Below are 55,950 nucleotides of genomic sequence, written 5' to 3' on the forward strand. Positions count from 1 at the left end.
CGCCCGCCGCCGGGATGCGGCCCAGGCGCTCGTAGACGTAACCGGCCAGGGTGTCAGCGCCCTCGGAGGGCAGAGGCACACCCAGCACCCGCTCGGCTTCCTCCAGATCCACCCGGCCATCGAAGAGATAGGTCCGCTCGTCCAGGGGGAGGACCAGGGGCTCCTCGGAACGATCGAATTCGTCCTGGATCTCGCCGACGATCTCCTCCAGGATGTCCTCGATGGTGACCAGCCCGGCCACGCCGCCGTATTCGTCCACCACGATGGCCATATGGACCCGGCGCTGCTGCATCTCGCGGAGGAGGTCCACGATGCGCTTGCCCTCAGGGACGAAATACGGCGGGCGCAGGAGCTCCCGGAGGGAGACCTCCCGGATCCCATCCCGGAGCAGCCGGAGGAGATCCTTGGCGTAGAGCACGCCGACGATGTGGTCGATGGTGCCCTCATAGACGGGGATGCGGGAATAACCGGCCTGGAGGATCACGTGGAGGGCCTCGGAGAGGGAGGCGGTCACCGGGATGGCCACCATGTCCGGCCGCGGCACCATGATCTCCCCGACGACGGTGTCGTGCAGCTCGAAGATCGAGACGATCATCTCCTTCTCGGTGGCCTCGATGGCCCCGCCCTCTTCCCCGGCATCCACCAGGGTCCGGAGCCCGGCTTCATCCACCAGGGGGGCCGCCCGCCCATCGGCGCGCGGGCTCAAGCGCGCCGCCAGACGGCGCAACGGGGCGAAGAGCCCGCGCAGGGCCAGGAGGGTGAAGGTGGCCGGGATGGCCAGGGATCGGGCGCAGCGGCTTCCCAGGGCCCGGGGCCAGGCCTCGCCAGGCCCGTGCAGCCCCCAGGCCAGGGCCAGCCAGAAAAGGAGGATCAGGGCCATCGACGCCCGGCCCTGGAACAGCCCCAGCGTCCCCCACCCGGCCACTGCGAGATCCAGGAAGAGAAGGGTCAGCCGCATCGTCTGCAGCCGGATGGCGCTGTCCTCGGCCAGGCGGTTCAACCATGCGGCGAGGAAACGACCCTCTTGCACCCAGGCCCGACGCTGGGCTTCCGGGAGGGCGAGGATCGCCGCTTCCGAGGCCAGCACCCATGCCCGCAGCGTCAAGCCGACCAGCACCCCCCATCCAAAGACCCAGCCACTCCTGTCTTCCATACGCCCCCTCTTAGGCCGATCCCAACCCCTCGTCCAGGTAGGCTTTGATGTTGTGCTCCACAGCGTACGCCGCCGCCTCGGCGCGGTTGGAGAGCCCCAGCTTGCTGAGGATGCTGCTCACGTAGTTGCGGACGGTGCCCTCGCTGAGGAAGAGGATCTGGGCGATCTCCCGGTTGGTCTTCCCCTCGGCGATCAGGGCGAGCACGCGCAGCTCCTGCTCGGTGAGGTCCCTGAAGGCGGAGGCCATGGCGCTGCGGCGGGCGGCCCGCACATGCCGGAGCAGGCGAGGGGTTACGGAAGGATCGATGAGAGCCTCCCCCCGGGCCACTCGTTCGATGGCCATGATGAGCTCGTCGCTGCCGATCTGCTTGAGCACATAGCCAGAGGCCCCGGCCTCGATGGCCTCCAGGAGGAGCTCGTCCTCCGCGTAGGAGGTCAACATGATCACCCGGGTCTCCGGGAGGGCTTCGACGATCCGCCGCGTCGCCTCGATACCGTTGCCGCCGGGGAGGCGGATATCCATCACCACCACATCCGGGCGGTGATCCAAAGCCTTCTGAACCGCCTCCTCCGCCGAGCCCGCCTCCGCCACCACCCGGAAATCCGGGCGCCGCTCCAGCAACGCCCGCAGGCCCACCCGCACCACTTCGTGGTCATCGACGATCATGATCCGGATCGTGCGCATTTGGGAACGACCCTCCGTTCAGGCCGCTTGAGGAAGAAGACGGCGCAACCAGCGGGGCTGGCTCATCGCCCGTTCCAGCCCGGCCAGGGCGGCCCGCGCCGCCCGCTCTCCCCGCTCCAGGATCTCCGGCGCCCGGTCCAGGGCGAACACCGGGATGTCCCCGGTGGGGACCCGGATCAGCCAGTCCGGGGGCGTCCGGGCCAGGCGGGCCTCTGTGATCCACCGGGCCATGATGCCCACCGAGCCGAACACCACCTCCAGCGTCCGGCTCCAGCGTGCCCGCCGGGTCAGCCAGCGGATCAGCAGCGGGCCTGGCAGCTCCTCGGGCAGGCGGCGATCGCCGCCGGACCTCATCGGTCCAGAGAGATCCACTCCGATGACGAAGGTGGCCCCCAGGCCTCGGGCCACATCCACCGGCAACGGGTTGAGGACCCCGCCGTCGATCAAGCGCCGGCCCTGCCAGAGAACCGGCGGGAAGACACCCGGGAAGGCGCTGGTCGCCAGCATGGCCTCCACCAGCGGACCTCGATCCAGCCAGATCTCCTCTCCGGTGTCCAGGTCCACCGCCACCGCCGCGAAGCGAATAGGCAGCTCCTCGATCCGCACCTCCCCTACCGCTTCCCGCAGGAGGCGGGCCAGCCCCCGCGTGCTGACCAGCGCCGTCCCATCGGGATCCAGGCGCATGAACATCCGCCAGCCGATGCGGCGGGCCAGGGCCTCGATGGCCTCCGGGGAGAGCCCGGCTGCGAACAGGCCGCCCACGATGCCCCCTGCGCTGGTGCCGGTGACCACCGCCGGCCGCCAGCCCGCCTCCACCAGCACCCGGAGCACCCGGATGTGGGCGAAGCCCCGGGCGCCCCCGCCGCTCAGGGCGATCCCTAGCCGATGCCGCTGTCCGAGCTCCCAGCGCATCGTGGGTCCTTCTCCCTGTCCGAATTTTCGATCTCCCAGGGGAATTATACGGATCCCGGGGGAGTCTTGCGAAAGCCGACGAGGCCCCTGGATACGGTGGATCTGCGGCTTAACCTTGATCTCCCCTTCACCGCTCAATTCAGGTTACAATTTCGGAAAACCTTGGGGAGGGGAGGACGATGCCCTTATGGACCCGTCGGCGGTTGCTGCAGCAACTTGGGGGACTGGGCCTGGGCCTGGTGGCCGGAGCCTGCGGGCGGATGCTGGAGACGCTCACCCCTACCTCCTCCCCGACGCCGCGTCCTGACCCCAGCCCGACGCCCTGGCCTTCGCCCACCGCCACGGCGATCCCGACCGACACGCCCATCCCGCCCTCCCCCACCCCGGCCCCCACGCCGACCAAGACCCCGTGGCCGCCCTTCCCCCGGCCCAGCAAGCTGGGGATCGTCGTCCAGTGGTTCCGGGACGTCCACATTGTGAGCCTGATCGTGAACACCCGGATGCGGGTGGTGAAGATCATCGACGATTTCGGACGGGCACCGGAGATCAAAGCGGCCTCCCCCAACACCGTCCTCATCGGGCGCATCACCCGCAACCACAACTTCGGCTTTGAGGAGCATCTCCGGGACGGCCGGACGGATATGCGGGCGGCGGCGGAGTGGTATGTCAACCGGTTCATGGACATCTATCTGGCGAACCCGTTGATCGACTACTGGGAGGGGCACAACGAGCCCCGTCCCCACAACCATGAAGTCATGCGCCTCTTCGCCCAGTTCGAGATCGAGCGGATGAAACTGATGGCCCAGCGGGGCCTCAAGTGCGCCATCGGGAACTTCCCCAACGGCTCGCCGGACCTGGAGCTGTGGGTGGATTTCCTTCCGGCCCTCCAGACCGCCCGGCAGCTCGGCGGGATCCTGGCCCTTCACGAATACGCCTCCCCCACCCTCGACGCCGGGGTGGATCCCCAGACCGGGGAGGGCTGGTTCACCCTGCGCTACCGCAAGGTCTATCGCTATATGGTCCCCCGGGAATATCAAATCCCCATTGTGATCACAGAGCTGGGGATTGACGACGTTCCCACTTTCCATGGGCCGCCCTCCCGGGGCTGGCGCAATTACCTGAGCTACTGGGCCCAGCGAGGCTTCGGGGATCCCCATTACTTTTACCTGCGCCAGCTCTGGTGGTATGACGAGGAGCTCCAGAAGGACGATTACGTGCTGGGGGCGACGGTTTACGTCGCGGGGGCTTTTGAGGAATGGGCTTCCTACGAGATCATGGTGGAGCCCTTCCGGGAGATGTTCGAAGATTACCTGCGGGCGCATCCGAACCCATGATCCCGGAGCGCTGGGTCCTGGCTTCCGCCTCGCCGCGACGTCGCGCGCTGATCGCGCTCCTCGGGCATCCCGTGGAAGTCCTCCCGGTGGAGATCGATGAAAGCCCAAGGCCGGGCGAGGGGCCGCCTGCCTGCGCCGCCCGGCTGGCCCGGGCCAAGGTCGAGGCGGCCCGCCTTCAGGCCCCTGAGGCGCTGATCCTGGCGGCGGACACCGTGGTGGATCTGGAAGGGCAGATCCTGGGCAAGCCGGCCGACGCCGAGGAGGCGCGGGCGATGCTGCGCGCCCTGCGTGGGCGCACCCATCAGGTCCACACCGCTGTGGCGGTCCATCACCCGCTTCGGGGTGAGACGTGGGTGGAGGTGGCCACGACCCAGGTGATCATGCGTTCCTACGCCGACGAAGAGATCGAGGCGTATCTGGCCACGGGGGATCCCTTCGACAAGGCAGGGGCCTATGCTGTTCAGCATCCAACTTTCCGGCCGGCGGCGGCCGTTGTGGGGTGCTACGCCGCTGTGGTCGGCCTTCCCCTCTGCCACCTAGCGCGGATCCTGCGGCGCTGGGGCTGGGCACCGCCCGCCGATCTCCCCGATCGCTGCCAGGCCGCCCTCGCCCATCGCTGCTCCGTTTACCCGGAGATCCTGAACGCCCGCTGAAGAAACGACTTCCGTCCTCTCCACTGGAGTTCCCCTGACAGCTCCTTGAAGTCGATCCACCAAATTTTGGAAACCTATTGACGGCCATCCCATGCCATCCTAAGAACTCATCTCAAAACTCTCCAAGCAATGAGGGAGCAGGCAAGGAACGCCCATTGCTCCTCGCTCCGCTCCCGAAACGCCATCGCCTCCCCCTGGATCAGGTTCCTCAAGATCGAGGATACTACCCACCCAGGGTTTTGAGATGAGTTCCTGAATCAGATTCATTGGACGTCAGAGGGGACATTGCCTGAAAATACGCCCTCGCGGCCTCTTGAGGATCCGTCGCCTCCATGAGGCCGCCCAGCACGGCGACCCCGGCGGCCCCGGCCTCCAGGCAGGAGCGGGCGTTCGCCGGGGTGATCCCCCCCAGAGCGATGACCGGGATGGGCATCGCGCGCGCCACCTGCCGGAGGGCCTCCAGGCCCAGCGGCGGCCCGTAGCCCGGCTTGCTCAGAGGGGTGAAGATCGGGCTCAGGGTGATGTAATCCGCACCCGCCGCCGCTGCCCGCTGCGCCTCCTCCAGGTTGTGCGCGGACACCCCCACCCAGCGGTCTGGTCCGACGAGGCGGCGGGCCTCGGCCACCGAGAACCCCTGGGGCAGGTGCACGCCATCCGCCCCACACGCCGCGGCCACCCCAGCATGGCCGTTCACCACCACCGCCGCCCCCCAGACCCGCGCCCGCCGCACAATCTCCCCTACCAACGAGGCCAGCTCCGCCTCTGGGAGGTCCTTCTCCCGCACCATCACCCAGCGCACCCCCGCCGCGAACAGCTCCCCCAGGAGCTCTGGGAGGGGCCGCCGGGCCCGACGGCGATCGGTGATCACCAACAGGGGGGGCTGGGGCAGCCTCATATCTCGATGCGATCCTCCATCGGGCTGGACGGCACGGCGTAAAGGCGGCGCGGGATGCGCCCCGCTTCATAGGCCAGCCGCCCAGCCTCAACCGCCAGGCGCATCGCCCGGGCCATCTTCACCGGATCCCGCGCCTGGGCCACCGCCGTGTTCAGCAACACCCCATCACACCCCAGCTCCATGGCGATGGCCACATCCGAGGCCGTCCCCACCCCGGCGTCCACGATCACCGGCACGGTGCACATCTGACGGATCAGCCGGATGTTGTAGGGGTTCAGGATCCCCATCCCAGAGCCGATGGGCGCCCCCAGGGGCATCACCGCCGCGCAACCCATGTCCTCCAGCTTCTTGCAGACCACCGGGTCATCGTTGCAGTAAGGCAGCACAACAAACCCATCCTTGACCAGCTCGGCAGCCGCCTGTAACAGCTGCTCCGTGTCTGGATACAGGGTCTCCTCGTCCCCGATCACCTCCAGCTTGATCCAGTTCGTCCCCAGGGCCTCCCGGGCCAGATGGGCCGTGAGGATGGCATCCCGGGCGGTGAAGCAGCCAGCGGTGTTGGGCAGGATGAAGTAACGGTCCTTCAGCAGATCATACAGGTTCTCCCCGTCGGCCCCCGGGCGCACGCGCCGGATGGCCACGGTGACGATCTCCGTCCCGCTCGCCTCCAGGGCATCCAGCATCACCTGGAGGTTGGGGTAACGGGCGGTCCCCAGGATCAAGCGCGAGCGGAAGGCCCGCCCCGCGATCACCAGCGGCTCGCTCATCCCTCACCCCCTCGATCGAAGCAATGGGTCACGGCAAAAGCCGCTCTGCCAATCATCGTTCTTCCCGACAGGGGACTTTAGCCCTGAACCTCGGTCCTCGATGGCGCAAGTTCGCGGCGGAAGCCGCTCCTACAAAATACAAAAATTGATCTTTGGTAGGAGGGACTTTAGCCCCGAACCCCCGTCTTCGATGACACGAGGGCGCGGCGGAAGCCGCTCCTACAACATAGATGCCGAAATGAATTTCGGCTTACAAAGGGGCTTCAGCCCCACATCTTCACCTTCGATGGCCCAAAGTCGCGGCACAAGCCGCTCTTGCCCCTACATGCCCACGGTTTACAGGGCTTTCATCCACCGGCCACCGCGTGGACGATCTCCACACGGTCCCCCGGCTGAAGGGCGACGCGCTCCCATTCGGAACGTGGGATCACCGTAGCGTTGACCGCCACCGCGATCCCCGGCCGGTCCGGGTCCAGGCCCAGGCGGGCCAGCAGCTCCCGGATGGTCCCCGGCTGATAGGAATAGGGCTGCCCATTGACGGTCAGGATTGCTTCCGACGTTCCGGTGCGCTCCATCGCTTCACCTCCCGGATCCCGAAGGGGCAACCGGCGCCCTGGATCGGAACCGCTCCAGGGTGAAGGGCTTGGCGATCTCGGGGAGCTCCCCCCGGGCGATCAGATGGTGGATCGCATAGGCAGTGATCGGGGCCAGCAGGATGCCGTTGCGGTAATGCCCCGTGGCCAGGATCAGGCCCTCCACCCCCGTCGGCCCCAGGATGGGGGCATCGTCCCGGCTCCCGGGCCGGAAGCCCGCCCACATCTCCACGATGGGCAGCTCGTCGATGCCCGGCAGCATCTCCCAGGCCCCCCGCAACAACCGGAAGATGCCCCCCGCCGTGAGACTGGCGTCGAACCCCTTTTCCTCCACGGTGGCCCCAATGAGCAGCCGGCCGTCCCGTCGGGGCACCAGATAGGCGTCCGGCCCCCAGACGACGTGCCGGATCAGCGGGGCCTCCGGAGGCATCTGCACGGCCAGCATCTGGCCCTTGACCGGGCGGACCGGCGGGCGGACCTCTTCGGGGAGACCGGGGATCTGGGCGGACCACGCCCCGGCGGCCAGGATGACGGTGCGGGCCTCCAGGAACCCCCGGGTCAGGCGCACGCCCAGGACCCGGTTCTCATCGATCACGATCCCGGTCACCTCCGTGTGCTCCCGCAGGCGACCCCCGGCCCGCCGGAAGGCTTCGACCAGCGCCCGGGCGACCTTCCGGTTGTCCACCTGATGATCCTGCGGGCTGTAAATGGCGGCCACCACGGAGCGGGAGAGGTGCGGCTCCATCCGCCGCGCCTCGTAGCCGGAGAGCCACTCCGTAGGCAACCCCTGGCCCCGTTGGAATTCATAGAGGAACCTCAATCGTTCCGCGTCGTCCCGATCCAGGGCCACCACCAGGGTGCCTTCGTCCCGGTAATCCACCGGGATGCCGGAGGCGGCCTCCAGCTCCCGGGCGAAGTCCGCCCACATGTCACGGCTGGCCCGCAGCAGGGGCAGCAGCCCCTCCTCGCCGGGCTCCGCCTCGGCATGGGGGGCCAGCATCCCGGCCGCCGCCCAGGTCGCCCCCAGGCCCGCGCCTCCGCGCTCCAGGAGGGTGACCGGATACCCGGAGCGGGCCAGGAACCAGCCGATGGAGAGCCCGCAGATGCCGCCCCCGACGATCACGATCTCCTCTTTCATCGCTTCGCTCCTATCCTTCGAAGGACAGAGCCCTGTAAAGCCGCTTTCCCGTTGCGGATCTCCGGGCGAAGGGAGCCAGGGGGCCGAAGGAGGCAGAAGGGGTGAGATCTGCGGCGCGCCCGCTTTCCCTCCGCCGGCATGATCCGGATCAGGTTCGAGGGGTCGGCGGCGGATTCGGCCGCCCTCTCAGCCCGGCTCACCCGGACTCCCCCAACGGACCCGCGCCCATGCGGAGTTCTAATCCCTTCCGCCCGCGGCGTCAACTATTGAAGGGGCTCCCCCAGGGCGCGGCGCAGGCCGGCAAGGTCGGTGATGAACAGCATACGGAAGAGGAAAGCGCGCAGGGAGGGGCTCTGGGCCCACAGCCGGCGGACCCGCGGGCCGATGGGGTCCTCGGCGCCGGCCGCCCCCTCCTCCGCGGCGTAGGCCCCGTAGAAGGCGAAGTAGGCCTGGTTCAGCTTCCGCAGGGCGTAACCGTGGGCGACGAAAACCCGCCGACGGGCTTCCATATAGAGCTCCGCCCGGCGGACCTCACCCTGGGCCAGCAGGCGTTCCACCACGGTGCGGGTCTTCGCCAGCTCCCGGCCGAAATCGAAGGCCGGCCGTTCCGGGGGAGCCGGCGCGGGGGCCGCGTCCGCTGGCGGAGGCGGGAGATCCTCGGGGTAGAAACGGGCCAGCCAGGCGCGGCCCAAGGCCTTCCCGGCCAGATCGGCGACGGTCTCGTTGATGGTGCGGGCCTCCGGGCGGTCGTAAAACCACCCTAACGGCCCCATGAAGAGCCAGTGATGGATCCACTCGTGGGCGATGATCTCCGTGAGCTCAGGCAGCCCGGTGGCCTCCATGATCATCGCCGGGTAGAAGGCCAGGCCGCCCAGGGGCACCACCAGGGAGGAGACGTGGAGCTGCCCATCCACCCGCCGCTCCAGGCGATCCATCTCGTCGGCGGTGAGGTCGGCCCGCAGGGGGAAGGAGGTGGTGAGGGCGATGCGCTCCCGCGGGGAGAGGACCATCAGGTTCGGCATGGCCGTCAGGCGAATCTGAACGGGGGGGATCGGCTGGCCCAGGAGGGCCAGCCCCTCTTGGGCCAGGATCACGCCGAGCTGCTCGGAGAGGATGGCCTCGGCCAGAGGACGGAGGACTTGAGTCCGTCCGTGGGCCTCCTCCCACCGCCTCCGGAGCGCGGCGATGGCGCCCGGATCCGGCGGGGTCGGCCCGGAGACCTCCCGTTCCAGGGCGGCCGCCGCCTCCCGGGCCTCCGACAAGCGCTGGAGGTAGCGCCGCACTGCCCGGCGCTGGGTCTCGTCGTCCAGGAAGGCCTGAGGGTTCGCTACGGAGAGAAGAAGCTTCTCCGCCCAGGCCTGAAGGGCCCATTCCGGGAAGTAAAAGCTTTCCCCCTGAAGCAGGAGGGTCAGACGGGTCTCCAGGGAACGGGAGGGCTCGGAGGCCGGGAGGCTCAAGGTTAGGAGGGCGACCAGCCCCAGGCCCAGGCCGATGCGGAGCCAGCGAACGCGCATAAGGGCATTCCCGATGATCGCAGATCCCTCCCCCGGCAGGCGCTTCCCCGATCTGCGGGATCCGGCTCAGATAATCAACGGCTCCTGCCAGGTTCCCCAGATGGCCTTGAGGGCGCGGACGATCTCCCCGAGGGTGGCGTAGGCCTTTACCGCCTCCAGGATGTAGGGCATCAGGTTCTCGTTCTCCTTGCGGGCGGCCTCCTGGAGGGCAGCCAGGGTTTGCCCCACCCGCTCGTTATCCCGCTCCATGCGCAGCTTCTGCAGGCGCGCCCGCTGCCGGCGCTCCCCCTCGGGATCCATCTGGAGGATAGGCGGCTTGACCTCCTCCTCCTCTACGAACTCGTTCACCCCCACGATGATGCGGCGTTTCTCGTCGATCTCCTTCTGGTAGCGATAGGCGGCCTCGGCGATCTCCCGCTGGAAGAAGCCGGCCTCGATGGCGGGGATCACCCCGCCCAGCTCCTCGATCTTGCGGAAGTATTCGTAGGCCTGCTGCTCCAGGCGGTTGGTCAGGTATTCCACGTAGTAGCTGCCTCCCAGGGGGTCGACCGTGTTCGTCACCCCGCTCTCGTAGGCGATGACCTGCTGGGTGCGCAGGGCGAGCTTGGCGGCGAACTCGCTGGGCAGGGCCAGGGCCTCATCCAGAGAGTTGGTGTGAAGGGACTGAGTGCCCCCCAGCACGGCAGCCAGGGCCTGAATGGCCACCCGGATCACGTTCACGTAGGGTTGCTGGGCGGTGAGGGTGCAGCCGGCGGTCTGGGTGTGGAAGCGCAGCCACCAGGAGCGGGGGTTTTTGGCTCCGAAGGTCTCCCGCATCTCCCGGGCCCAGATCCGGCGGGCAGCCCGGAACTTGGCGATCTCCTCGAAGAAATCGTTGTGGCAGTTGAAGAAGAACGAGAGGCGGGGCGCGAAGGAATCGATGTCCAGGCCCCGCCGCAGGCACCAGCGGACGTATTCGAAGCCGTCGGCCAGGGTGAAGGCCAGCTCCTGGGCCGCCGTGGCCCCCGCCTCCCGGATGTGGTAGCCGCTGATGCTGATGGGGTTCCACTTCGGCACGTATTTGGAGCCGAACTCGATCATGTCCACGACCAGGCGCATGGAGGGCTCCGGCGGGAAGATCCACTCCTTCTGGGCGATGTATTCCTTGAGGATGTCGGTCTGGGTGGTCCCGCCGATCTGATCCCATGGGATGCCCCGCTTCTCCGCCACGGCCAGATACATCGCCCAGATGATGGCCGCCGGCCCGTTGATGGTCATGGAGGTTGTGATCTGATCCAGGGGGATGCCGTCCAGGAGGATCTCCATGTCCAACAGGGAGGAGACGGCGACCCCGCACTTGCCGAACTCTCCCTCGGCCATCGGATCATCGGTGTCGTAGCCGTAGAGGGTGGGAAGGTCGAAGGCGATGGAGAGGCCGGTCTGGCCGTGCTCCAGCAGATACTTGAACCGGGCGTTGGTCTCCTCGGCGGTGCCGTATCCGGCGAAGAGGCGCATCGTCCAGAGGCGGCCCCGATACATCGTGGCGTGGATGCCGCGGGTGAAGGGGTATTCGCCGGGGAACCCCAGATCACGCATGTAGTCGAAGTCGGGGAGGTCGAGGGGGGTGTAGAGGCGATCCACCGGCTCCCCGGAGACGGTGGTGAAGGTCTCCTGGCGCTCGGGCATGCGGGCCAGCCATTGCTGAAGCGTGGTCTCCTCCCAGCGGTCCCGCGCGGCCGCCAACTCTTGGAGCTTCTCCCGATCGAACATGGCACCCTCCGGCCCGGGATCTCTCTTGCGGCGAGGCTTATCGCCATTATATGCGAGAGGAGAGAGAGGCAACAAACGATCGTCCGATCTCCCCTCCGGATGGGAGGCGGTGGGGACGAGGAGGCTCCGACGCTCAGGGCCATCCCCGCCACTCAGTCACCTCCTCGATGGGGCGGCGGGGGGTCTGGCGGGGCGGCGCATCGGGGGCCGGGTAGCCCAGATAGATGAAGCCCATGAACTGGGCGTCCTCAGGGAGGCCCAGCCAGCGCAACAGCAAGGGGTGATAGGCGGTCTCTCCGGTGCGCAGATAGGCTCCCAGGCCCATCCCGTGGGCGGCGAGCAGGATGTTCTGGATGGCGGCGGCGGTGGCCACGATGTTCTCGTGGGTCTCGATGGGGTCGCGGCCCTTGAGGCAGGCCACGGCGATGATCACCGGGGCGCGCTGGGGCCTGGCCCGCTCCCGGTTCAGCTCCGCCTCGGTGGCCTCCGGCTTGACCGTGCGGAGGATCTGGGCGAAGACCTCACCTAGCTCCTCCAGGGCGGGGCCGGTCAGCACCACGAACCGCCAGGGCTCGGTCAGTCGGTGGTTGGGCGCGCGCACCGCGGCCTGCAGCAACGTCTCGATCTCCTCTCGACGCGGCCGCTCCGGCCGCACCTTCCCGACCATGCGACGGGTCATGATCGCTTCCAGGACGTCCATCGCCGCCTCCCTCATTGAGGGGCTTTCCGGCGCCCGGCCTCGCCCCAGGGGGAGCTGCGGCCGGAACCCTGGAGCGGCGAGCGCCCCCCTTCGATCATCCCCGCATTCCCGATTTCTGTCGAAAAATGGCATGGCCCGAAACGCCTGGAGGCCTTTTCGCCCCCACCGGCGAGATCCATCGGCAGGATCTCATGAAATCCGCCTGATCTAAATTTCACAAAATTGTTATATTATTCGCAAGGTAAACCTTGACAGATTTCGGTGATTGGCTTTATCATAATGGAAACTGTGGCTTCCTCTCTTGGGACTCCATTGGGCTTCAAAGGCCAGGGCTCTCGATCGCCTCTTTCCGTGGGCCCACGGGCAGTCCCAGCGGGAGGGGTCCCATTGGGGTAAGGGAGGGGCCATTGATGGATTCGGCGCAGGCGCAGCTCTGGCGAGCGCTGGATCGCGTTCTCGATCCCGAGCTGGATCAGTCCATCGTCCGGCTTGGGTTTGTGGAGGCGGTGGTGGTGGAGGGCTCATGCGCCCTCGTGACCCTCCGGCTGCCCACGTTCTGGTGCGCCCCCAACTTCGTGTTCATGATGGCGGAGGACATCCGGCGCGCGCTCCTCGAAGTGGAAGGCATCCGCACGGTTCGGATCCGGTTGCTGGATCACTTCGCTTCGGAAACCATCGAGGCCGCCATTCAGGATGGGCGTTCCTTCGAAGAGACTTTCCCCGGAGAGGCGCTGGGCTCGCTGGATGAGCTCCGTCAGTTCTTCCGGCGCAAGAGCTACCTGAGCCGTCATTTCGCCCTCCTGCGCGCTCTCCGCGCCGTGGGTTTCTCCCCTTCGGAGATCTGCGCGATGCAGCTGGCGGATCTCCTTCAGAGGGAGGAGGCCTGGTGGGCCCGCCGGACGGATGGGACGCTGGTGCGGATCGAACCCGGGGAAGTGGTCTCCCGCTATTTGGAGCGCCGACAGGAGCTGGGCCTGGACAGCCGCCCGGAAGCCCCCTTGATGCTGGATCCCGAGGGAACCCCGATCCCCCCGGAGGCCTTAGAGGATTACCTGCGGCGCAGCCGCGCCAGCCTTTTAAATTTCAGGTCCAATGCATTCCTCTGCCAGGCCCTGCTGGCCAGCCGGAAAGGAGGTGCCCCATGATCCGCGTCGATGGACAGGAGATCTTCGTGATCGACGGACACATCCACTTCTGGGATGGGAGCCCGGAGAACTGGCGAAACAAATACGGAGAGGGCTGGATGCAATGCTTCTACGATTACCACAAGTCCCTCAGCCCCGCCGATTACGTCTGGCCCTTCGATAAATACTGCAAATACGATGAGGAAACGCTGATCCGGGACCTCTTCCTCGAAGGCTATGTGGACATGGGGATCTTTAACTCCACCTATCTCACCGAGTTCTTCAAGAACGGTTTCAACACCCATGTCCAGAACTACGTCCTCAAGCAGAAGTATCCCGAGCGCTTCATCCTATGCGGCACCTTCGATCCCCGCTGGGGGGAGAAGGGGCTGGATGAGTTCCGGCGGATGGTCGAGGAATATCCGATCCAGGGCCTGAAGCTCTACACGGCGGAGTGGCGCGGGGAGTCCCGGGGCTGGCGGCTGACGGACCCGATGGCTTACCGCTATCTGGAGCTCTGCCGGGAGCTGGGGATCCGTAACATCCACGTCCATAAAGGCCCCACGATCTATCCGCTGAACAAGGACGCCTTCGATGTGCATGATGTGGATCAAGCGGCCTCCGACTTCCCCGATTTGAATTTCATTGTGGAACACTGTGGTCTGCCGCGCCTGGACGACTTCTGCTGGATCGCGAAGCAGGACAAGAACGTCTACGCGGGCTTGGCGGTGGCCATCGCCTTCATTCACTCCCGTCCGCGTTACTTCGCCGAGATCATTGCGAACCTCCTCTACTGGCTGGGGCCGGATCGGATCCTCTTCGGCAGCGATTACGCCCTCTGGTCGCCCCGCTGGATCATCGAGAAGTTCATGGCCTTCGAACTGCCCCCGGATATCCGAGAGGAATACGGGGTCGATCTGACGCTGGAGACCAAGCGCAAGATCCTGGGGGAGAACGCGGCGCGCCTTTATGGGATCGACATCGCTGCCCAGCGGGAAAAGCTCCAGCGCGATCCCATCGGCCAGCGGCTGGCGGCTCAGGTGGCGTAAACCCGGATGGATAGAAGGCCCCCGAAGAGGAATTTAGGGCCCAAGGCATGATCCGCAAGGATATCCTTGGGCCCTTTAAGATTATTCATCGGAGGTCAGCCATGAAAGCGGCCCGCCTCTACCAGTATGACCCGCATCTGAACGTCCAGCTGCAAATTGAGGAGGTCCCGGAGCCGAAGATCACTGCTCCGGACGAAGTCATTGTGCGTATTGGGGCAGCTGGCCTCTGCCGCACCGATCTGCACATCATCGAAGGCGTGTGGCGGAGCATTCTGGATCCAGACGGGAAGTTGCTCCCCTACATCCCTGGCCACGAGAACGCCGGCTGGGTGGAGGAGGTGGGGAGCGCGGTGACCTCGGTGAAGCCGGGGGATGCCGTGATTTGCCATCCTCTCCGGACCTGCGGAGTATGCCTGGCGTGCCGTCAAGGGGAGGATATGTATTGCGAGCGGGGCGTCTTCCCTGGTCTGAACGCTAACGGGGGGTTCGCCGAATATCTGGTGACGAACGAGCGGGCCCTGGTTAAACTTCCCGATGGGGTGACCCCTGCCGATGTGGCCCCGCTGGCCGATGCGGGCCTCACCGCCTATCGGGCCGCCAAGCGGGCGGCGAAATTGCTCCCTCCGGGAACCTCCTGTGTGATCATCGGGATCGGCGGTCTGGGCCACATCGCCCTCCAGGCGCTGCGCGCCCTCTGCAGCGCTCGCATCATCGCCGTGGACATCTCGGAGGCCGCCCGCCAACTGGCCCGGGAGCTGGGGGCGGATCACGTCCTCGCCGGCGGCCCGGACCTGGTGGCCGAGGTCCGGGAGCTCACCCAAGGAGGGGCCCACGTGGTGATCGACTTCGTCGGGGAGGCGGGGGTTGAGCAACAAAGCTGGCAGATGCTGCGGCGGGGCGGGACCCACTTCGTGGTTGGTTACGGCGGCAAGCTGGAGGTCCCCACGGTGCAGATGATCTTCAACGAGATGGCCATCGCCGGAAGCCTGGTGGGGAACTACACGGAGCTGGTGGAGCTGATGGACCTCAACGCCCGCGGGCTGGTGAAGGTGCACACCCGGCAGTATCGGCTGGGCCAGATCAACCAGGCCATCGATGATTTCAAGAACCGCCGTTACATCGGCCGCGCGGTGATCATCCCGTAGGAAAGGGGGTCAACGATGTTCCCGGCACCCTTCGAGTATGTCGCCCCATCCACTCTCGATCAGGCCATCCGCCTCCTGCAACAACACGGTCCAGACGCCCGCCTTCTCGCCGGGGGGCAGAGCCTGATCCCCATGATGCGCTTCCGGCTGGTCAACCCGAGGATCCTCATCGATCTCCATCGCATCCCCGGCCTGGACCTCCTGGAAGAGGCGCAGGGGGTCCTCCGCATCGGGGCCATGGTGCGCCATCGCACGGTGGAGCGAGCCCCCCTGATCCAACAACGCTACCCGCTCCTGGCGGACACAGCGCGGGTCATCGCCGACCCCATTGTGCGCAATCGGGGCACCGTTGGAGGCTCCATCGCCCACGCGGATCCGGCAGGGGATTGGGGGGCAGCCCTCCTGGCGGCGAAGGCGGAGGTGGTGATCACCGGCCCCCAGGGCCGCCGGATCCGCCAGCGCGCCATGCCGCTGGAGGAGTTCTTCACCGGGCCTTTCATGACGGCTCTGGAACCCGGCGAGATCGTGACGGAGATCCGGGTTCCGGCTCCCGGGCCGCGGGAGGCAGGCGCCTATCTCAAAATCGAGCGCAAGGTAGGCGACTTCGCTGTGGTCGCTGTGGGGGTCCAGATCGCCCTGGATGCGGACGGGATTTGCCGGAAAGCCGGCATTGGGCTGTGCGCGGTCGGGCCGACCTCGTTGCGGGCACGGGAGGCGGAGGAGTGGTTGATCGGCAAGCGGCTGGATGAGGGCGTTATCGCCCGGGCGGGGGAGCTGGCCGCCGCGGCCTCTCAGCCCAACAGCGATACCCGGGGGCCCGCGGAATACAAACGGGACATGGTGCGTGTTCTGACGATCCGGGCCCTCCGGAAAGCCCTGGGACGCATCCCAGGGGCGTGAGGGGGAAGAAGACCAGGACCCGCTCCATCTCGTTGAGATCCGGGAGGGAACGATGCCGGCTCGCAAGGGAAAGCGGACGACCGGAGCGCCGCGCCGGGGGTCCACGCCCGAGGCCGTGGAGGCCCCCCGGCCTGCGGCTCGCCAGCGGATCCATGTGACCGTCAACGGCCGCCCCTACGAGGCGGAGGTGGAGGCCCGCACACTCCTGGTGTATTTCATCCGGGACACGCTGGGGCTCACAGGAACCCATGTGGGCTGTGATACGACCAGCTGCGGGGCATGCACCGTCCTTCTGAATGGAGAGGCTGTCAAAAGCTGCACCGTGTTCGCCATCCAGGCCGACGGGGCGGAGATCATGACCGTGGAAGGCTTGGCGAAAGACGGCGAACTGCACCCCCTGCAGAAGGCATTTTGGGAACACCATGGCCTTCAGTGCGGGTTCTGCACGCCCGGCATGCTGATGGCCGCCTACGCCTTCCTGAAAGAGAACCCCCGCCCCAGCGAGGAGGAGATCCGCATCGCCATCTCCGGCAACCTGTGCCGATGCACGGGATACATGAACATCGTCAAAGCCATCCAGCACGCCGCGCAGGAGATGGCCGCCTGAATGTGATCCTGTCGCTCAGGAGGTCGCTATGGCGCTCCCAGAGCAAGCCCATGCCGTTCTGGGCCATCCGGTTCGACGGAAGGAGGACATGCGGTTCATTCAGGGCCGTGGACGCTACCTGGACGATATCGTGCTGCCCCGCATGGCCTATCTGGCCCTGGTGCGCAGCCCCTATGCCCACGCCCGCATCCGGTCCATCCGCGTGGATGCCGCGAAGGCGATCCCCGGCGTGCTGGCAGTAATCACCGGAGAGGATTTGGAGGAGCTCGGCCTGGCCTGGATGCCCACCCTGGCCGGGGACAAGCAGATGGTCCTGGCGGTGGGCAAAGTGCTCTTCCAGTATCAGGAGGTCGCCGCGGTGGTGGGGGAGACCCGGGAGGCAGCGGTGGATGGGGCCCAGGCGGTGGAGGTGGATTACGAGCCCCTCCCGGTGGTGGTAGATCCCTTCCGGGCCCTGGAGCCGGACGCGCCGGTTCTGCGGGAGGACCGGGAGCAGAAAACCAATCACATCTGGCACTGGGAGGTAGGGGATCGGGAAGCAACCGAGGAAGCCTTGCGGCGCTCCGACGTGGTGATCCGGGAACGCATCCGATTCCAGCGGGTCCATCCGGCGCCCTTAGAACCATGTGGTTGCATTGCGGACTTCGATCGGATCACCGGTCGGCTGACCCTTTATGTGACCTCTCAGGCTCCTCATGCTTACCGGACGCTACTGGCCCTGGTGACCAAGCTCCCCGAGCACATGATCCGGGTGATCTCACCGGACATCGGCGGGGGGTTCGGGAACAAGGTGGCGATCTACCCCGGCTATGTGTGCGCCGTCGTGGCCTCGATGATGCTGGGACGCCCGGTGAAGTGGGTGGAGACGCGCACGGAGAACCTGACCTCCACCTCCTTCGCCCGGGATTACCATATGATGGTGGAGCTGGGAGCCACCCGGGAGGGGAAGGTGACAGCCCTGCGGGTGAAGACCATCGCCGACCATGGTGCCTTCGACGCCTCCGCGAACCCCACCCGTTTCCCCGCTGGGCTGTTCAGCATCTGCACGGGCTCGTATGACTTCCCGGTGGCCTTCGCCGAGGTGGACGCTGTCTACACCAACAAGGCCCCTGGCGGGATCTCCTATCGCTGCTCGTTCCGAGTGACCGAGGCCTCCTATCTGATCGAGCGGGCGATGGACATCCTGGCGGACGAGCTGGGGATGGACCCGGCGGAGCTGCGGCGGCGGAACTTCATCCCTCCAGAGAAATTCCCCTATCGCTCGGCCCTGGGTTGGACCTACGACAGTGGCAACTATGTGGCGGCCCTGGACCGGGCGCTGGAGCTGATCGGCTATGAGGAGCTCCGGCGGGAACAGGAGGAGCGCCGGCGTCGGGGCGAGCTAATGGGCATCGGCATCTCCTCCTACACGGAGATCGTGGGGGCCGGGCCGAGCCATACCTTCGACATCGCCGGCCTGAAGATGTTCGATAGCTGCGAGATCCGGGTCCATCCCACCGGCAAGATCCTGGCTCGCTTCGGCACCCGGCATCAGGGGCAGGGCCATGAGACGACCTATGCCCAGATCATCGCCCATGAACTGGGGGTCTCGGTGGAGGATGTGCTGGTCGAGGAAGGGGATACCGACACCGCCCCTTACGGCTTGGGGACCTACGCCAGCCGCAGCACCCCCACTGCGGGGGCGGCGGCAGCGATGTGCGCCCGCCGCATCCGCGAGAAGGCCCGCAAGATCGCCGCCCATCTGCTGGAGGCGGCGGAGGAGGACATCGTCTGGGAGGAAGGGCGCTTCATCGTCCGAGGCGTCCCCGGAAAGTCCGTGACCTTCCCCCAGGTGGCCTTCGCCGCCTACACCAACCCCCCTCCGGGGATGGAGCCGGGCCTGGAAGCCGTTTACTACTACGACCCCCCGAACCTCACCTTCCCCTTCGGAACCTATGTTTGTGTGGTGGACATCGATAAGGGGACCGGACAGGTGAAGGTCCGGCGGTTTGTGGGCGTTGATGATTGCGGGACGGTGATCAACCCGATGATCGTGGAGGGCCAGATCCACGGCGGCCTCACGGAGGGCTTCGCCATCGCCTTCATGCAGGAGATCGCCTACGATGAGAACGGCAACTGCCTCTCCTCGAACTTCACGGAATACCTGATCCCCACCGCCGTGGAGACCCCACGATGGGAGCTGGACCGCACAGTGACGCCGTCCCCGCATCACCCGCTGGGGGCCAAAGGGGTGGGCGAGTCGGCCAACGTGGGCTCCCCAGCTGCCTTCGTCAACGCCGTGGTGGACGCACTGTCCCATCTGGGGGTGCGCCACATTGACATGCCCATCACCCCATGGAAGATCTGGAGGATCCTGCGGGAACACGGGATCACCGAGTGAACACAGAGAGAGCGCCGGGGATGGGGCGGATGCTTCAGAGGCCTGCCCCATCCCCGGCCGGATCGGCAGGACAACCTGTTCTGCCAGGGATGGAGGGTGAGGTCCGATGGGCTGGCGTCTGAGCGGGGGGCTTCGGCTGGATGAGCTGATCCGGGATCTGGAGGCGCGCGGGGAGGCGTTCGTGATCGCCACCGTGGTCCGCCGGCAGCCTCCAGTATCGGCGCACGTAGGGGATCGAGCGGTGATCACCGCCGATGGACGGATCTACGGTTGGGTGGGCGGGGGCTGCGCTCATGATCTCATCCTCCGGGAGGCCCGGGCCGTGCTGGCGAGCCGCCGACCGCGCCTCCTGCGCATCGCACCGGAGGCGAACGGGGAGGACATCGAAGAAGAAGCCCGCACCGTGGCGACCATGGCCTGCCCCAGCCGGGGGGAGCTGGAGGTCTTCCTGGAGCCGTGGGTCCGGGAGCCGCAGCTGTTGATCTTCGGGGAATCCCCCCTGGCCCAGGCCCTGGCCGTGTTCGGCCAGGTTTTGGGATACGAAGTCACTCGGTTGGTCCAGCGAATGCCCTCCCCGGAGGAGACATCGGGGATCCGGCTCACGCCCCTGGAAGCTATGCCTGCTTTCTCCCCGAACGACGAGCTCTATGTGGTGGTGGCCTCGATGGGCCACTACGACGAGGAAGCCTTGGCGGCCGCCCTGCGCACCCCTGCCCGCTACATTGGCCTGGTGGCCAGCCGCCGTCGAGCCCAGGCGCTCCTGAACTTCCTGCAACAGTCCGGGTGGTCCGAAGCGGACCTGGGGCGAATTCGGGCCCCTGCGGGCCTGGACCTCGGGGCAGTGACCCAGGAGGAGATCGCCCTTGCGGTGATGGCGGAGATCATGCAGGAGCGACGGCGGGCGATGGCTGAACGGATGGTTTCGTTGGAATCGACTTCTCCGCGGGCCCGGGATCCGGTCTGCGGGATGGAAGTGGAGGTGGCGACAGCCCGCTATCACGTGGAATGGGGGGGGCAACGGTTCTATTTCTGTTGCGCCCATTGCCGGCAGGCGTTCCTCGCGGATCCTGCCCGCTACACGCCAGCGGTTGCTCAGCCAGAACGGGGGCAGTAAGCGGACCGTGGTTGCCCGCCTGCTCCTTCCAGTTGTCCCCACACAGGAAGCATGACAGCTATGGGCGATGTGAGCGGGATCATCCTGGCGGCAGGTCGCTCCCGCCGACTCGGTTGGCCGAAGCATCTGCTTCCCTGGGATGGACAGACTGTGCTGGAGCATATCGTGGAGAGGATTATGGGTTTGCCCCTCCGGCAGGTTGTGGTCGTCCTGGGCCCTTCATCAGCCCCGCTTGCTCCCCGGCTGGAGGCCCTGGGGGCGATCCCGGTGAAGGTGCCAGAGGGGGCGCAGGCTTGCGCGGTCTCGATCCAGACCGGCCTGCAGGCCGCGCGGGAGGCAGATGCCGTCATGTTCTTTCTGGGGGATCAGCCAACCCTTCCATTGTCAGCCGCGCAGGTCATGCTGGATGGATGGCGGAAGCGCGGACGGCCCCTTCAGGTGATCCGTTATCGCGAGGGGCGGGGGCATCCTGTTCTGGTCGCCCGGGCTCTGTTTGAGGCCCTGGAAGCGCGGATCGGGGAAAAGGTCCTCTGGGAGCTAATGGCGGAACACCCGGAGTGGGTAGCCGAGGTCCCCCTGGATCTGCCGCTTCCGCGGGACATCGACACGTGGGAGGATTACTGGACGCTCCGGGCAGAGGCCGGGTTACCCCTCGTAGGTGGCGGTTAACGGTGTTACGGGCGATCGAACATGGGCCCCGCTGAGCGTTAGCGTTCTCCTTGCCCCATCCCTGCAAGCTCCTCATACAGACGCTCGCCCCGATGAAGACGCTCGGCAATGCGGTAAGTCTGCTCCTGGGCCCGTCGGGTTGGGACGTGGGCGGCCAGATAGCGGGCGGCGGCGATCAGCGCCCAGTCCCCCGGAGAGGTTCCGCGCCAGATCGAGAACTGACGGAAGGCGGCTTCCATCATCTGAATGGTGTGGAAGTTTCGATCCTCGCGCAGTAACCCATGCCCCAGGGCTGCCAGCAAGCGGCTCGCCTCGCCCCCTGCCCGCAGATAACCGGCCACCGCGGAGGCGACCTCCTGCACTGCGGCCTGCCGGTTAAGGAGAGCCTGGAGCGTTTCCTCCACATGGTCGGGATCTCCCATGGCGGAGCCCTCCTCGGGGAGAGGGGCCGGCGGGATGTTCAGAAAGCGATCTAGGTAGACACTCATCGCCGCGTCGAAAACTCCCCGCAGGAGGGCGCGGGAGGGGAACCGGCGCATCGCCTGATGAACGGCGCTGGCGAAACTGAAAGTGTGCAGCGCAGTGTCCCAGTCGCTGAACTCGTTGTTCATGGAGAACCGGACAATCCGCAGGGCCGCCGCAGCGGCCACCGTGCCGGCCACTTCCTCCCATGGTGCCCCTTCCTGCAGGGCCTCCAGAAGGGCCTCGACGATGTCCACCGGCTGATCCCCCAGCAGCACGGGGATCAGCCTCTCCGGGCCAGTCCATTTCCCCTTTGAGGCTGGATCCGCTGCCGGGATGGTAGGCAATATCTCAAAGGCCTGCTCCAGGAGAGCTACCAGGCCCACCGGATGACGCCAGGCCGCGTTCTCCTCCATGCGCTCCCCGCTCACCAGGATCGGGACGAGGCTGGTCAACGTTGGGCCGGCGTGTTGCCAGCCTGCGATCTCCAGCGCTTCGAATGCCTTGTTCGCAAAATCCAGAGCATGGCCTATCGCTATGTAGCGATGGTCGGTGGCGGAAGCGAAAATCATGTCCGCGATGGCGAGCGGGGGGAGGCCTGCCTCGACCGCCGATGCCAGGCAGCGTTCCGCCCCTTCCGCATCTCGCACCTCCACGAATTGCCGAAACCAGCGGCGGAGACGCTCTGGATCTGAGGCCGGGCCCGGGAGCGGGCGGATCGGGAATCGGGGGGAGGCCCCTTCGCAATCTTCGGCCACCGCGTCCAGGCCATGGTAAAGGGCGCGGGGGCGATCCCGGGGATCCAGATAGGGGAGCATGTTCATCATCGCCGTCAGGATCGTCAACCCAGGCCCCCAGCCGGCCTGGCGATAATGCACGCCGAACTCCAGCCCGATCCGGAAGATCTCCACCGGATCTTCCCCCAGGTCCAGGAGGCGCAGGATCGATTTGGCGAGGACCAGGGGTAGATGATGCTTCAAACCATCCTCCAGACGGGCTCGAGTCTGGGCGTGCCGATCCTCCCGCGGGTGCAGGTTGACCCACACCTCCTCTCCGCGGATCTCCACCGGGAAGACGATCAGGTCATCCGCCCACAGGTCGAAGGTGCCTCCTGTCTGCAGGTCGAAGCGGGCGTGATGCCAGTGGCAGGTGAGCAGGCCCTCGCGGAGGGTTCCCCGATGGAGGGGAAAGCCCATATGCGGGCACCGGTTATCGATCGCGTAGATGCGATCTCCCTCAGCGAACAGAGCGATCATGTGACGGCCGGCTCGGATCACCATGGTTTCCCGCGGCCTGAACATCCGAAACCCGGGCCACCCGGAGCCAGGACCCGGATGCTGGGTTCATCTCTGTCCTCCGGCGTGTGGGTATTTATGGCGATCCTACATGATCCGCAAAGTGCAGCTACACGCTTTTCGTTTCTGAAGAAACTGCTCCCCTTGGACTCCCTACGTCCAGTTCTCCAGCACCGCTTTTACCTTGCTCATAAAGGCATCCGCCTGGGCGCCATCAATGATGCGATGGTCGAAGGTCAGGGTGAGGTAGACCATAGGGCGGATGGCCAGGGCATCCCCCTGGGGGGTCTCCACGACCACCGGACGCTTGTGGACGCGCCCCACGCCCAGGATGGCGCAGTTGGGCTGGTTAATGATGGGAGTGGCGAAGAGGCTGCCCGATACACCGTGGTTGGTGATGGTAAAGGTGCTGCCCTGGACCTCATCGGGCTTCAGTTGACGCTTGCGGGCCCGCTCCGCCAGATCGTGGACCGCCCGGGCCAGCCCGATCAAGCTATAGGTGTCCGCGTTCTTGATCACCGGCACGATCAGCCCCTCCTCCCCCAGGGAGACCGCCACCCCGATGTGATAAACCTTGTAGACCCGGATCCCCTCCTCGGTCCACGTGCTGTTGAGGATCGGGTAGGCTTTGAGGGCGGCCACGGCGGCCATGATGAAATACGGCGTGAGCGTCAGGCGCACCCCCTCCCGCTCGAAGGCCGCCCGGTTGGCCTCATAATGGGCCATCACCCGGCTCATATCGACCTCGAAGACAGTGGTCACATGGGGGGAGGTGTGCTTGGAGCGGACCATGTGCTCGGCGATGGCCCGACGGATCGAGGTGAGCGGGAGGATCTCATAGGGCATCGCCGGGGCAGCAGGCGGGGGCGGCGGGGCCGCGGGCGCAGGAGGCGCGGCCGGGGCCGGAGCGGCTCGCAACACCTCCTCGGTAGGCCGGAAGAGCTCCCCGGTCCCCGGCTGCTCCCAGGGCGGCAGCTCCGCCTCCTGGGGGGCCGCCGGAACGCCGGCCGGCTGGAGCTTCATCCGCTCAATGTAAGCCAAGAGATCCTTCTTGGTGACGCGGCCGCCCTCCCCGGTGCCCGGGACCTTGGAGAGATCGATCCCATATTCGGCGGCCATCTTCGCCACCACCGGGGAGATGCGCGGACCACCCTCCCGGCGGCCCGCCGGGGCCGGCTCCGGGGCAGGCGGGAGACCCGCGGCTGCGGGCGCGACGGCCGGGGCCTCCTCCAGGGGCTCGATCTCCCCGCCGTGGCCCACCCGATAGGGACGTTCGGGAACCGGCTCCCCCGGCTGCCCCACCATGGCGATCAGCGTCCCCGCCCGCACGGTGACGCCCTCGGGGAAATAGATCTTGAGCAGCACCCCATCGGCCGGCGCCGTTACCTCCGTGGTGACTTTCTCGGTCTCCACCTCCAGCAGGGGCTCGAACTGACGGACCGGCTCTCCCTCCCGTTTCAGCCAGCGGAGGATCTTCCCCTCCACCACGCTCTCCCCCAGCTGCGGCATGATCACCTGGGTCGGCATCGGAAGGCCTCCTTCGCACGCACGACGATCGCTGTGGCTTGCCTTCAGGGTCCCGAGAAAGCCGGGGCATCACTGGACGCGGGCCCTCAATATCGGGCCAGCCGCCGGATGGCCTCGGCGATCTTCTGCGGGCTGGGCATGAAGAAGTCCTGCATCGGCGGGCTGAAGGGCACCCCCGGCACATCCGGCCCCGCCAGCCGCATCACCGGGCCGTCCAGGTATTCGAAGCCCTCCTCGGCCAGGATGGCCGCCACCTCCGCCCCATAGCCCAGGGTCAGATTGTCCTCGTAGACGATCAGGGCCTTCCCCGTCTTCTTCACCGAGTTGAGGATCGTCGCCTTGTCTACCGGGGCCAGGGTCCGCAGATCCACCACCTCCACATCGATCCCCTCCTTCGCCACCATCTCGGCTGCCTGGAGGGCGTAGTAATGCATCATCCCATAGGCGAAGACGGTGAGGTCGCTCCCCTCCCGGGTCACCTTCGCCGGGCCGATGGGGACGATGTAGTCCCCGTCGGGGACTTCCCCTTTGATCAGCCGGTAGCCCTTCTTCGGCTCGAAGAAGAGCACCGGGTTCGGGTCGCGGATGGCCGCCTTCAGCAGCCCCTTGGCGTCGTAGGGGTTGGAGGGGATGACCACTTTCAGGCCGGGCACATGGGCGAAGAAGGCCTCCACGCTCTGGCTGTGGTAAAGGCCGCCGCTGATCCCGCCCCCGTAGGGGGCGCGGATGACCATGGGGACGTTGTAGACGCCCCCGGAGCGGTAGAAGAAGCGGGCGGCCTCGTTGACGATCTGATTGAAGGCGGGATGGATGAAGTCGGCGAACTGGATCTCACAGATGGGGCGGAAGCCGTTGAGGGCCGCCCCGATGCCGATGGCCACGATGGAGAGCTCCGCCAGCGGGGAGTCGATCACCCGCCACTCCCCGTATTTCTGCCATAATCCCATGGTGGCCCGGAACACCCCGCCCCGCGGGCCCACGTCCTCCCCCACCACGAAGACCCGCGGATCCCGGGCCATCTCCTCATCGATGGCCTCGCGGATCGCTTCGATCAGCGTCTTCTCCGGCATGTTCTTCCCTCCAAACGTTCGTTCGAGAAAAAGAACGGCCTACCCGGGTTCGACGAAGACGCGGGGCGCTTTCACTCCCCCCACCAGCCGGAGCGGTCCTCCGTGGCGAAGACAGGGGCCAGGGCCTCCTCGGGAGCCGGATAAGGGGCTTCCTCCGCCTGCCGCTGGGCCTCATCCACCTCGGCCCGCACCCGCTCCTCCAGCTCGTCCTCGAGCCGTTGGGTGAGGAGGCTTCGCCGGTAGAGATAATCCCGCAGGCGGGGCAGCGGATCCCGCAACTTGCCCTGCTCCACCTCCTCCCGCGTCCGGTAAGTCCGATCATCGTCATCGGACGAATGGGGGGTCCACCGGTAGGTCACCGCCTCGATGAGGGTCGTCCCCTCCCCCGCCCGCGCCCGATCCACCGCCTCCTTCACGACCTGATAGACCTCCAGGACGTTGCCGCCGTCGCAGACAGCCCCGTGGATACCGTAGGCAGCGGCCCGATCAGCGACACGCTTCACCGCCATCTGCTTCCAGACCGGCACGGAGATCGCATACTGGTTGTTGTGGACCAGGACGATGAGGGGGAGCTTGTAGATACCGGCCCAGTTCAACGCCTCGTGGAAGTCACCCTCGCTGGTGCTGCCCTCGCCAGTGGAGGTGAGGACCACCCGCATCTCCCGGCTCACCCGGAACCCGGCGGCCTCCAGCTGGGGCCGGAGCTTTTGTTTGAGGACCTCCGCGAGGGCGATGCCGGCGGCCTGAGGAAGCTGGGTGGCAACGGGGCTGGAGCCGGCGATGATGTTCAGGTGGCGGAGGCTGAAGTGGGAGGGCATCTGGCGGGCGGCGCTGTGGGGATCGCCCTTCTTCCCGTAGAGGGCGAGCATGAACTCCACCGGCTTCATCCCCAGGGCGATGGAGAGAGCGAGGTCCCGATAGTAAGGGTGCACGATGTCGAACCCTTTGCGCAGGGCGTAGGCAGCCCCCACCCCGATGCCTTCGTGGGCGATGCCGGAGATGTGGAAGGGGACGCGGCCCTGGCGCTGCAGAACCCAACAGCGCTCGTCGAGCCGGCGGGAGAGGAGGAGGTGGTAATACATCCGGAGGACGGTCTCGTCGGAGAGCCCGAGGTCCTCATGGCGCTGGGTGATCGGAAGGAACTCTTTTACCTCGACCGCCATCGCTGCCTCCTGAGCGGTTGTTCATCCTGAGGGTGTCGCTTCTTTCTTTTCCCTCCACTGGCGTTCCATCTCCATGTAATGATCGGGGTAGATCCCGGTGTAGCGGAGGAACTTGGGGATGGGGTAGCGGATGCCGCCCTTGTGGGTGCCCTCCAGTCCCTCGACGATCCACTCGATCTTGCTGTTCGGGATGGTGAAGGCCATCTCGTCGTCCTGGGCCTGGCCGAAGACCCGATCGCCGTAGCAGGGGAGGATGACCTGGCACTCATCGGTCTTCATGGTGGTGATCACCGCGTCGGCGCAGTCGATGCGCCCGGAGAAAGAGGAGGTGAGACGCCCTCCCGTCTTCCAGAGGCGGGCGACCACCAGGCGCATGACTTGAGCGGAGTTCCCGTAGATGAGGATCACATGGGGCTCAAAGGTGGTGCGATGAAGGGGGGCGACGACGACGCCTTCCCACTGGCGGTATTCCCATTTGTCGACCTGGGCCTCGCTCACCGCTCCGGCGGCCGGGGTTTCCGTATACATCCCGGCGCAGGTCATGCCGTTGAGGTAGTAATCGAGCAACGGTTCAAAGCCCCACACGGCTTTGGCGAGGGGGCAGGAGAGGTCCTCCCCTCGCATCCCGATGATCCAACCGTAATGACGGGCGATGGCGAATCCCTGACAGATGGCGATCTGCTGGCCGAAATCCCGTTTGGGGAAGCGGGTCTTCTCCGGCCACGGCTCCCCCGGGGCGATCATCCGGATCGCCACCGGGAAGGTGGCCGGGCGCACGTGAGCCTGAAGGGCCTCCTGCAGGCGTTGAAGCCTGTCCAGCATCCCGGCCTCCTGTAAGTGGAAAGGTGCCCCTCCCGCGCCACGGCTGGAGCCGGACGCCCCGGCCGCCCGATTTCGATCTCAGGGTTCATTGTAACTCAAGGGGGAATCCGATGACAAGGCCCGCGACGCTCGGGGGGTATCGGCTTAGGCGTCGAATGAATTCGACCTCGGGGAGCCTTCGGCCAACGGTCGGCCTGCGCCGACCCAAAGAACCTCCTTGGCGTCGGCCAAGACCGACGCTTGGCGCGAAAGCGCCTTAGAAGGCCGATTTCAATCGGCGCGAAAGCCTTCGGCCAACGGTCGGCCTACGCCGACCAAAAAGCATCCTTCGCGTCGGCGAAGGCCGACGCCCGGCGCGCCAGCGCCTTGAGAGGCCGATTTCCAATCGGCGTGAGATCGAAAACACATCCCTCGCATCGGCAGAGACCGCTCTCCGGGTAAGCCTCGATGAAGGCGGAAGGACCTGTCCGGGCATCCGCGCCTCGATTCGTGGACGCCATTGGCCCGCCGAATCAGTGGCTTGGTTAAAATGAAGAGCGGGCGCCTCCTTCATCGGGCTATGGGTTCATCCGGTGGGGTGCCGCGCCCCCGGATCGCCGCGAGAGACAGCCATCGCCATTTGTGGAGCCTTCCAATGCCGCTCCCGAATGCCGAAAACGCCTACGTCCCTTTGTCCAAGATCACTCGATATCTGCTGTCGGAAACACACAGCGTCGGCAGGGCAAAGGCCAGGTTCTTCCGTGCCCTTGGGTTCAATGAAAGACACCCAGAGCTTCTGCAGGAGGCGCTCCTGGAAGTTGCTCGGGAGGGCCTCGTGAGAGGCATCCTTGAGACGCCATACGGCAGCAAATATGTCGTGGATGGTCAGCTGCGGACACCAAAAGGGGAATTGGTGTGGATTCGAACGATATGGATTGTGGAAGCGGGTCAAGATCAGCCGCGGCTGGTTACCGCCTATCCTCGAGAGGAGGAATGAGCGATGATCCGAGAACTAGACAGTGTGGTACTGATGCGGGATCTACCGGAGCACGGCTTACGGGCCGGAGATGTAGGAGTCGTGGTGCACGTTTACGGGGAGGGGATCGGATTCGAGGTGGAGTTCGTGACGGGCGACGGGAAGACGGTGGCGGTGGTTACCCTGAGCCGGGATGAGGTTCGGCCGATCGGAAAGGAGGAGATCCTGCACGTGCGGACCCTGACCTCCACCTAAGGGAGGGACGCCTGGCCGGCCGCCGGCGGCCGCGCTGCCGTCAGGGCCTCTATAATTGGATGCGCATCACCTCTTCGAGGGAGGCCTCCAATGGGGCTGCTGGATGGGAAGATCGCCTTGATCTTCGGGGTGGCGAACGACCACTCCATCGCCTGGGGCATCGCCAAGGCGATGCATGCGGAGGGGGCCACCCTGGCCTTCTCCTACGCCGGGCCGGCCCTGGAGCGACGGGTGCGCCCCCTGGCGGAGAGCGTGGGGGCGTCCTTCATCGAGCCGTGCGACTTGAGCGATGACGACCAGATCACCGCTCTCTTCGAGAAATACCGCCAGGCCTACGACCGGCTGGACATCCTGGTCCACGCCGTGGCCTTCGCGAAGCGGGAGGAGCTGAGCGGACCGTATTACCTGACCTCCCGCGAAGGGTTCCGCGTCGCCATGGACGTGAGCGTGTATTCCTTCACCGCCCTGGCCCGGGAGGCCGCGCCCCTGATGAAGAACGGCGGGGCGCTGCTCACCCTGACCTACTACGGCTCGGAGAAGGTGGTCCCGCACTACAACGTGATGGGCGTGGCCAAGGCCGCCCTGGAGGCCTCGGTCCGTTACCTGGCCTATGACCTGGGGCCGAAGGGCATCCGGGTCAACGCCATCTCCGCCGGCCCGATCCGCACCCTGGCGGCGACCGGCATCCCGGGGTTCCGCTCCCTCTACAGCCTGTTCCGGGAGATCGTCCCCCTGCGGCGCAATGTCACCATTGATGACGTGGGGGCATTGGCCGCCTGGCTGTGCAGCGACCGGGCGGCCGCCATCACCGGCGAGGTGATCTTCGTCGACGCCGGGTATCACATCCTCGGCGTCACCGAGCGCCTGGTGGAGGAGCCGGCGGAGGCCCGTTGACGGATCATCACCGCCCGGAGGCGAAGCGGAGGGAACGATCCCATGGGTTTCTGGAAGCGTTCGACGGCTTCTCGGGAAGCGCCTCTCTCCCCGGAGGCCCGGCGCCAGCGGTTGTGGGAGCGGGCGATGGGCCGCCTCCGGCCAACCCTGCCCTCGGATTCCCCCTCCTGGGTCCTGGGCGAGGCCTACGACGTGGAGAACGCCTTGGTCTGGTTCGACGTGGTGATGCGGGTCGGCTCGGGGTGGGTGCGGCGGCGCTATCGCTACGACGGCGAGGTGGATGTGCTCTACTTCAGCGGTGAGGTCCCCTTCCCGGAGGCCGAACTGGACCGGCTGCCCCCGGAGCGGATGGTCTGGCCCGCTGGTTCCCTCCTCCGCCCGGCTTCCGCCGGCCTCGAAGAGCGCCCCAGGCTTGCCGGATCCCAGGGAGAAGGCTATAATTGGAAATAGATCGGGACGTGGCGCAGCCAGGTTAGCGCACTGCAATGGGGTTGCAGGGGTCGGCGGTTCAAATCCGCCCGTCCCGACTGCGGGGGGTGGTCCGATGGGGCCACCCCCCGCGTGTTCCCAGCCCCCGTCCCTTGCCCGCGTGGAGGATTCGAGTGTCCCGCCTGCTTCCTCGCGGACCCCGAGTCGGCCTGTGGTTGCGGGGCGCAGGGCTCATCGCCCTGGCCGCCGGCGGCCTCCTCCTCTTCCCCCATCTGTGGCCCATGGTGACCGAGCGGGAGCGGCTGGAGGCATGGCTGGCGGCCAACCGGGCGACGGGAGCCTTCCTCCTCATCGGATTGAACGCCCTGCAGGTGATCCTCGCGCCGTTGCCGGGGGCGTTGCTGGGGTGGATCAGCGGCTACTGGTTCGGGCCCTGGTGGGGATCCCTGGTCACCTGGATCGGGGTCAGCCTGGGAAACGGCCTCACCATGGCCGTGGCCCGTATCCTGGGCCGCCCGCTGCTCCTGGCCGGGCTTCCGGCCCATCGGCTGGAACGGATGGATCGTCTGCTCCGGCGCTACGGATTGGTCCTCATCCTAATCGTCTTCCTGCTGCCCTTCACACCGGACGATCTCCTGGCGTGGGCCGTCGGGCTTTCTCCGCTCCCCCTCGGCCCCGCCTTCGCCGTGAGCACCCTCGCCCGTCTGGTCCACGTGCTGATCGCCAACGCCATTGGGGCCTATCTGCGCTCCGGGGATCTGCTCTGGCTGGGGATGGTCGCCGCCCTCAGCCTCGGGGCCCTCGCCTTAGCGTGGCGGCTGGCGACGGCCGCCCGCCTCCCCCTCTCCGCCCTCTACGACGATCGCCCGGGATGACGGTCCCTAGATCCCAAAATTCGGCTATAATCTTCGTGAAGGGTTTTACAATCCGAAGGAGGAATCCCCATGCGCCCCAAGATCACGATTGTCGGTGCGGGGAACGTGGGCGCCACGACGGCCCACTGGCTGGCGGAGCGGGAGCTCGGGGACATCGTGCTGGTGGACATCCCCCAGACCGAAGGCATGCCGAAAGGGAAAGCCCTCGACCTCATGCAGGCCGGCCCCATCGTCGGCTACAACACCCGCCTCATCGGGACCACGGACTACGAGCCGACGGCGAACTCCGACATCGTGGTCATCACCGCCGGTGTCCCTCGTAAACCCGGGATGAGCCGGGAGGACCTGGTCAACGTCAACGCCAACATCATCCGGGATGTGATCAGCAAAGCGGTCCCTCTCTCCCCGAACGCGATCTACATCGTGGTGACCAACCCGCTGGACACCATGACCTACCTGGCCTACAAGCTCTCCGGCCTCCCCCGGGAGCGGGTCATCGGGCAGGCCGGGATCCTGGACAGCGCCCGGATGCGCACCTTCATCGCCATGGAGCTGGACGTGGCGGTGGAGAACGTCCAGGCCATGGTGCTGGGCGGACACGGGGACGAAATGGTCCCGATGGTGCGCTTCACCACTGTGGCCGGCATCCCCATCTCCATGCTGCTCCCCAAGGAGAAGATCGACGCCATCGTTGACCGCACCCGCAAGGGCGGCGGGGAGATCGTGAGCTTGCTCAAGACGGGGAGCGCCTACTACGCCCCCGGCGCGGCGGTGGCCCAGATGGTGGAGGCCATCCTCAAGGACCAGAAGCTGATCGTCCCCTGCTCGGTGTATCTGCAGGGCGAATACGGCCTCCACGACATCTGCTTCGGGGTCCCGGTGAAGCTGGGCCGCAAGGGCGTGGAGCAGATCATCGAGCTGCCCCTCAACGAGGAGGAGCGCGCCATGCTCGAGCGGTCGGTCCAGCTCATCCGCAACACCATGGCCGCCCTCCAGCCCGCCTGAGGCGATGCTCCGGCTGCCGGCCTTGGCCACCCTTCGGGCGGGGCGGATCCTCCTGTGGGGGGTTGCCCCGCCTTTCTCGTCAGAAGCGCTTCGGGGGATCCTTTTACGCCGCGGGGAGGAGATCCTCGCCCCCGGCCCCGTGGAGGTCGCTTTTGCTTTCCCCGAGTGGACTCAGCCCCGGCGGGTAATCCCCCATCAGGTCCGTATGGAACGGGGCGGGGTGATCCGGGCCCCGTGGGTGACCCTCTGGCTGGTCCGCTTCGGCTATGAGGAGCCCCGGGCCGAGCTGGCGGGGATGACGCCGGAAGGGGAGCGGGTGGAGCTCCTGGTGCGGGACCTGGACCTGGATGCGGTGGAGGCCTACGTCGCGGCGCCGACCTGGCAACGTTGCGCAGGGGGAGTGTGGGTGGAGGCCGGGCCCGCTCTGCAGATCCGCCCGGATCCGGAAGCGGACTGGGCGGCCGCTTGGCTGGAGCGGATGCTCCCCCCGCCGGTTGCCCGGGCCCTGGAGGGGCTGCGCCAGGAGGCCGTCCGGCGGGGGATGCCCTGGCCGGTCCTGTATCGGGCCCGGGAGAGCCGTTTCGACGGAGAGAGCCGTCGGCAGATTGAGGAGATGATCCTTCTGGCCCGCGCCCTCCGCCGGCATCGGCTGACTCTTCCCCAGCTGGAGGCCCTCGCGGAGGCGCCACTGGATCTGTAAGGTCAGCGAGGCTCCCCTCGGAGGGACAGGAGCTGGCGCCATCGCGTCTGGAACTCGTTCAGGACCAGGAGGGCCTGCAACGGGGTTATGTTGACCAGATCCAGCCCGAGGAGCTCCTGCAGCAGGCGGTAGGCCTCCTCGAACTCCCGGGGGAGGGCGGGGGGCTGCTCCGGCCGGGCGGCTGGAAGCTCCGGGCCGCGCCGGGCGCCCTCGAGCTCCGCGAGGATCTGCTGCGCCCGCCGGATCACCCAGTCCGGCAGGCCGGCCAGGCGGGCTACATGGATCCCGTAGGACTTGTCCGCCGCCCCTGGCACCACCCGCCGCAGGAACACCACCTGATCCCCCACCTCCCGCACCGCCATCGTCATATTGATAGCTCCTTCCAGCCGCTCCGCCAGCCGGGTCAGCTCGTGATAATGCGTCGCGAAGAGGGTCCGGGCCTGCACCTCATCGTGGAGGGCCTCGGCCACCGCCCAGGCCAGGCTCATCCCATCATAGGTGCTGGTCCCCCGCCCCACCTCGTCCAGGATCACCAGAGAGCGGGGGGTGGCGTGGTGGAGGATGTAGGCGGTCTCCATCATCTCCGCCATGAAGGTGGAGATCCCGGCGGTGATGTCGTCGCTGGCCCCTACCCGGGCGAAGAGACGATCCACCACCCCGATGCGGGCGGAGCGGGCAGGCACGAAGGAGCCCATCTGAGCCATGAGGGCGATGAGGGCCACCTGCCGGATATAGACGGATTTGCCGCTCAGGTTGGGACCAGTGAGGATGATCAGGCGGCAGGCGTGGCTGAGCTCCGCGTCGTTGGGCACGAAGGGCTCGCCGGGCGGGAGACAACGCTCGACCATGGGATGGCGGCCCTCCCGGATCTCAATGCGATCGCTCTCCTCCACGATGGGGCGCGTGTAGCCGTAGCGGGCGGCGGCCTCCGCCAGGGCCTGGTAGACGTCCAGCTCGGCCAGATGGCGGGCCACCCCCTGCAGGCGCTCGATGTGCTCGGCGACCTTCCCCCGAATCTCCACGAAGAGCTCATATTCCAGGTCCTCGATGCGCTCCCGGGTGGCCAGGATCTGCGTCTCCCGGGCCTTGAGCTCCGGGGTGACGAACCGCTCGGCGTGGGTGATGGTGGCCCGCCGCTCGTAATCGGCAGGCACCTGGTTGGCCTTCGATCGAGGGACTTCGATGAAGAACCCGAAGATCTCGTTGTAACGGACGCGGAGGCTGTCGATGCCGGTGCGGGCCCGCTCCCGCTGCTCCAGCTCCGCCAGCCAACGCCGGCCCTCCTCCTCCGCCCGACGCAATCGGTCCAGCTCCTCGTGATAGCCGGGCTTGATCAGGCCGCCCTCCCGCAACAAGATGGGGGGATCGTCCACAATGGCCCGGTCGATCAGCGAGACCACCTCCACGCATGGATCCAGGGCGTCCCGCAGGGCCTGCAGGCGGGCGGATTGAGCCCACAGCAGCCGGCTTCGGATCTGCGGGATCCGCTGCAGCGTCCGCTTGAGGGCCACCAGGTCCCGGGCGTTGGCGTTGCCGAAGCCGATGCGGCCCACCAGCCGCTCCACGTCGTAAAGGCCGTCCAGCAGCCGCCGCAGGTCTTGGCGCAGCAGCCCATCCCGCACCAGCTCCTCCACGGCGTCCAGGCGCATCCGGATGGCCTCAATATCCACCAGGGGCTGGAGGAGCCAGCGGCGCAGCAGTCGCGCCCCCATGGCGGTGGCCGTGTGGTTGAGGACGGCGAACAGGCTCCCCTCCGTCCGGCGCTCCCGGATGGTCTCGGTGAGCTCCAGGTTGCGCCGGGTGATGGGATCCAGCCCCATGAAGGCATCCCGATGATAGGTGCTGAGGTGGCGCAGGTGGCGGAGGTCGGAGATCTGGGAGGATTTCACGTAGTGGAGGGCGGCGCCGGCGGCGGCGATGGCCCAGGGCAACCCCTCGCAGCCGAAGGGCTGTAGGGAGGCCACCCCGAAATGTTCCAGGAGGGATCGACGGGCCTGCTCCGGGTCGAAGGCCGCGTCGGCCACCGGGGAGATGCGGACGGTGCGCTCCCCTTTCAGGCGGGCGACCCAGGCCTCCTCCCGCGCGCGGGATTCCGGGAGCACCAGCTCGGCCGGGCTCAGGCGGGCCAGCTCCTCCATCAGAGCCTGCTCCGCCTCCGGGCCCTCCAGCTGGGTGGTGAAGAACTCCCCGGTGGAGAGATCCATGGCCGCCAGGCCGAAGGCCCGGCCGTCGGGGGAGGGGGCGACGGCCGCCAGGTAGTTCTCCAGTCGGTCCCGGAGCAGCGCCTCCTCCACCACCGTGCCCGGGGTGATCACCCGCACCACGTCCCGCTTGACCAGGCGCTTGACCTTCTTGGGATCCTCGAGCTGCTCGACAATGGCGACCTTATAGCCCTTGGCGATGAGCTTGCCGATGTAAGAGGTGACGTGGTGGGCCGGGACCCCGGCCATGGGGAGGCGGATGTCCTTGGAGAAGGCACGGGAGGTGAGGGCCAGCTCCAGCTCCCGAGCGGCGATCTTCGCGTCCTCCTCGAACATCTCGTAGAAATCGCCCAGCCGGAACATGACGATGGCGTCGGGGAAGCGGGCCTTGATGCGGCGATACTGGGCCAGCATGGGGGTCTCCGCGCTCATCCCTCCTCACCTCCTGCCCGTCCCTCTCAGCGGCGATGCCTATGGATCTTGAGGTCGCTCATTCGCGAACGGTTCCGCCTTTAACTATATGCGGAAGCCGGTTCGCCGGGAAGAATCCGGGCGGAATCGGAGGGCGAGCGGCCCGCTTCCCTCGCTTCCCCGGGGAGGAGCTCACCGAATCGAGCGCCGGGCGGCCTGTTGGCACAGGCTGCGCCCGCCGGCCTCCAGCCACTCCTGGAGCCGGGCGCTCTGGGCCCGCCCCCGGCGGGCGTCCTCATAGATGCCGAGGCCCCAGTAGACGTAGCGGCGGGTCTCCGCGCTCCACCGCCCCGGCTGGCCGATCACCGAATGCCCCCCGTTGTAGCCGGCCAGGGCATGGGCCACATCCCCCTCGGCCTTTCGCAACGCCTCCGCCAGATAGGCGAGGCCGGCCCGGGCGTTGGTCTCTGGATCCAGGGGGTCCTCCCCGATCCCGAAGTGGAAGGGCATCACCTGGAAGAGGCCCAGGGCCCCGCTGCGGGAGCGGGCCTGCGGATCCCCACAGGACTCGATCTGCATCACCGTGGCCACCAGATTGGGATCCAGACCGTAAGCCCGGGCCCAAGCTCGGATGCGATCCGACCAGCGCTGCACCTCCGGCGTGAAGAGGGGCGCCAGGCCCTCCGGGGCCTCCGGAGCCGGGACAGGAGCCCGCGCGGCGCGCTCCAGGACGGCGGTCTCCTCGGGATGGAGCGAAAGGGCCACCACCCCGGCGAGGGGCAGCAGCAAAGAAGCTGCTAGGATCGCCACCCCCAGCGGCAGCCCCTGGCTCACCCAACGCTGCGCCCGAATCGCCTGCATCCGCGCGCTCCTCTCACGGATGCTTCATTCGGGAGCTCCACTCGTGCTGCGCCCGCGGACCGGACTCCACCAGGCGCGGCCCCGTGCTGGCCGTCGAGGCCGCCTCCGCCTCCTCGGCCGCCCGGCTCGTTTCCTGCTCCGCCCAGGTCTGCAAGCGGAGGCCGAGCTGGCGCAGCACGGGCAACAGGAGGCCCATCATCGTGCTGACCAGCAGCACCCGACCGGTCCAGACCAGGAAGGCGATGGCCGTCGGGATGTAGGGCCCCACGGACTGGAAGAGGGAGGCCGCGCGGGACGTCCCTCCCGCGCCGGGCTGGGCCAAGGGCGAGGCCATCAGGGCCAGGGTCACCGCCCACCACTTCAGGAGGGCGTTGGCCCCCGAGGCGAGCAACCAGGCCACCAGCACATACCAGAACCCCGGCTTCTCCCGCTCGCTGGGGAGCGAGAGGTAGAGCAGGCCCGAGAGATCCACCAGCCACAGCCCCAGCGCCAGCAACACCGCCCAGGACAACCCATCGGCCATCAGGTTCCCGAAGAAGACCGTAAGGGCATACTGGGAGGCGGAGTAGTTGAACCACTCCAGGGCCAGCCAGCCCCCGGCCATCATCAGCCCGACCACGAGCGGCACCCCCAGCCCGATCTCCATGGGCTCTTCCATCCCTTCCGGAGCCGCCGCCTTCCCCGCCTCCTCACGACCCGGCGAAAGACCCTGGCGCTCCGGCAGAACGCTCACCCACCGATGCCAGGCCATGGAGTCCTCCTTTAGAACATTTGTTCTAATCGTCGCTTTCATCTTAACGCCTCCCGTGCGCGGCGTCAAGACCCCGGCCCCGGCTGCTCCCCCGGGTTCGACAGCGGCGGCGATCCGCGGGACAATGGAGGAGCGCAACGCCGCCGCGCCTCTTATGGCCATGGATCGCCCGACGCTGTGAAGCGAGGAGCCCATGTCGATGTCCGAAGAGACCGTGCTGTTCTGCGAACGGATCGCTTGCCGGGCCCACAAAGGGGTGCGGGTGCGCCGGACGCGCCTAGAGGAATGGGTCGTGGGAGCCACGGAGGAAGCCCCCGGTTTCGTCGAGAGCGGGATCTCCCCCCTCTGCCCCTTCTGCGGAGGCCCGCTCCTGTGGCCCTCGGAGCGCGCCGAAGGGACCGCGCCGGCCTCCCGGGAGGAGATGGAGGGGCTGGCCCTCTGGCTCCCCGCCCTCCCGGACTGATCCTTCCACATCTGTCCCGACCCCATACTCCTGCGTGTTACAATGTGGAATGAGGTAATCGCGCTTCGCTGCCCGACGGAGGGGCGATCGGATGGAGATCGAGATCCGACCGCTGCGCACGCTGGAGGAGATCGAGGCCTGCATCGAGCTCCAGCGCCGGATCTGGGGCTCAGAGGATCTGGACGTGGTGCCCGCCCACGTGCTGATCACGGCCGCGCACAACGGCGGGGTGCTCCTGGGCGCTTTCGCCGGGGGGCAGCTGGTGGGCTTCGTCTTCGGCTTCCTGGGGACCGACGAGCGTCGCGGCCGGGAGGCCCCCGCCGCTGTCAAGCTCAAGCACTGCTCGCACCAGCTGGGGGTGCTCCCCGAATGGCAGGACAAAGGCGTCGGCTACCAGCTCAAGCTGGCGCAGCGAGAAGCAGTCCGCAACCAGGGCCTCCGCCTGATCACCTGGACCTATGATCCCCTGGAGAGCCGCAACGCCTACTTCAACATCGCCAAGCTGGGCGCGGTGTGCAACACCTACCTGCGCAACGTCTACGGCGAGCTGCATGATGCCCTGAACCGGGGCCTGCCCACAGACCGCTTCCAGGTGGACTGGTATATCGCCAGCCGGCGGGTGGCCACCCGGCTCCGCCAGGGCCACTACGCCCTCTCGCGGGCCCTCTTCGAGCAAGCCGGCGCGGTCCTGGTCAACCCGTGTCGCTTCGATGATCGCGGGCTCCCCATCCCTCCTGAAACCTTCCAGACCCCCGACGTCGCCTTCTGGCTGGTGGAGATCCCTCACCGATTCCAGGAAGTCAAGCGTCAGGATCCCGGCCTGGCCCGCGCCTGGCGCTTCCACACCCGGGAGCTCTTCGAGACCGCCTTCGCCCTCGGCTACCTGGTCGTGGACTTCGTCCGCGAGCAGGAGCCCGGCGGACCCCCCCGCAGCTTCTACGCCCTGGTCCGGGCGCACCTGACGGGAACGGAGCCCTGGAGCATCTTCGCCCGGGACCTCGTCGACCTTCGGGACGCGGAGTGAGGAACGCATGCAAATGTGCATCTTCCACGACATCGCAGCCTTCGAGGAGCTGGCTCATCCGTGGCAGGATCTGCTCGGGCGATCGCCCGGGGCTTCCCCTTTCATGCGCCCGACCTGGCTGCGGACCTGGTGGGAGCACTTCGGGGAGGGGGAGCTATACCTGGTCACGTTCGAAGCGGAAGGCCGGTTGGTGGGCCTGATCCCGCTGCGACGGATCGCCCGGGACGGCCGGTGGATCCTGGAGACCTTCGGCGAGGAGGTCACCGATTACCTGGACCCGCTGGTGGAGCCCGGGTGGGAGGAAACGGTGATCCACGCGCTCCTGGCCTGGTTGACCCGGCCGGAGGCACCCGGATGGGACACCCTCCTCCTCTGGAACATTCGGGAGGATTCGATCCTCTTCCCCCTGTGGCCCGGAGCCGCTGCCGCCCATGGCCTGACGGTCCACAGCGAGCGGCTGACCATCTGCCCGATGCTCCCCTTGCCTCCGACCTGGGACGCCTACCTGCAGATGCTGGATCGCAAGGACCGCCATGAGCTGCGGCGCAAGATCCGCCGCCTGGAGGCCGTGGGGAACGTTCGCTGGTATCTCCTGCGGGAGGACGGCCCGGAGGCGGAGGGGGCCATCGAGGCGTTCCTGGCGCTGATGGCGGCAAGCAACCCGGAGAAAGCCGCCTTCCTGCACGAACGGATGCAGGCGTTCTTCCGCCGCGTGATCCGTCAGGGGCTGCGGGAGGGCTGGGCCCGTCTCTCGTTTCTGGAGATCGAGGGGGAGAAGGCCGCCACTTACCTGGACTTCGAGGATCGGGATCGGATATGGCTGTATAATGCCGGGCTCAATCCTCGCTACGCCGCGCTGAGCCCGGGCGTGGTCCTGCTGGCCTACCTGATCCGCCAGGCCATCGAGCAGGGCAAGCGGGTCTTCGATTTCCTGCGGGGCGACGAGCCCTATAAATTCCGCTTCGGGGCCCGGGAGGTGCCCCTTCACCGAATCCGGATCGCGCGCGACCGCGCGGCGGGGTGACCGGAAAGGCCCGCCCCGGTGCCCTGAAGGCGGGAAACTCAGGATCCCATCCCATCGCGCAGGAGGTGCCCCATGGCGCTCGAGCTCAAGGTGGTGCCCATCGAGAAGCCGGAGGAGCTCAACGTCATCCTGGGCCAGAGCCACTTCATCAAGACCGTGGAGGACATCCACGAGGCCCTGGTCAACACCGTCCCGGGGATCCGGTTCGGCCTGGCTTTCTGCGAGTCCTCCGGGCCGGCCCTCGTCCGCGCCAGCGGGACCGATCCAGAGTTGGTGGAGATCGCCAAGAAGAACGCCCTGGCTGTCGGCGCCGGCCACTTCTTCATCGTGGTGTTGGGCAAGGGCTACTACCCCATCAACGTCCTCAACGCCATCAAGATGGTCCCCGAGGTCTGTCACATCTACGCCGCCTCCGCCAACCCCATGCAGGTCATCGTCGCCGAGACCGAACAGGGCCGCGGGATCCTGGGAGTGATCGATGGGGTGGCCACTCGCGGGATCGAGACGGAGGCCGACGTGGCCCACCGCAAGGAGTTCCTGCGCCGCATCGGCTACAAGATGTAAGGCGCAACGAGGGAAGGGCCGGGGCGGCGGGGGACCCTCCCCCGGATCCCGATGACCAGGGGCGATAACGGCCGGCGAAGATGGGATCCGTGGTGCTGGTTTTCCTGGACGGCGTAGGGCTGGGGGAGGCGGACGGTCGGAACCCCCTTTTCGACCCGGGCCTGCCCCGGCTGCGCGCCCGGTTGGGTCGGGCGCTGGTGCGCGGCTGTGCAGGGGAGGGTGGAGACCTCCTGTGCCGTGAGCTGGACGCCACCCTGGGCGTGCCGGGGCTCCCCCAGAGCGCCACCGGGCAGACTGCCCTCTTCACCGGCCTGAACGCCCCGGCCCGCATCGGCGGCCACCGGACCGGCTACCCTTCCTCCGATCTCATCGCGATGCTGAAGGAGCACAGCCTGTTCGTCCGGGCGCGCGCCGCCGGTTTCCGTCCCACCTTCGCCAACGCCTACTCCGAGCTCTACTGGGAGCTGGTCGCCCAGCGGCGGCTCCGGCCCTCCGTGACCACCTGGATGAACCGGCTGGCGGGCCTCCCTTTCCGGACCTTCGAGGACCTGATGGCAGGGCGGGCGCTGCTCTGGGACATCACCCATACCTTCGCCGGGGAATGGGCGCGCCGCCATCGCCGTCCGTTCCCGGAGCTTCCGCCCGTCGAGCCGGAGGAGGCGGCGCGCCGCCTGCTGCGCCTGCTCGGGGAGGCGGATCTCGTGCTCTTCGAAAGCTTCCTCACGGATCTCGTGGGCCACCGGCACCTGCCCCCCGAGCCGGTCCTCGAGGTGCTGGATCGTTTCCTGGGCGCGTTGCTCGCCGACCGGCCGCCCGAGGCCACCCTCATCGTGACCAGCGATCACGGCAACATGGAAGACCTGACCACACGGCTGCATACCGAGAACCCGGTCCCCCTCCTTGTCGCCGGGCCTGGGGCCGCCGTCTTCCGGGAGGCGACCTCCCTCCTGGACCTCACCCCGGGGATCCTGAAAATCCTGGGCGCTGTTCGCGAAGGGCCGGAATGAGGAAAGAGGCGGGAGGATCAGGACCTCCGCCGCACCCGCCCGGGTTTCTCGTGGGCCCAGCGCAGCAGCCGCTCCAGGGGCCAGGTGTTGGCGATGCGATCCGGCGTGGCCCAGGCCCGCCGGGCCACCGCCACGCCGAAGTGGATCAGGTCCAGCTCCCCCGGGCTGTGGGCATCCGTGCTGATGACCAGATAACCGCCCAGCTCCAGGGCCCGCCGCGCCAGCGCGTCCGGCAGATCCAATCGGGCGGGGTTGGCATTGATCTCCAGCAGGGTCCCCGTCTCCGCCGCCGCCCGCAGGATGGCCTCCCAATCCGCGTCCGCCCCCTCCCGCTCCCCCAGCAGCCGGCCGGTGGGATGGGCGATGATGTGCACGTGGGGATGGTGGATCGCCGCCAGGAAACGGGCGGTCACCCGCTCCCGGTCCTGCCGCAGGCCGGTGTGGACGGAGGCCACCACCAGGTCCAGGGAGGCGAGCACCTCGTCCGGGTAGTCCAGGCGGCCGTCGGCCCGGATCTCTACCTCAGCCCCGTGGAGGATGCGGAAGCCGTCCCCCAGCTCGGCGTTGACCGACTCCACCTCCCGACGCTGCTCCCGCAACCGCTCCGGGGTCAACCCCCGGGCCACCCCCAGGCTCTGGGAGTGATCCGTGAGCAGCATGTAACGGTAGCCCTTCGCCTTCGCCGCCCGGGCCATATCGCGGATGGAAGCCTGCCCGTCGCTCCAGGTGCTGTGCACCTGCAGATCCCCCTGGAGGTCCTCGATCGTCACCAGGCGGGGGAGGCGGCCCTCCAGAGCGGCCTCGATCTCCCCTCGGCCCTCCCGCAGCTCCGGCGGGATGTAGGCGAGGCCCAGACGCTCGTAGACTTCCTCCTCGGTGGCGCAGAGGAGCTCCTCGCCGCTCTCCACCCGGGTGAGGGCGTATTCGCTGAGGCTGTAGCCCCGCCGGAGCGCGTGCTCCCGCAGCTGGATGTTGTGCTGCTGGCTTCCCGTGAAATACTGCAGGGCCGTGCCCCAGCGGGCCGCTTCGATCACCCGCAGATCGGCCTGCAGCCCGTTCCGCAGGCGGACGCTGGATTTGGTGGAGCCTTTGAGGAGCACCGTCTCCACGATGGGCAACGTGGTGAAGCGCTCCATCACCGCCTCGGGGTCCTCCGCCGCGACCAGGAAGTCCAGGTCGCCGATGGTCTCCTTCATGCGGCGGAAGGAGCCGGCGGCCGCCAGGCGCTGCACCCCCGGGACCTCGTGGAGGGCCCGGAGGATCTCCTGGGCCAGGGGCCAGGCGGCGCCCAGGGGCACCCGCCCGGCGATCTTGCGGCGCCTGACGGCTTCGATGCCGGCGAGGATCTTGCTCTCCAGCTTGGCCCCGAAGCCGGGCAGATCCCGCAGCTTCCCCGCCCGGGCGGCCTGCTCCAGCTCCTCCACCGTGGTGATCCCCAGCTTCTCCCAGACCGTTTTGATGCGCTTGGGCCCCATGTCGGGGATCTGACGCATCTCCAGCAGGCCGGAAGGGATCTCCGCCTTCAGGCGTTCGTAGAGCTCGAGGCGGCCGGTGCGGAGCAGCTGGTCGATCTTCTCCTCGATGGCCTCGCCCACGCCGGGGATGGTGCGCAACGCCCCTTCCTGCCAGAGATCATAGATGTCCCGTCCCAGGGCGGCGATGTTCTCCGCCGCCCTCCGGTAGGCCATCACCTTGTAAGGGATCTCCCCCTGGATCTCCAGCATGTCGGCGATGTGCTCGAAGATCTCCGCGATCTCCTGATTGGTGAACCGTCGGGCCATCTCCCCTTCCTCCTGCGATCCCACGGGGACAGCGCATTCGCCTCTCCTCTCACATCTTATCAAAAAGTCAAAGAGCCTTCTCAGGGCCGCCCACGAGGGCCCCGGACGTATCTAACCTGGATAGGCCGGGGGCCCGCGATACAATTTCCAGGATCCACGGCCATCCAGACGACCCGGGGATGCCGGAACGGCCTGTCGGGCGCTGCCGCGGGGCTTTCATACATTCAAACTCGGGGCTAAAGCCCCTCCTACAGAAACAAAATGCGGGACAGGCAACCCTGCACCTGTCCCGCATCGGAAGGCCTCCCCTCGAGGAGCGCGCTCCGCCCAGGCCACCGGCTCACGCTGGGGTTTCCCCATCCCCCTCGGGGGCCAGGTCCAGCAGGCCCAGAGGCAGGCGGGGCAGCTTCGGCTTCTCCTCTTCCCGGCCGAAGCGGATGACCTCGCCGGAGTCGGTGATGGCCTCCACGGCCACGGCCAGGGATTGGAGCTCCTTGACCAGGACCTTGAAGGAGGCGGGCAGGCCGGGCTCCTCGATCTTCTGGCCCTTCACGATGGCCTCGTAGGTCTTGACGCGGCCCTGAACGTCGTCGGACTTCACCGTGAGCATCTCCTGGAGGGTGTAAGCCGCGCCATAGGCCTCCAGAGCCCAGACCTCCATCTCGCCGAAGCGCTGCCCGCCGAACTGCGCCTTGCCGCCCAGAGGCTGCTGGGTGATCAGGGAGTAGGGGCCGGTGGACCGGGCGTGCACCTTGTCCTCCACCAGGTGGGCCAGCTTCATCATGTAGATGACGCCCACCGTCACCGGCCGGTCGAAGGGCTCCCCGGTCTTGCCATCGTAGAGGATCATCTTGCCCAGGATGGGCATCGGCTGGCCGGTCTCGAGCATCACCTCGGTCGCCCGCCGGCGGACCTCCGAATCGGGGATGTCCCGGGTGTCCACGCCCAGGCGCTCCATCCACAGCCGCAGCCCCACCAGGATGGCCCGCTCGTCGGCTTTGCGGCGCTCCTCCGGCGGGCGGGGATCATCCTCGAAGACCAGGAGGGTGTCGGGATCGTAGCCCCGGTCGCGCAGCCACTCCCGCAGGCAGCTGCGGCGGGCGTAAACCTCATCGGTGGCCAGGCGATCCACATCGTAGCCGCGGGCGCCCAGGATCGCCGAGAGGTAGAGGAGGCGCGCCTCGTCGTCGTCGCGGAGCTCCGAGAGGTTATACCCCTGGGCTTGCAACCAGCTCCAGCACTGCCGGCGCGCGTCCTCCCAGGCGGTGTCGATCATCCAGGCCCGGGCCAGCTCCGCCTCGATTTCCTGCTCGTCGGCCCCGTCGAACACCGGGGTGATGGCCCGGAAGCCCAGGCGCGAGGCGGCCCAGCCCAGATGGGTCTCCAGCAGCTGCCCGATGTTCATCCGGCTGGGCACCCCCAGGGGGTTGAGGATGATGTCCACCGGCGTGCCGTCGGGCAGGAAGGGCATATCCTCGATGGGGACCACTTTGGAGATCACGCCCTTGTTGCCGTGGCGGCCGGCCATCTTGTCGCCCTCGGTGATCTTGCGCCATTGGGCCACCGAGACCCGCACCACCGTGTTCACCCCGGCGGGGAGCTCCCGGTATTCGTCCCGGGAGAAGACCTTCACGTCCACCACCTTGCCGTGCTCCCCATGGGGCATGCGGAGGGAGGAGTCCTTCACATCGTGGGCCTTCTCCCCGAAGATGGCCCGCAGCAACCGCTCCTCGGGGGTCATCTCCCGCTCCCCCTTGGGCGTGACCTTGCCCACCAGGATGTCGCCGGGGCCCACCACCGCGCCGATGCGGACGATGCCCTTCTCATCCAGATCCCGCAGCTGCTCCTCGCCGACGTTGGGGATGTCGCGGGTGATCTCCTCCGGCCCCAGCTTGGTCTCCCGGGCCTCCGCCTCATGCTTTTCGATGTGGATCGAGGAGTAAATATCCTCCCGGACCAGGCGCTCGCTGATCACGATGGCATCCTCGAAGACCTGGCCCTCCCATGAGAGAAAAGCCACCACCAGATTGCGGCCCAGGGCCAGCATCCCCTGATCGGTGCTGCTGGAGTCGGCGATCACCTGGCCCTTCTTCACCTTCTGGCCCTTGAAGACCAGCGGGCGCTGGTGGATGCAGGTGCTCTGATTGGAGCGCTGGAATCGCCGCAGCGGATAGCGATACAGCTTCCGGTTGGTCCCCCGGATCACGATCTCATCGGCGGTGGCCTGGACCACCTCCCCGTCGACCTCGGAGAGGAGGACGTGCCCGGAATCCCGCGCGGCCACCCGCTCCATCCCGGTGGCCACGATGGGCGCCTCCGGCCGCAGCAGGGGCACCGCCTGGCGCTGCATGTTAGAGCCCATCAGGGCCCGGTTGGCGTCATCGTGCTCCAGGAAGGGAATTAAGGAGGCGGAGACGCCCACGATCTGCCGCGGCGCCACGTCCATGTAATCCACCCGCTCGGGGATCTCCATCAGGAACTTGCCCATATGGCGGACGGGGACGCGGGCCTGCAGGAAATGCCCCTTCTCGTCCAGCGCCACGTTGGCCTGGGCGATGACGTAGCGCTCCTCCTCGTCCGCCGTGAGGTAGACGATCTCCCCGGTCACGAAGGGGCGGACTTTGATCTCCTGGAGGGGGAGACGGGCGATCCGCTTCGCCAGAGCAGCGTCCACCTCCGTCCCGGCGGGGGCGATCACCTGGCCGGTGGCCGGATCCACCACATCCTCCCGCAGGATCCGCCCGGCCAGCGCCTCGGGCTGGTTGGGGACCGCCCGGACCACCTTCCGGTAAGGGGTTTCGATGAAGCCGTATTCGTTCACCCGGCTGTAGATGGCCAGGCGGCCGATCAGGCCGATGTTGGGCCCCTCGGGCGTCTCAATCGGGCAGATCCGCCCGTAGTGGCTCAGATGGACGTCGCGGACCTCGAAGCCCGCCCGCTCCCGCCGCAGCCCGCCGGGGCCGAGGGCGGAGAGGGTGCGCTTGTGGGTGAGCTCCGCCAGGGGGTTGGTCTGGTCCATGAACTGGGAGAGCTGGCTGGAGCCGAAGAACTCCCGCAGGGCGGCCACCACCGGACGGATGTTGATCAGCTGCAGCGGGGTGACCGTGGCCGGGTCCGCGATGCTCATCCGCTCCTGGATCACCCGCTCCATCCGGCGCAGCCCCACCCGCATCTTGGCCTGGATCAGCTCCCCGACTGTGCGCACCCGGCGGTTGCCCAGGTGATCCATATCGTCCGGCGGGCGCAGCCCGTTGTTGATGCGGATGACCTCCTTCAGGATGGCGATGATGTCCTGCTTGGTGATGGTGCGATGGTGGATGGGGATGGCGAGCTCCAGCCGGCGGTTGAGCTTGTAACGGCCCACCCGGTGCAGATCGTATCGGTGCGGGTCGAAAAGCTGAGAGACCACGAAGGAGTGGGCGTTCTCCAGGGTGGGCGGGTCGCCCGGGCGCATCCGGCGGAAGAACTCAATCAGGGCCTCCTGAGCCAGAGTGCGTCCCTCTCGGGGCTCCAGGCGGCCCTCCTGCCGGATGGTGCTCAGGATGAAGGGATGATCCGGATGGGTGTCCACGTCCTTGAAGAGCTCCAGCAGCTCCTCATCTGTCCCCTCCGTCAGGACGCGGCTGATCCCATCGTCGGTCGCCGCCAGGGCTCGCAGGAAGAGGGTGACTGGCACCGTGCGACGACGGTTGAAGCGGAGGATGATCAGATCGTTCCGGCGCGTCTCGAACTCCAGCCACACCCCGCGGTCCGGGATCAGCTTGGCCATGGCCAGGGGGCGGCCCAGGGAGGGATCCTCCTCCTTATCGAAGTAGACGCCCGGGGAGCGGATCAGCTGGGAGACCACCACCCGCTCGGTGCCGTTGTAAATGAACGTCCCGTTGCGGGTCATCCAGGGGATCTCCCCGAAGAACACGTCCTTCACCATGGGCTCCCGCCCGGCCACGATCAGGGCCACCTGGACCCACATCCCGCGGCCGTAGGTGAGATCCCGTTCCAGACACTCCAGCTCGCTGTATTTCGGCTCGTCGAACCAGTAGCGCAGCTTGAGCTGGCGGGCCACCGGGTTGTCGCCCGGGAAATACAGGCGCATCTGGCCGTTGAGGCTCTCGATGGGCGAGATCTCATCGAAGAGCTCCTTGAGGCCCTCCTCGATGAACCACTGGAACGAGCGGTGCTGGATCTCGATGAGGTTCGGCGGCTCCAGGAGCTCCGGGATATGCGCGTAGCGCTTCTCGCCGCTTGTCCGGATCATCAGGATCATTCCCTCCTTCAGGTTTCCCCGGGATTCGGGGGCCGGGTTGAGGTGCGTCGGGCGCCGGGACGCAGCGCCTGAGGCTCCGATCGAGGCGCATCGAACACGTCGGGGATCTCCCCGACGCCTCAGAACCTGATCCCTCTGGCGGTCTCAGGGCGGACAGGCACGCCGCCCCTCATCCAGAGGACCACCATCTGCCCTTCCCGAAGGGCGTTGCCGGATTCCACACCACCTCCCGCGGCCCCGAAGGGCCGCTCCGGTGTTCCAGAGATCGCAAACGTAAAGTTTACCGGCAGAAGGCAGATCTGTCAAATCCAGGGCCGGCCTGCCGGCCTCTGCGGATCGATCGCCCCCGCCCGCCTCTCCGGGGGAGAGGCGGGCTCAGGCTCCGAACTCATCCGGGGAGGGCTCCAGGGGAAGCATATAAGACCGGGCGTTCCCGGAGGTCAGGTCGATCCATTCATAGCGCGCCTCCTCCGGCCGCACGTGGAGGAGGCCCACCGACGGCCCCGGCTGGACGTAGTAATCCGGCGCCACCGGGCCCGGGTTCAGCAGCCAAACCCCGTTCACCCGAACCAGGTGGGGCCGATGGGTGTGTCCGGAGACAATGAGATGGACCGGCTCGGGGAAGGCGGAGCGAGCGTAGCGCAGGTAGCGGATGGGCTCGAAGCCCAGGGTGGACTCCCGGATCTTGTTCCGCAGGTAAACGGCCCATCCTCCATGGCCGTGGACCAAGCCGATGCGGACGCCGTTGACCTCCACCACTTCCCGCCAGGGCAGGGAGAGCCCTAAATCAGCGTTCCCCCGGACCGCAACCACCGGGGCCAGGCGGGCCAGCGCCTCCAGCACCGGCCAGCGGTTCAGATCCCCGGCGTGCAGGATCAGATGCACCCCCTGAAAAACCTCCGCCACCTGTGGCGGCAGGGCGGGCAGGCGCTGCGGCACGTGGGTGTCCGCGATCAGGCCGACAGTCATCGTCCGCATGAGAGTCTCCGGTTCCTCAAGACTGGGGGAGGCGCTCCGTGCTGGCCACGCGCCGGATGAAGCGGGCGATCTGTTCAAAGGCCTCCTCGCGCTCCACGTCCTCCGGGATCACGTGGCCGCTCCGGATCAACCAGTGGATGGTCTTGTCCGCGCTCCCCAGCCGGTGGTAAATCATCCATCCCTGATCCGGCGGGACCGTGCGGTCCGCGTAGGAGTAAATGAGCAGCGTCGGGCAGCGCACCTGCGGCAGGCCGGACGTGGCCGCGCGGAGGACCCGGAGCAGCTCCTCAACGGCCGAGAGCGGATATCGGGAGTAGGAGACGTGCTCCCTATGGACTTCTGGATCTCGGAGATCCGAAGGGTCCTTGCCGGCATATGGGAACAGGCGCTTGAGCAGCCAGAGGAAACGCAGACGGACGTCCCGGATCCGATAGGGCGAGGCCATCACGATGAGGCCGTCGGGCGGACGCCGGGTGGCCTCATAGAGGACCAGGAGGCCGCCCAGGGAAAGGCCGCACAGGAACACCCGAGTACAGCGTTCCCGCAGGAGGTCCGCCCCCCGCGCCACCGCCTCCACCCAGTCCCGCCATGTCACCCGTTCCAGATCCTCCGGCCGGGTCCCGTGGCCAGGGAGCCGGATCCCCAGCACGGTCATCCCATTCTCGGCCAGAAATCGGCCCAGCCCGCGCATCTCCTGAGGGGCTCCGGTGAACCCATGGACCAGCAACACGCCGATGGGGCCGCCGGCGAAAGCGAAGGGCTCTCCGCCCGGTCGCAGGGGCCCTTCCCCGGGCCGCGGCGCCCAGAGCTCCAGCCATCCTTTAATTTCCTCTTCACGAAAGGGAGCCATCGAGCCTCCGCGCACGAAGCGCAGCCGAATCCTATCTCCCTGTTGTTTTCCAGCTTATCATGAACCTGAGGAGGCGATTGGATGACCGCGGATCGACCCCAGCAGGTCCGGGCGATGTTCGCCCGCATTGCCCATCGCTATGACCTGATGAACCGACTGATGACCGGCGGCCTGGATCTGCGCTGGCGCCGCGAAGCCATCCGGGCCTGCGCGCTGTCGGACCATGCCCGGGTGCTGGATGTGGGGACCGGGACCGGTGATCTGGCCGCCGAGGTGTTGCGGCAGCATCCGGAGGCGCTGGCGGTGGGCTGCGATTTCACCCTCCCGATGATGCGCCAGGGACGGACCCGACCGGGGCGCCAGCGGATCCACTGGGTGGGCGGGGATGCGCTGCGCCTTCCCTTCCCGGATGACTGCTTCGATGCGGCGGTCTCCGGCTTCGTGATGCGCAACGTGGCCGACCTCCACCTCGCCTTCCGGGAGCAGGCCCGCGTCGTCCGCCCGGGCGGGCGGGTCGTCTGCCTGGAGGCCGTCCGGCCGCCGGAGCGCTGGTGGGCCCCGCTTTACCGGTTCTACTTCCACCGCCTGGTCCCGTTGCTGGGGGCGCTGGTGGCGGGAGACCGCGCCGCCTACACTTACCTGCCCCAGTCCGTGGCGGGCTTCCTCCGTCTGGAGGAGCTGGCGGAGGCGATGCGCCAGGCCGGCCTGATCGTGGAGGCCACCCGCACGTTCATGCTGGGGACGGTGGCCCTGGTGATCGGGCGCAAGCCCTCACCGTCTCACGTGGGCGGGAACCAGAACCGCTCCGCCGGGGTCCCCTCGCCGACCCGAAGGGCATAGGCTCGGATGCGCTCCAGGATTTCTTCCTCATTGAGGAAAAAGATGGGCCACTGGGAACGATAAGCGCGGATCGCCGCCGCTTTCATCCGGAGGTCCTCCTCGCCCAGCGCCACCCGGCATGGCTGCCACCCGGGAAGGCCGGCGAAGGGCTCGGTCTCCGCGTAGGGGAAATCCTCATAGAACCCCAGCCGGATTCCAGTCCGGGAAAGGCCTTCCACAGCGGCTCGGACCAGACGGTGATCCACATGCCCACCCAGGGCGAGGGGTGCCAGGAGAAGGTCCCCCTCCCCCCAGGGGAGAGCGTCCAGGGCTTCCCGGATCCGTTCGATCCACGGCGCCTCATCGGGATGGATGGGGCGGAAAAGGTCCTCCCGGCCCTGACAGAGGGGCTGACCTCGGGCGTCCCGGCGATAAATGACATCCGGGAGGTCCCAGTGAATGGCCTGGGCGCCGAGCATGTCCAGCGCCTCCCGATCCTCCGCGCGCCGCATGGCCATGGCCTGTTCCCCGCCGCCCCACAGGGTGTGCAACGCCTGAGCGAAAGAAGGGAGAGGATCCCGGGGATCCCCGGCGAAGACCGTGATCACCTTCACCGGGATGCCGGCCCGGGCCCTCCGGTAGAGGGTTCCCCCACAGGAGAGGACCGCATCATCCAGATGAGGAGAGAGCACCCAGAGCGCTCCTTTCTCCCCCGGATTCAGAAGCCTGACATCGTTCACCACCATCCACCTCGTTCAGGATTCGGGAACCCGAGCCACAGGCCCCGGTTGATTCGTTGATTCTAAGAAGAGCGAGGCGCGCAAGCTCATGATAATATGAGCCCAACGAACCGCCCGGGCTTCGCTCCCTATCCCCGCAAGTCTCCAGGGAGCAGCGTTGGGGCGCGAGGGAAACGAAGGAACGCTTTGAAAAGGCCTGATCTCACCGAGGGAATCGCGGGGGCTGTGCTTGCCCCGTTCCCGGAAACCGGAGGGACCTGTATGCCGGCCCATTCTGCTGGTCGTTCGACCTACCTCCTTGCCTTGCTGCTGATCGGCCTGCTGAGCGCCTGCGGGACAAGTCTGTCGGGCGCGACAGCCTTCCCTGCGACGATGAAAACGCCATCTGCTCCGGAGGTTTCCGCCTCCACAACAGCCTCGCCCTCCACCACCCTGTTTCTCCCTCTGGTGACCCGAGGGATTCTTCCTCCGCCCGATGAGGCGAGCCGGCGCATCCGGGTGCCCCCTGGCTTTGCGATCCGTATCTTCGCCGAAGGGCTGAACGGAAAGGCCCGCATGATGGCTTTCGGACCGGACGGAGCCCTTTACCTTACCCTGATGAGTGCCGGGCAAATCGTGCGCCTGCCGGACCGCAATGGGGATGGTCGGGCGGACCGGGTGGAGGTGGTGGCCGAGGGGCTCGCTCTGCCCCATGGCATCGAGTGGTTGGGCGAATGGCTCTACGTAGCGGAAGGGGATCGGATCGAGCGGTTGCGGGATGGGGATGGCGATGGGCGTCTGGAAATCCGGGAGCTGGTGACCGACAACATCCCGCCTGCCCGTGGGCATGTCAGCCGGACCCTCCATTTCGGCCCGGATGGGAAGCTATATGTGAGCGCTGGATCCTCCTGTAACATCTGCGAGGAAGATGATCCTCGACGCGCCGCGATCCTTCGCTTTAACCCGGATGGGACGATCCCGGCGGACAACCCGCTGGCGGCTGATCCGGATCCCCGACGCCGCCCCCTCTGGGCCTGGGGGCTCCGCAACAGCGTGGACTTCATGTGGACGCCGGGAGGACAGCTGTGGGCGGATCATAACGGAAGCGACGGCCTGGGAGACGATTTGCCCCCTGAAGAGGTGATCATCGCCGTCCTCCCGGCTCGTCATCACGGCTGGCCGTATTGCTACACTCCCGGGCTGGGCCCGAACCTCCCCCCCGCATCCCGTATGGAGGTCCAGGATCCCCGCATGCCGCTTCCCCTGGGGTTCACCTGCGAGCAGGCAGTTCCTGCGCTGTTCACCGATCTCGCTCACAGCGCTCCTCTGGGGATGGAGCCTGGCAGCTCGTCCGCGTTCCCCCTTGAGTATCGGGATGATCTCTTCATCGCCTATCACGGGTCATGGAACACCACGCTCGCCAGCGCCCGGGACTGCAAGGTGCAGCGGATCGTGGTGGAGAACGGCCAGCCCATCCGCAGCGAGGAGTTCGCGAACGGATGGCGGGCGCCCGGGAAAATGTGTGGAGACCCGGCCACATGGGGGCGCCCGGTAGACGTCCTTTTCGGGCCGGACGGGGCCATGTATATCTCCGATGATCACGGAGGGCGGGTCTATCGCGTGGTCTACACCGGCCCTTGAAAGGCTTCGTGCGGTTCTTCCTTCTCCTCCTCTTCGAGAGCGGAGGGAAGCGTGCCCTCCTCCGTAGCCAGGGGCTCCAGGAGGCGGCGGGCGAAGATCAGAAATCCGGTGTGGGCGACCATGCGGTCGGCCGGACGGAAACGCCAGCCCACGGCGTGATAGGGGCGCAGGAGGACCTCCACCGTCTCGATGAAGCCGAAGCCGTGCGCCGGGAGGGCCTCCAGGAGGCGGATGACCTGGTTGGCGGTGGGGAGGATCGCGCCGAAGAAGCCGCCGCTCCGCAAAGCGGCCGCCGCCTGGGGGAGATACGCCCACGGCTCCGGCAGATCCAGGAACAGGGCATCGGCCTCCGTCTCCTCGAAGCCCTCCGCGATGTCCCGCAGGCGCCAGGTGACCATCTCCGCCAAGCCCACCCGCTCCAGGTTGCGGCGGGCCAGGGCCTGCATCTCGGGACGCACCTCATAGGTGATCACCCGCCCCAGGGGCCAGACCGCCTGGGCCAGGGCCAGGGTCAGCCCTCCGCTCCCGGTGCCCGCCTCCAGGATCAGGCGGCCGGGGCGGACCGCCAGCTTCAGCAGGATGTAGCCGATGTCCTTGGGGTAGAGGATCTGGGTCTGTCGGGGAAGGTAACGGATCAGCTCCTCTGTGGAGGGCTCCAGCAGGTAGAAGGGCTCCCCCCGGTGGGAACGCACCACGCTCCCCCAGGGCCGGCCGATGCAATCCTCATGAGCCACCACCCCTCGATGGGTGTGCAGGCGTCCGCCCGGCTCCAGCCGGACCAGGAACGGCTTCCCCCGGGCGTCCAGGAGCAGGGCCAGATCGCCGGGTTTCGCCGCCTTAGAGGGCTCCTGCATCCCTGTTCCCCCCATCCGCTCAGGATCCACACGCGCACCCCTTAAGGATCGCCGCACTCCGGAAGGCCAGCAAGTTCGGAACCCATCCTCGCCCGGGCAAGGGGGGCCGTTCCCTCTCAGCGGGTCCAGCCTCCCAAAAGGAGCGAATCCCGCCGATTCCATCCCCGCGTCAGAGCGGCTTTCGCCGTGACCTGCCGTGGGATCGAAGACAGGGGTTCAGGGTAGAAGCCCCCCACGTGAGCCGAAATTCATTTCAGCATCCATAGGAGCCGCGACCCGTGGCTTTCGCCGCGACCTGGGCCTCGCGAGATCGAGAGACGGAGGATCAGATCGGAAGCCCTTGTGGCCGGCTGCAGGCTGAAATTCATCCCAACCCCTGCCATCCCCAACGGCATCCTCACTCTGTTCCATACACAACAATATTGTGATATATAGAACAAATTGCGCCAAAAGATGGGCGCTGCGGTTCTTGACATGAAGGTTTCCCCCGATTACAATATGAGCGATCATTGTTTCAGTGGGCGCAGGAGCCTGAAGCGGGACAGTCCGGATGGGAGGGCCTGGATGCGGCGGCCCCTGCGGGTGGAAGTGATCGCCTACGCGCCCACGGCGTTTTACCACTGTCTCCACTGCGAGCTGGTCTGGCAGCAGGCCGGCGTGGGTCCGGTTCTGCATGCGGAGCAGCTGGCCTCCGGCCTCCCCGAGGACCTCCAGCAAGCCTACCGCGATCTGGCAGCGTGGATCGCCCGGCTGATGGCGACCTACTGCGATCAGATCACGGTGAAGGTGATCGATGCTGTCTCCCTGGAGGGGTGGTGGAAGTCTCTGCGTTACGGCGCCCGCCGCTACCCGGCCGTGATCGTGGAGGGCCAGGTGTTTGCGGACGGGGACCTCGCGGGGGCGGAGGCGGCCATCGCCCGGCATCTGAGCGCCCCGCAGGCGACAGCCTGAACCCCGGCTGTCGCCTGCTGTTTTTCAAAGCGGGCGACGCGTTCCCGATCCTGCGGAAGGAGGTGCAATGGGGAAAAGCGGCTGAAGCCGAACCGAGGCGCTTGCGGGACGCCGCGCCTTCCGGCGCGTGCCAGGATTTGTGGGGGGCTTCTCATTCAGATCCCAATCCGGAGGGAAAGCCATGAGCGCCTTCTGGGTTATTATCATTGGCATCCTGGTCCAGCTGCTCATCTGGAACCTCTACGCCAAGCGGGTCGACCGGGAGATCATCCAGTCCGACCCGAAGCGGGCGACCCCGGCCCGCATGTATATGGATGGCGTGGACTTCGTCCCCACCAGCCGCAACGTCCTCATCGGCTATCACTTCAAGTCCATCGCCGCGGCGGGCCCCATCGTGGGGCCGATCACGGCGGCCGGGCTGTGGGGCTGGCTCCCTGCTCTCCTCTGGCTGATCCTCGGGGTGTCCTTCATCGGGTGGGCCAGCGACTACAGCGCCATCATGCTCTCCGTGCGCAACGACGGCAACTCCCTGAGCGCTGTCGCCTACCGCCTGATCAGCCCTCGCACCCGCACCCTCCTCTTCGTGTTCATCTTCTTCTACCTGCTGCTGATCGCTGGGGCCTTCGTGAACTTGATCGCCAGCGTTCTCTTGAACCCAACGGTTCCTCTGGGCATCATCGCTCTGGCCCTGATGGGGCTGTTGATGGGTCAGATGCTTTATCGCTGGAAGATGGATCTGGTGGTGGTCACCGCGATCACTTTGATTATCACTCTGGTGGCCATTGGGGTCGGCCCGGTCGGGCTGCAGCAGGTCCAGGAGGGGAATCAGGTGAAGACCATCCAAGGGCCGGTCGGCCAGTTGTTTGATGGCCTGAACGCCGCCATCGGCAAGCAGGCGCTTTATCAATACTTCGATCCGACGGCCCAGCAGTTCAAGGGCGGCACGGCCAGTGTGACCCCCGCTTACATCTTCTGGATGCTGTTCACCTTCGTTTTCTGTTACCTCGGGGCTAACCTTCCGATCTGGCGTTTCGCTCAGCCGGTCAACTATCTGGGGTTCTGGATCACGGCAATCGTGATTGTGCTTTCTTATCTGGGCGGCATCGTCGGATTCTTCACGAACCCCAGCGCAGTGTCGTTCAAGCTCCCTGCCTTCACCGGCTTCGTGGCTCCCAACCGGGTGGATCTGCAACCCTTGTGGCCGATGCTCTTTGTGACCATCGCCTGTGGTGCGATCTCCGGCTGGCACGCCCTCTTCGGCTCGGTGGGCACCGCCCGGCAGCTGGAGTATGAGACCGATGCCCTGCCGGTGGGCGGCGGGGCCATGCTCTTCGGTGAGAACACCCTGGGGCTGCTCTCCCTCATCGCCATTTCCATTGCGGGAAAGGGTGCGGGGGCCGCTGCCTTCGCCAGCGGCGTGGGCACGCTGCTCTCCCAGCTCTTCGGCCCCGCCTTCCTGCCTTACGGCACTGCCCTGGGCTTTGCGGCCTTCGTGGTCATCGTCATCACCGTGGTCCAGCTGGTCTTCCGACTGATGCGGGTCACCCTGGGGGAGTGGGTGGGGGAGATCCAGCCGGTCTTCAAGAACCCGCACGTGGCCAGCCTGATCTCCATGGCCCTGGCGGCCCTCCTGGTGCTCACCGGGACCTGGATCTATCTCTGGCAGCTGTTCGGCGCCGCCAATCAGCTGATGGCCGGCCTGGCCCTGCTCATCGTCACGGTCTGGCTGGTCTCGGAGCGGCGGCCGGCCTGGTACGCGGGGCTGCCGGGGGTCTTCATGTATGTCACGACCATGGCCGCCATCCTAGTCACCCTGTGGAACCAGCGCCTCGCCCTCCAGACTTCTATCGCCAACAACCAGCCGGTGGCGATCTTGGGTTCCATCGTGATGCTGATCCTGGCCGCTCTGCTCTTCATCGCCGCCGCCTTTATCGGCTATGAAGGATGGGTGGCCTTCAACCGCTGGCGGGCCGCTCCGGCGCGCCCGGCCCCGGCTGGCGGCGGGGAGTGAGCCCCTCACTTCCGCAGGGAAAAACCGGGGGGCGCCCAACGGCGCCCCCCGGTATGTTTCGCAGGCCCCGAAGAGGTCTCCATTCGGAGCACTCCGTGATCTGCTCCCCTATGCCCGGAACCCGAAATACACCCAGATCAGCATCCCCACCAGCAGGAGAGCCAGCGGCCAGGGATAAGCGAAGAGCACCGCATAAAGACGGGAGTCGAACTTCAGGTGCATGAAATACATCAGAATAAGGAG

51 protein-coding genes, 1 tRNA gene and 1 riboswitch (2 of these 53 running past the window's edge) are annotated in these 55,950 nt (G+C 67.0%); of the genes, 27 read left to right on the plus strand and 25 right to left on the minus strand.

Translation table 11 applies throughout. From position 1 onward, the window contains the following. The 3 genes in view from CFB18_RS08390 to CFB18_RS08400 are tightly spaced (at most 18 nt apart) and all read right to left on the minus strand, a layout consistent with a single transcriptional unit that may run on beyond the window. On the minus strand, positions 1-1,153 hold the 5' portion of the coding sequence (locus CFB18_RS08390) for a hemolysin family protein (RefSeq protein ID WP_088571360.1). Its footprint begins 104 nt before the window's first position; 1,153 of the gene's 1,257 nt are visible here — the first part of the coding sequence; it begins with the start codon at positions 1,151-1,153; its stop codon lies beyond the left edge, outside the window. Positions 1,154-1,163: 10 nt separating this feature from the next. Next, positions 1,164-1,838, minus strand: coding sequence for a response regulator (locus CFB18_RS08395; protein WP_088571361.1), 675 nt, complete (start codon positions 1,836-1,838; stop codon positions 1,164-1,166). Positions 1,839-1,856: 18 nt separating this feature from the next. After that, on the minus strand, positions 1,857-2,750 hold the full coding sequence (locus CFB18_RS08400) for a patatin-like phospholipase family protein (RefSeq protein WP_088571362.1): 894 nt from the start codon (positions 2,748-2,750) through the stop codon (positions 1,857-1,859). A 179-nt stretch (positions 2,751-2,929) separates the two neighbouring features. On the opposite strand from CFB18_RS08400, the gene CFB18_RS08405 reads away from it, so the two are divergent. Both CFB18_RS08405 and CFB18_RS08410 read left to right on the plus strand, forming a co-directional pair. Next, positions 2,930-4,084 (plus strand): hypothetical protein, encoded by a 1,155-nt coding sequence (locus CFB18_RS08405; RefSeq protein WP_088571363.1) that lies wholly within the window; start codon positions 2,930-2,932, stop codon positions 4,082-4,084. Further along, a complete protein-coding gene (locus CFB18_RS08410) occupies positions 4,081-4,737 on the plus strand; it encodes a Maf family protein (RefSeq protein WP_088571364.1) in 657 nt (218 codons plus the stop codon). The genes CFB18_RS08405 and CFB18_RS08410 overlap by 4 nt, the downstream gene beginning before the upstream one ends. A 223-nt stretch (positions 4,738-4,960) precedes the next feature. On the opposite strand, the gene CFB18_RS08415 is transcribed toward CFB18_RS08410, so the two are convergent. The 7 genes from CFB18_RS08415 to CFB18_RS08445 all read right to left on the minus strand — a co-directional run bounded on the left by CFB18_RS08415 (position 4,961) and on the right by CFB18_RS08445 (position 12,093). Continuing rightward, positions 4,961-5,632 carry a thiamine phosphate synthase gene (locus CFB18_RS08415; RefSeq protein WP_088571365.1) on the minus strand — a complete coding sequence of 224 codons (672 nt, stop codon included), beginning with the start codon at positions 5,630-5,632 and terminating at the stop codon, positions 4,961-4,963. After that, positions 5,629-6,399 (minus strand): thiazole synthase, encoded by a 771-nt coding sequence (thiG, locus tag CFB18_RS08420; RefSeq protein ID WP_088571366.1) that lies wholly within the window; start codon positions 6,397-6,399, stop codon positions 5,629-5,631. The genes CFB18_RS08415 and thiG overlap by 4 nt, the downstream gene beginning before the upstream one ends. A 347-nt stretch (positions 6,400-6,746) precedes the next feature. Further along, entirely contained in the window at positions 6,747-6,974 is a 228-nt protein-coding gene (thiS, locus tag CFB18_RS08425) for a sulfur carrier protein ThiS (protein ID WP_088571367.1), read from the minus strand. 4 nt (positions 6,975-6,978) lie between these two features. Next, a complete protein-coding gene (thiO, locus tag CFB18_RS08430) occupies positions 6,979-8,130 on the minus strand; it encodes a glycine oxidase ThiO (protein ID WP_088571368.1) in 1,152 nt (383 codons plus the stop codon). Positions 8,131-8,237: 107 nt separating this feature from the next. Beyond that, positions 8,238-8,352: riboswitch (TPP riboswitch) on the minus strand. A 41-nt stretch (positions 8,353-8,393) separates the two neighbouring features. Further along, a complete protein-coding gene (locus CFB18_RS08435; RefSeq protein WP_088571369.1) occupies positions 8,394-9,644 on the minus strand; it encodes a hypothetical protein in 1,251 nt (416 codons plus the stop codon). A gap of 66 nt (positions 9,645-9,710) precedes the next feature. Continuing rightward, positions 9,711-11,393 (minus strand): acyl-CoA mutase large subunit family protein, encoded by a 1,683-nt coding sequence (locus CFB18_RS08440; RefSeq protein WP_088571370.1) that lies wholly within the window; start codon positions 11,391-11,393, stop codon positions 9,711-9,713. 133 nt (positions 11,394-11,526) lie between these two features. Beyond that, positions 11,527-12,093: a nitroreductase family protein gene (locus CFB18_RS08445; protein WP_200808137.1), complete on the minus strand. Its 567-nt coding sequence runs from the start codon at positions 12,091-12,093 to the stop codon at positions 11,527-11,529. Between the two features lie 410 nt (positions 12,094-12,503). On the opposite strand from CFB18_RS08445, the gene CFB18_RS08450 reads away from it, so the two are divergent. The 8 genes from CFB18_RS08450 (at position 12,504) to CFB18_RS08485 (ending at position 21,081) form a co-directional block, all read left to right on the plus strand. Then, the gene (locus CFB18_RS08450; RefSeq protein WP_088571372.1) at positions 12,504-13,238 is read left to right on the plus strand and encodes a metal-sulfur cluster assembly factor; all 735 of its coding nucleotides are present in this window, start codon (positions 12,504-12,506) and stop codon (positions 13,236-13,238) included. Then, positions 13,235-14,266, plus strand: a complete 1,032-nt coding sequence (locus tag CFB18_RS08455) for an amidohydrolase family protein (protein ID WP_088571373.1) — start codon at positions 13,235-13,237, stop codon at positions 14,264-14,266. The genes CFB18_RS08450 and CFB18_RS08455 overlap by 4 nt, the downstream gene beginning before the upstream one ends. Positions 14,267-14,367: 101 nt before the next feature. Then, the gene (locus CFB18_RS08460; RefSeq protein ID WP_088571374.1) at positions 14,368-15,411 is read left to right on the plus strand and encodes an NAD(P)-dependent alcohol dehydrogenase; all 1,044 of its coding nucleotides are present in this window, start codon (positions 14,368-14,370) and stop codon (positions 15,409-15,411) included. A gap of 15 nt (positions 15,412-15,426) precedes the next feature. Next, the gene (locus tag CFB18_RS08465) at positions 15,427-16,311 is read left to right on the plus strand and encodes an FAD binding domain-containing protein (protein WP_088571375.1); all 885 of its coding nucleotides are present in this window, start codon (positions 15,427-15,429) and stop codon (positions 16,309-16,311) included. 52 nt (positions 16,312-16,363) lie between these two features. Next, positions 16,364-16,918: a (2Fe-2S)-binding protein gene (locus CFB18_RS08470; RefSeq protein ID WP_088571376.1), complete on the plus strand. Its 555-nt coding sequence runs from the start codon at positions 16,364-16,366 to the stop codon at positions 16,916-16,918. 28 nt (positions 16,919-16,946) lie between these two features. Continuing rightward, positions 16,947-19,298, plus strand: coding sequence for an aerobic carbon-monoxide dehydrogenase large subunit (locus tag CFB18_RS08475; RefSeq protein WP_088571377.1), 2,352 nt, complete (start codon positions 16,947-16,949; stop codon positions 19,296-19,298). A gap of 106 nt (positions 19,299-19,404) precedes the next feature. After that, positions 19,405-20,412, plus strand: a complete 1,008-nt coding sequence (locus CFB18_RS08480) for an XdhC family protein (RefSeq protein WP_088571378.1) — start codon at positions 19,405-19,407, stop codon at positions 20,410-20,412. A 60-nt stretch (positions 20,413-20,472) separates the two neighbouring features. Next, positions 20,473-21,081 carry a nucleotidyltransferase family protein gene (locus CFB18_RS08485; protein ID WP_159461656.1) on the plus strand — a complete coding sequence of 203 codons (609 nt, stop codon included), beginning with the start codon at positions 20,473-20,475 and terminating at the stop codon, positions 21,079-21,081. 38 nt (positions 21,082-21,119) lie between these two features. Here CFB18_RS08485 and CFB18_RS08490 read toward each other — a convergent pair whose 3' ends face one another. The 5 genes from CFB18_RS08490 to CFB18_RS08510 form a co-directional block, all read right to left on the minus strand. Next, complete coding sequence (locus CFB18_RS08490) at positions 21,120-22,844, minus strand: Rieske (2Fe-2S) protein (RefSeq protein WP_200808138.1); 1,725 nt, start codon at positions 22,842-22,844, stop codon at positions 21,120-21,122. Between the two features lie 147 nt (positions 22,845-22,991). Beyond that, complete coding sequence (locus tag CFB18_RS08495) at positions 22,992-24,365, minus strand: dihydrolipoamide acetyltransferase family protein (protein ID WP_088571380.1); 1,374 nt, start codon at positions 24,363-24,365, stop codon at positions 22,992-22,994. Between the two features lie 86 nt (positions 24,366-24,451). After that, on the minus strand, positions 24,452-25,435 hold the full coding sequence (locus tag CFB18_RS08500) for an alpha-ketoacid dehydrogenase subunit beta (protein ID WP_088571381.1): 984 nt from the start codon (positions 25,433-25,435) through the stop codon (positions 24,452-24,454). 71 nt (positions 25,436-25,506) lie between these two features. After that, a complete protein-coding gene (locus tag CFB18_RS08505; protein WP_088571382.1) occupies positions 25,507-26,598 on the minus strand; it encodes a thiamine pyrophosphate-dependent dehydrogenase E1 component subunit alpha in 1,092 nt (363 codons plus the stop codon). A 21-nt stretch (positions 26,599-26,619) separates the two neighbouring features. Beyond that, positions 26,620-27,420: a DUF169 domain-containing protein gene (locus CFB18_RS08510; RefSeq protein ID WP_088571383.1), complete on the minus strand. Its 801-nt coding sequence runs from the start codon at positions 27,418-27,420 to the stop codon at positions 26,620-26,622. A 634-nt stretch (positions 27,421-28,054) separates the two neighbouring features. Here CFB18_RS08510 and CFB18_RS08515 point away from each other — a divergent pair. From CFB18_RS08515 to CFB18_RS08550, 8 genes are all read left to right on the plus strand, one after another. Next, on the plus strand, positions 28,055-28,396 hold the full coding sequence (locus CFB18_RS08515) for a DUF6883 domain-containing protein (RefSeq protein WP_088571384.1): 342 nt from the start codon (positions 28,055-28,057) through the stop codon (positions 28,394-28,396). 3 nt (positions 28,397-28,399) lie between these two features. Continuing rightward, the gene (locus tag CFB18_RS08520; protein WP_088571385.1) at positions 28,400-28,630 is read left to right on the plus strand and encodes a DUF4926 domain-containing protein; all 231 of its coding nucleotides are present in this window, start codon (positions 28,400-28,402) and stop codon (positions 28,628-28,630) included. Positions 28,631-28,720: 90 nt separating this feature from the next. Continuing rightward, a complete protein-coding gene (locus tag CFB18_RS08525) occupies positions 28,721-29,524 on the plus strand; it encodes an enoyl-ACP reductase FabI (protein ID WP_088571386.1) in 804 nt (267 codons plus the stop codon). 42 nt (positions 29,525-29,566) lie between these two features. Then, on the plus strand, positions 29,567-29,974 hold the full coding sequence (locus tag CFB18_RS08530) for a hypothetical protein (RefSeq protein WP_088571387.1): 408 nt from the start codon (positions 29,567-29,569) through the stop codon (positions 29,972-29,974). A gap of 2 nt (positions 29,975-29,976) precedes the next feature. Beyond that, a tRNA-Pro gene (locus CFB18_RS08535) sits at positions 29,977-30,051 on the plus strand. Between the two features lie 75 nt (positions 30,052-30,126). Then, complete coding sequence (locus CFB18_RS08540) at positions 30,127-30,828, plus strand: TVP38/TMEM64 family protein (RefSeq protein WP_143597559.1); 702 nt, start codon at positions 30,127-30,129, stop codon at positions 30,826-30,828. A 69-nt stretch (positions 30,829-30,897) separates the two neighbouring features. Next, positions 30,898-31,833 (plus strand): malate dehydrogenase, encoded by a 936-nt coding sequence (gene mdh, locus CFB18_RS08545; protein ID WP_088571389.1) that lies wholly within the window; start codon positions 30,898-30,900, stop codon positions 31,831-31,833. A 4-nt stretch (positions 31,834-31,837) separates the two neighbouring features. Then, positions 31,838-32,533: a hypothetical protein gene (locus CFB18_RS08550; protein ID WP_088571390.1), complete on the plus strand. Its 696-nt coding sequence runs from the start codon at positions 31,838-31,840 to the stop codon at positions 32,531-32,533. Between the two features lie 2 nt (positions 32,534-32,535). Here the strand turns inward: CFB18_RS08550 and mutS are convergent, their stop codons facing one another. From mutS to CFB18_RS08565, 3 genes are all read right to left on the minus strand, one after another. After that, a complete protein-coding gene (gene mutS / locus CFB18_RS08555; RefSeq protein WP_088571391.1) occupies positions 32,536-35,166 on the minus strand; it encodes a DNA mismatch repair protein MutS in 2,631 nt (876 codons plus the stop codon). Positions 35,167-35,337: 171 nt separating this feature from the next. Continuing rightward, the gene (locus tag CFB18_RS08560) at positions 35,338-36,006 is read right to left on the minus strand and encodes a lytic transglycosylase domain-containing protein (protein WP_088571392.1); all 669 of its coding nucleotides are present in this window, start codon (positions 36,004-36,006) and stop codon (positions 35,338-35,340) included. A 13-nt stretch (positions 36,007-36,019) separates the two neighbouring features. Next, the gene (locus tag CFB18_RS08565; RefSeq protein WP_088571393.1) at positions 36,020-36,757 is read right to left on the minus strand and encodes a hypothetical protein; all 738 of its coding nucleotides are present in this window, start codon (positions 36,755-36,757) and stop codon (positions 36,020-36,022) included. 199 nt (positions 36,758-36,956) lie between these two features. Between CFB18_RS08565 and CFB18_RS08570 the strand changes: the two genes are divergently transcribed. The 5 genes from CFB18_RS08570 to CFB18_RS08590 all read left to right on the plus strand — a co-directional run bounded on the left by CFB18_RS08570 (position 36,957) and on the right by CFB18_RS08590 (position 40,839). Continuing rightward, positions 36,957-37,220: a hypothetical protein gene (locus tag CFB18_RS08570; RefSeq protein ID WP_088571394.1), complete on the plus strand. Its 264-nt coding sequence runs from the start codon at positions 36,957-36,959 to the stop codon at positions 37,218-37,220. A 91-nt stretch (positions 37,221-37,311) separates the two neighbouring features. After that, positions 37,312-38,244: a GNAT family N-acetyltransferase gene (locus tag CFB18_RS08575; protein WP_200808139.1), complete on the plus strand. Its 933-nt coding sequence runs from the start codon at positions 37,312-37,314 to the stop codon at positions 38,242-38,244. Between the two features lie 7 nt (positions 38,245-38,251). After that, positions 38,252-39,268 (plus strand): GNAT family N-acetyltransferase, encoded by a 1,017-nt coding sequence (locus CFB18_RS08580; RefSeq protein WP_088571395.1) that lies wholly within the window; start codon positions 38,252-38,254, stop codon positions 39,266-39,268. A 72-nt stretch (positions 39,269-39,340) separates the two neighbouring features. Beyond that, on the plus strand, positions 39,341-39,832 hold the full coding sequence (locus CFB18_RS08585; RefSeq protein WP_088571396.1) for an adenosine-specific kinase: 492 nt from the start codon (positions 39,341-39,343) through the stop codon (positions 39,830-39,832). A gap of 89 nt (positions 39,833-39,921) precedes the next feature. Continuing rightward, complete coding sequence (locus CFB18_RS08590; protein ID WP_143597560.1) at positions 39,922-40,839, plus strand: alkaline phosphatase family protein; 918 nt, start codon at positions 39,922-39,924, stop codon at positions 40,837-40,839. Between the two features lie 17 nt (positions 40,840-40,856). On the opposite strand, the gene polX is transcribed toward CFB18_RS08590, so the two are convergent. The 4 genes from polX to CFB18_RS08610 all read right to left on the minus strand — a co-directional run bounded on the left by polX (position 40,857) and on the right by CFB18_RS08610 (position 48,712). Further along, positions 40,857-42,620, minus strand: coding sequence for a DNA polymerase/3'-5' exonuclease PolX (gene polX, locus CFB18_RS08595; protein ID WP_088571398.1), 1,764 nt, complete (start codon positions 42,618-42,620; stop codon positions 40,857-40,859). A gap of 340 nt (positions 42,621-42,960) precedes the next feature. Continuing rightward, positions 42,961-46,884, minus strand: a complete 3,924-nt coding sequence (locus CFB18_RS08600) for a DNA-directed RNA polymerase subunit beta (protein WP_407084006.1) — start codon at positions 46,882-46,884, stop codon at positions 42,961-42,963. A gap of 375 nt (positions 46,885-47,259) precedes the next feature. Beyond that, entirely contained in the window at positions 47,260-47,862 is a 603-nt protein-coding gene (locus CFB18_RS08605) for a metallophosphoesterase family protein (RefSeq protein ID WP_088571399.1), read from the minus strand. 16 nt (positions 47,863-47,878) lie between these two features. Beyond that, on the minus strand, positions 47,879-48,712 hold the full coding sequence (locus CFB18_RS08610; RefSeq protein WP_088571400.1) for an alpha/beta hydrolase: 834 nt from the start codon (positions 48,710-48,712) through the stop codon (positions 47,879-47,881). 81 nt (positions 48,713-48,793) lie between these two features. On the opposite strand from CFB18_RS08610, the gene CFB18_RS08615 reads away from it, so the two are divergent. Continuing rightward, complete coding sequence (locus tag CFB18_RS08615; RefSeq protein WP_088571401.1) at positions 48,794-49,552, plus strand: ubiquinone/menaquinone biosynthesis methyltransferase; 759 nt, start codon at positions 48,794-48,796, stop codon at positions 49,550-49,552. Here CFB18_RS08615 and CFB18_RS08620 read toward each other — a convergent pair. Further along, positions 49,492-50,271 carry a PIG-L deacetylase family protein gene (locus CFB18_RS08620; RefSeq protein ID WP_159461657.1) on the minus strand — a complete coding sequence of 260 codons (780 nt, stop codon included), beginning with the start codon at positions 50,269-50,271 and terminating at the stop codon, positions 49,492-49,494. The genes CFB18_RS08615 and CFB18_RS08620 overlap by 61 nt on opposite strands. A 261-nt stretch (positions 50,272-50,532) precedes the next feature. On the opposite strand from CFB18_RS08620, the gene CFB18_RS08625 reads away from it, so the two are divergent. Continuing rightward, on the plus strand, positions 50,533-51,891 hold the full coding sequence (locus CFB18_RS08625) for a PQQ-dependent sugar dehydrogenase (RefSeq protein WP_200808140.1): 1,359 nt from the start codon (positions 50,533-50,535) through the stop codon (positions 51,889-51,891). On the opposite strand, the gene CFB18_RS08630 is transcribed toward CFB18_RS08625, so the two are convergent. Then, the gene (locus CFB18_RS08630; RefSeq protein WP_159461658.1) at positions 51,876-52,745 is read right to left on the minus strand and encodes a tRNA (adenine-N1)-methyltransferase; all 870 of its coding nucleotides are present in this window, start codon (positions 52,743-52,745) and stop codon (positions 51,876-51,878) included. The genes CFB18_RS08625 and CFB18_RS08630 overlap by 16 nt on opposite strands. Before the next feature lie 564 nt (positions 52,746-53,309). On the opposite strand from CFB18_RS08630, the gene CFB18_RS15310 reads away from it, so the two are divergent. Both CFB18_RS15310 and CFB18_RS08640 read left to right on the plus strand, forming a co-directional pair. Further along, positions 53,310-53,696: a hypothetical protein gene (locus CFB18_RS15310; protein ID WP_088571404.1), complete on the plus strand. Its 387-nt coding sequence runs from the start codon at positions 53,310-53,312 to the stop codon at positions 53,694-53,696. 181 nt (positions 53,697-53,877) lie between these two features. After that, positions 53,878-55,707: a carbon starvation CstA family protein gene (locus CFB18_RS08640; protein ID WP_088571405.1), complete on the plus strand. Its 1,830-nt coding sequence runs from the start codon at positions 53,878-53,880 to the stop codon at positions 55,705-55,707. Between the two features lie 108 nt (positions 55,708-55,815). Here CFB18_RS08640 and CFB18_RS08645 read toward each other — a convergent pair whose 3' ends face one another. Then, positions 55,816-55,950, minus strand: the 3' portion of a protein-coding gene (locus CFB18_RS08645; RefSeq protein WP_159461659.1) for a cytochrome C oxidase subunit IV family protein. The gene runs 183 nt beyond the window's last position; the window shows 135 of its 318 coding nt (coding positions 184-318); its start codon lies off the right edge, out of view; its stop codon occupies positions 55,816-55,818.

It is taken from the genome of Thermoflexus hugenholtzii JAD2, assembly GCF_900187885.1.
GTDB lineage: Bacteria > Chloroflexota > Anaerolineae > Thermoflexales > Thermoflexaceae > Thermoflexus > Thermoflexus hugenholtzii.

Excerpts from the sequence above, each read along its gene's own strand:
- CFB18_RS08500 (WP_088571381.1), bottom strand. The coding sequence starts at position 25,435 with ATGCCGGAGAAGACGCTGATCGAAGCGATCCGCGAGGCCATCGATGAG.
- CFB18_RS08405 (WP_088571363.1), top strand. The coding sequence starts at position 2,930 with ATGCCCTTATGGACCCGTCGGCGGTTGCTGCAGCAACTTGGGGGACTG.
- CFB18_RS08575 (WP_200808139.1), top strand. The coding sequence starts at position 37,312 with ATGGAGATCGAGATCCGACCGCTGCGCACGCTGGAGGAGATCGAGGCC.
- polX (WP_088571398.1), bottom strand. The coding sequence starts at position 42,620 with ATGGCCCGACGGTTCACCAATCAGGAGATCGCGGAGATCTTCGAGCAC.
- CFB18_RS08490 (WP_200808138.1), bottom strand. The coding sequence starts at position 22,844 with ATGTTCAGGCCGCGGGAAACCATGGTGATCCGAGCCGGCCGTCACATG.
- CFB18_RS08480 (WP_088571378.1), top strand. The coding sequence starts at position 19,405 with ATGGGCTGGCGTCTGAGCGGGGGGCTTCGGCTGGATGAGCTGATCCGG.
- CFB18_RS08610 (WP_088571400.1), bottom strand. The coding sequence starts at position 48,712 with ATGGCTCCCTTTCGTGAAGAGGAAATTAAAGGATGGCTGGAGCTCTGG.
- mdh (WP_088571389.1), top strand. The coding sequence starts at position 30,898 with ATGCGCCCCAAGATCACGATTGTCGGTGCGGGGAACGTGGGCGCCACG.
- CFB18_RS08445 (WP_200808137.1), bottom strand. The coding sequence starts at position 12,093 with ATGGACGTCCTGGAAGCGATCATGACCCGTCGCATGGTCGGGAAGGTG.
- CFB18_RS08605 (WP_088571399.1), bottom strand. The coding sequence starts at position 47,862 with ATGCGGACGATGACTGTCGGCCTGATCGCGGACACCCACGTGCCGCAG.
- CFB18_RS08530 (WP_088571387.1), top strand. The coding sequence starts at position 29,567 with ATGGGTTTCTGGAAGCGTTCGACGGCTTCTCGGGAAGCGCCTCTCTCC.
- CFB18_RS08485 (WP_159461656.1), top strand. The coding sequence starts at position 20,473 with ATGGGCGATGTGAGCGGGATCATCCTGGCGGCAGGTCGCTCCCGCCGA.
- CFB18_RS08440 (WP_088571370.1), bottom strand. The coding sequence starts at position 11,393 with ATGTTCGATCGGGAGAAGCTCCAAGAGTTGGCGGCCGCGCGGGACCGC.
- CFB18_RS08395 (WP_088571361.1), bottom strand. The coding sequence starts at position 1,838 with ATGCGCACGATCCGGATCATGATCGTCGATGACCACGAAGTGGTGCGG.
- CFB18_RS08585 (WP_088571396.1), top strand. The coding sequence starts at position 39,341 with ATGGCGCTCGAGCTCAAGGTGGTGCCCATCGAGAAGCCGGAGGAGCTC.
- CFB18_RS08400 (WP_088571362.1), bottom strand. The coding sequence starts at position 2,750 with ATGCGCTGGGAGCTCGGACAGCGGCATCGGCTAGGGATCGCCCTGAGC.
- CFB18_RS08580 (WP_088571395.1), top strand. The coding sequence starts at position 38,252 with ATGCAAATGTGCATCTTCCACGACATCGCAGCCTTCGAGGAGCTGGCT.
- CFB18_RS08450 (WP_088571372.1), top strand. The coding sequence starts at position 12,504 with ATGGATTCGGCGCAGGCGCAGCTCTGGCGAGCGCTGGATCGCGTTCTC.
- thiO (WP_088571368.1), bottom strand. The coding sequence starts at position 8,130 with ATGAAAGAGGAGATCGTGATCGTCGGGGGCGGCATCTGCGGGCTCTCC.
- CFB18_RS08630 (WP_159461658.1), bottom strand. The coding sequence starts at position 52,745 with ATGCAGGAGCCCTCTAAGGCGGCGAAACCCGGCGATCTGGCCCTGCTC.
- mutS (WP_088571391.1), bottom strand. The coding sequence starts at position 35,166 with ATGAGCGCGGAGACCCCCATGCTGGCCCAGTATCGCCGCATCAAGGCC.
- CFB18_RS08570 (WP_088571394.1), top strand. The coding sequence starts at position 36,957 with ATGTCCGAAGAGACCGTGCTGTTCTGCGAACGGATCGCTTGCCGGGCC.
- CFB18_RS08565 (WP_088571393.1), bottom strand. The coding sequence starts at position 36,757 with ATGGCCTGGCATCGGTGGGTGAGCGTTCTGCCGGAGCGCCAGGGTCTT.
- CFB18_RS08550 (WP_088571390.1), top strand. The coding sequence starts at position 31,838 with ATGCTCCGGCTGCCGGCCTTGGCCACCCTTCGGGCGGGGCGGATCCTC.
- CFB18_RS08455 (WP_088571373.1), top strand. The coding sequence starts at position 13,235 with ATGATCCGCGTCGATGGACAGGAGATCTTCGTGATCGACGGACACATC.
- CFB18_RS08470 (WP_088571376.1), top strand. The coding sequence starts at position 16,364 with ATGCCGGCTCGCAAGGGAAAGCGGACGACCGGAGCGCCGCGCCGGGGG.
- CFB18_RS08510 (WP_088571383.1), bottom strand. The coding sequence starts at position 27,420 with ATGCTGGACAGGCTTCAACGCCTGCAGGAGGCCCTTCAGGCTCACGTG.
- CFB18_RS08460 (WP_088571374.1), top strand. The coding sequence starts at position 14,368 with ATGAAAGCGGCCCGCCTCTACCAGTATGACCCGCATCTGAACGTCCAG.
- CFB18_RS08415 (WP_088571365.1), bottom strand. The coding sequence starts at position 5,632 with ATGAGGCTGCCCCAGCCCCCCCTGTTGGTGATCACCGATCGCCGTCGG.
- CFB18_RS08520 (WP_088571385.1), top strand. The coding sequence starts at position 28,400 with ATGATCCGAGAACTAGACAGTGTGGTACTGATGCGGGATCTACCGGAG.
- CFB18_RS08435 (WP_088571369.1), bottom strand. The coding sequence starts at position 9,644 with ATGCGCGTTCGCTGGCTCCGCATCGGCCTGGGCCTGGGGCTGGTCGCC.
- CFB18_RS08640 (WP_088571405.1), top strand. The coding sequence starts at position 53,878 with ATGAGCGCCTTCTGGGTTATTATCATTGGCATCCTGGTCCAGCTGCTC.
- CFB18_RS08625 (WP_200808140.1), top strand. The coding sequence starts at position 50,533 with ATGCCGGCCCATTCTGCTGGTCGTTCGACCTACCTCCTTGCCTTGCTG.
- CFB18_RS08505 (WP_088571382.1), bottom strand. The coding sequence starts at position 26,598 with ATGGCGGTCGAGGTAAAAGAGTTCCTTCCGATCACCCAGCGCCATGAG.
- CFB18_RS08475 (WP_088571377.1), top strand. The coding sequence starts at position 16,947 with ATGGCGCTCCCAGAGCAAGCCCATGCCGTTCTGGGCCATCCGGTTCGA.
- thiS (WP_088571367.1), bottom strand. The coding sequence starts at position 6,974 with ATGGAGCGCACCGGAACGTCGGAAGCAATCCTGACCGTCAATGGGCAG.
- CFB18_RS08615 (WP_088571401.1), top strand. The coding sequence starts at position 48,794 with ATGACCGCGGATCGACCCCAGCAGGTCCGGGCGATGTTCGCCCGCATT.
- CFB18_RS08525 (WP_088571386.1), top strand. The coding sequence starts at position 28,721 with ATGGGGCTGCTGGATGGGAAGATCGCCTTGATCTTCGGGGTGGCGAAC.
- CFB18_RS08600 (WP_407084006.1), bottom strand. The coding sequence starts at position 46,884 with ATGATCCTGATGATCCGGACAAGCGGCGAGAAGCGCTACGCGCATATC.
- CFB18_RS08410 (WP_088571364.1), top strand. The coding sequence starts at position 4,081 with ATGATCCCGGAGCGCTGGGTCCTGGCTTCCGCCTCGCCGCGACGTCGC.
- CFB18_RS08560 (WP_088571392.1), bottom strand. The coding sequence starts at position 36,006 with ATGCAGGCGATTCGGGCGCAGCGTTGGGTGAGCCAGGGGCTGCCGCTG.
- CFB18_RS15310 (WP_088571404.1), top strand. The coding sequence starts at position 53,310 with ATGCGGCGGCCCCTGCGGGTGGAAGTGATCGCCTACGCGCCCACGGCG.
- thiG (WP_088571366.1), bottom strand. The coding sequence starts at position 6,399 with ATGAGCGAGCCGCTGGTGATCGCGGGGCGGGCCTTCCGCTCGCGCTTG.
- CFB18_RS08515 (WP_088571384.1), top strand. The coding sequence starts at position 28,055 with ATGCCGCTCCCGAATGCCGAAAACGCCTACGTCCCTTTGTCCAAGATC.
- CFB18_RS08495 (WP_088571380.1), bottom strand. The coding sequence starts at position 24,365 with ATGCCGACCCAGGTGATCATGCCGCAGCTGGGGGAGAGCGTGGTGGAG.
- CFB18_RS08465 (WP_088571375.1), top strand. The coding sequence starts at position 15,427 with ATGTTCCCGGCACCCTTCGAGTATGTCGCCCCATCCACTCTCGATCAG.